The following is a 56,736-nucleotide window of genomic DNA, read 5'->3' as shown; positions in this document are numbered from 1 at the left end:
CGGCGGTTTGGCAACGCAGCGGCACAAAAAGCCCGAGAACTGGCTGGCGGCGGTGGAGGAGCGCGGTTCGGGTTGTCAGATCGAACACGCCATCCCCTTGCCCGAACAGGCCGCCGAAGCGCTGTTGATGGGGCTGCGGCTGGCCGAGGGGATTGACCTTGCCGCGCTGTCCGCCCGTTTTGCCCTGTCGCCCGATCGCCTCGTCAACCGGGCCGCGCTGACGGAACTGGTGGAATTGGGCCTTGCCTGGGCTGCGCCGCCCCGTCTTGGCGTCACGACTGCTGGGATGCCGGTGCTCGACGCGATCCTGCCGCGTCTGGTGGCCGATGGGCTGGTGGCGGCATGAGCGCAGCGGATGTGCTGGAGACCTGGCAGGCCGAATTGACGCAGGGCCGCCGCCGATCGCCGCATACGGTGCGCGCCTATCTTGCTGCCGCTTCCCGCCTGCTCGCCAGCCAGAATGCGGCCGATTGGGCCCGTCTTGCCCGGATCGACGCGCCTGCTTTGCGTCTGCATATGGCGCGGCGCCGCGCCGAGGGGATCGGCAATGTCTCCGCTGCGCGCGAATTGTCGGCGCTGAAAGCCTTCCTGGCCTTTGCGCGCAGCAAGGCGGGAATCGCCGATGCCGCCCCGCCGCGCCTGCGCGGGCCGCGCGTGAAGAAAGGCCTGCCCCGCCCCGTCACTCCGGACGATGCGGTGAACGTGGCCGATCTGGTGCAGGCGAACGCGGCCGAAGACTGGATCGGCGCGCGCGACCGGGCGGTGCTGCTGCTGATGTATGGCGCCGGTATGCGCATTGCCGAGGCGCTGTCGCTCACTGCGGCCGATCTGCCGCTGGGCGAGCGCATCACCATCACCGGCAAGGGCGGGAAGCAGCGCGTCGTGCCGCTGATCCCCGTGGTGCGTGCCGCGGTGGAGGATTACACCCGGCAATGCCCCTGGCCGCTTGCCGGACAAACGCCGCTGTTTCGCGGTGCGAAGGGCGGGCAATTGTCACCCGGCATGGTGCAGAAGGCGATGGCGCAGGCGCGCGCCGTGCTGGGCCTTCCGGCCAGCGCCACGCCGCACGCGCTGCGCCATTCCTTTGCCACGCATCTGCTGGGTGCGGGGGCGGATTTGCGTTCCCTTCAGGAATTGCTGGGCCATGCCAGCCTGGGTTCAACGCAGATCTACACCAAGGTCGATGCGGCGACGCTGCTCGACACCTACCGCAACGCGCACCCGCGCGAACAGGATTAAGCGCTATTCGTCCCGCTTCCTGTCGGGATCGCGGCCGTGCCAGGTCAGCACCCGCCAGACATACCCGATCACCGCCAGCCCCACGAGGCCGATGATGATCCAGGCGAGCATATCCTGCGATTCCTGCAGGTAACGCCCCAACCACTCCCCGCCCTTGATCAGCAGCGCGTTCCAGATCAGCGACCCGGCAAAGGTAAAGGCAAGAAACTTGCCCTTCGGCATATGCGACAGGCCGGCCGGCAGTGAGATGATCGTGCGCAGAAAGGGCGAGAAGCGCAGGAAAAACACCACCCAGTGCCCGTGCTTCACGAAGAACAGCTGCGCCGCGACGATGTGTTTCCAGTCCACCGTCAGCCAGCGGCCCCAGCGATCCACGAAAGGTTCGAGCCGGGCAAAGCCCCATTTGTCACCCAGCCAATACCAGAAGTAATTGCCCGCCGTGGTGCCCAATGTCCCGATCAGCAGCAGCGGCCAGAAATCCATGCTGCCGCGCGAAACCAGCACCCCGCCCACGCCCATGATGACTTCGGACGGCACGGGCGGCACGACATTTTCCAGCATCATCAGCAGGAAGATGCCGAGATAGCCCCCCTTGTCGATGGCATCGATGATGAATTGATCCATGCGAAAGTCACACCGGTTTGGGACAGGCTCAATGGGTCACATGGCGGCGTGGCGGCGTTCCAATGCATCCCATATGCGGGCGGGCGTGTCGGTGCCGTTGAACTGGTCTATTGCGACGATACCTGTCGGGCTGGTTACATTTATTTCGGTGAGCCACTTGCCGCCGATCACGTCTATGCCGACAAAAACGAGGCCGCGTCGTTTCAGTTCCGGGCCCATTGCCGCGCAGATTTCCTCCTCGGTCTCGGTCAGCGTGCTGGCTTCGGCATAGCCGCCCTGCGCCAGATTGCTGCGGAACTCCCCCTCGCCCGGTCGACGGTTGATGGCGCCCGCAAACTCCCCGTCCACCAGCACGATCCTTTTGTCGCCCAGCGCCACTTCGGGGATGAAGGGCTGCACCATGTGGGGTTCGGGCCAGGTCTGGTTGAACACCTCGAACAGGGCGGACAGATTGGTGCCATCGGCATCGACCTTGAAGATCGCCTTGCCGCCATTGCCGTGCAGCGGCTTCACCACCACCGCCCCGTGGCGGGCGTGGAAATCGCGCACATCATCCAGATTGCGCGCGACCAGCGTGGGCGGCATGAAGCGCGCGTAATCGAGCACGAACATCTTTTCCGGCGCGTTGATCACCTCGCGCGGGTCGTTCGACACCAGCGTGGTGCCTTTCAGCCGGTCGAGCAGCAGCGCCGCGCTGATATAGCCGAGGTGAAACGGCGGATCCTGCCGCATCAGGATGATGTCGATATCTGTCGCAAGGTCGATCCGGCGCCGTTCGCCGGCGTTGAAATGATCGCCCGCCACGCGCTGCACCGTCACCGGTGCGGCCCATGCGGTCAGCCGTCCGCTGTCATAGGTGATGCTGGCAACATCGTAATGCCACACCTCATGCCCGCGCGCCTGCGCACCCAGCATCAGCGCAAAGCTGGAATCACCTGCGATATTGATGCTTTCCAGCGGGTCCATCTGAACGGCGATGCGTAAACTCATGGGGCTTCCTATGGCTGCCAGGCATTGGTGATGTGGCGAGGGTTGATGCCGGGCGCAAGCAGGATCACGTCAATGCGGATATCTTCGCCTTGCGCGGCGTATTCATGCGCCACTGCTTCGGCCGCGGCGGCGACGCGGCGCAGGCGGTGGTCATCTATGGCAAGGTCGAGGTCGGCGGGCTTGCTGCGCCATTTGACTTCGACAAACGCCACCACACCGGCGCGGCGGGCAACAAGGTCGATCTCACCCAGCCTGGTCTTGACCCGGCTGGCAAGGATTTCCCATCCCTGCAACCTCAGCCATTCTGCGGCCTGTTGCTCCCCCTGCCGACCGCGCGCTTCGGCCTTCTGGCGCTTCATTTGCGCTGCAATTCCAACGCGCGGGCATAGAGTGTGCGGCGATCCAGCCCGGTCGCCCTGGCCACCTGCCCCGCCGCGTGGCTGGGCTTGGCATCGGCCAGCGCCGCGAGGAGGAGGCTATCGGCGTCAAACTGATCTGCTGGCTGATCCACCGGAGGGCCGATCATCAGCACAATTTCGCCGCGCGGCGGGCATTGTGTGTAATGCGCCAGCAATTGTTCCGCCGAACCGGTGCGGCATTCCTCGTGCAGCTTGGTGAGTTCGCGCGCGACGGCCACTTCGCGACCCGGCATCGTCTCCGCAATGGCGCTGAGCGATCTGGCAAGGCGCGGCGCGGTTTCGAAGAAGATCAGCGTGGCGCGCAGCGGGGCCAGTTCGGCCAGCACCGCCGCGCGCGCGTTTTCCTTTGGTGGCAGGAAACCGGCGAACAGGAACCGGTCGCTCGGCAAACCTGATAGGGCCAGCGCGGTCAGCGGGGCGTTCGCGCCGGGTATAACCGTCACCGCCACGCCCGCATCCCGCGCGGCGCGGACAAGGCGGTATCCCGGATCGGAAATCAGCGGCATCCCGGCATCGCTGACCAAAGCCACTGGCGCGGCCAGCGCCGCCTCGACGATTCGCGCGCGGTCGGCATCCGAAGCGTGATCGTCATGCCGCACCATTCGGCCCGACAGGCCCAGCAGTTTCAGCAGCTTTCCGGTGACGCGCGTATCCTCGCAGGCAATCAGGCTTGCGGCAGACAGAACATCCTTTGCCCGCAAGGTGATGTCGCCAAGATTGCCAATCGGGGTGGCCACGATATAGAGGCCGGGAGGCAGGGATGCGGAAGTGGTCGGGATGGTCACCGGCGCTTCATGAACCAATTCAAGCGGAGGCAGCAAGCATGATCGGCAATTTGCGGCGCGGGTTGGCCCTCGCCCTTCTGACAATTGTGCTGGCAGGGTGCCGGGTGATTCCCGACGATGGCGGCGTGCGTCCCGGCACGACCGCCCCGGTGGAACAGCCCACCGATCTGCCCGATGCAGGCGTCCTTCCCCAGGATCAGGGGCGTCACCGGGTGGCCTTGCTGGTGCCGCTTTCGGGAGAGAATGGCGCGGTGGGCCAGTCAATCGCCAATGCGACCACGATGGCGCTGCTCGATACCAATGCCGAAAACCTGCGCATAACCACTTACGATACCGCCGCCGGGGCTGCTCTGGCGGCAAGCCGCGCGGTGTCCGATGGCAACCGCCTGATTCTTGGCCCGCTGGTGCGTGATGATGTGTCGGCCGTGCTGGCCCAGGCGCGGCCTGCCGGTGTTCCGCTGATCACCTTTTCCAACGATGCCGGAATTGCCGGGGCGGATGTGTTCGTGATGGGGCTGGTGCCCGAACAATCGGTTGAGCGCACCGTGCGCTTTGCCATCGATCAGGGCGCGCGCCGCTTTGCTGCATTGGTGCCGCAGGGCGAGTTCGGCCAGCGCATGGCCGCCGCCCTTCGCCGCACGGCGGAACGCGGCGGGGCCAATCTGGTGGCGGTCGAGACCTATGGCAGCGGGGCCAATGCGGTCACTGCTGCGGCCGCGCGGCTCAACCGGCAGGGCGGATTTGACACCGTGCTGATCGGGGATGGCCCGCGCATGGCGGTAATCGCGGCCAATGAGCTGAAGCAGGCGGGTGCGGATCTGCCTTCGCTGATCGGGCCGGAACTGTGGAGCGGTGATACCACCCTGCCCCGCACCGCCTCGTTGCGCGGCGCATGGTTCTCCTCGGTTTCCGATGCCCGTTACCGCCAGTTTGCGACATCGTATGAAACGCGGTTCGGCAATCAGCCCTATCGGGTGGCAACGCTGGGCTATGACGCGGTTCTGCTGACCTTGCGCGTGGCACGCGAATGGACGCCAGGCCGCCCCTTCCCCGTGCAACAGATGCTCGATCCCGACGGCTTTCTGGGGCTGGACGGCGCGTTTCGGTTCCGTGCCGATGGCGTGGGCGAGCGCGTTTTCGAAGTGCGCGAAATCGGCAACGGCGCCGTCAGCGTGGTCGATCCGGCACCACGGCAGTTCTAGGGCAGGTCAAAGCGCCTGCAAACTGGCGATAAATGCCGCAAGCGGCTTGAAGCAGAGGAATCCGCGCGCCTATAGCACCAGCTATGAGCCAGGACCTGTTCGACGCCTTGCCCGCCGGCGGCGGTGATTACGATTCGTCTGCTATCGAAGTATTGGAAGGGCTGGAGCCGGTTCGCCGCCGTCCCGGTATGTATATCGGCGGCACGGACGAACGCGCCTATCATCACCTCGCCGCCGAAGTGCTCGACAACGCGATGGACGAGGCGGTGGCCGGCCATGCCACCCGCATCGAAATGGTGCTGGAGGAGGTGGACGGGCAGCCCCGCCGCCTGACCATCACCGATAACGGGCGCGGGATGCCCGTGGACGAACACCCCAAATTCCCCGGCAAATCCACTCTGGAAGTGATCCTTTCCACACTCCATTCGGGCGGCAAGTTTTCCGGCAAGGCCTATGCCACCAGCGGCGGCCTGCATGGCGTGGGCGTATCGGTGGTGAACGCGCTGTCGGTGGAAACGCGGGTGGAGGTCGCGCGCGGCAAGGAATTGTACGCACAATGCTTCTCGCGCGGGGTGCCGCAGGGGCCGCTCCAACGCCTTGGTGCAGCGCCCAACCGGCGCGGCACCAGCGTATCCTTCATCCCCGATACCGAGATTTTCGGTGACCGTTCCTTTAACCCCAAACGCCTGTTCAAGCTGGCGCGCTCCAAGGCCTATCTGTTTGCCGGCGTCGAAATCCGCTGGCGTTGCTCCCCCTCCCTCGCCAGCGCAGAAGTGCCGGCAGAGGCCGTGTTCCAGTTTCCCGGCGGGCTTTCCGATCATTTGCGCGAACAGGTGGGCACGCGCGAATGCGTGACGGCCGATTTCTTCACCGGCAGCCAGGATTTCCCGCTCAACGAGGCGGGCCAGACGCAGGGCCGCGTCGAATGGGCGGTGGCCTGGCCGCTGTGGTCGGATGGATCGACCAGCTGGTATTGCAACACCGTGCCCACGCCCGATGGCGGCACGCACGAACAGGGCCTGCGCTCCGCGCTCACCCGCTCGCTTCGCGCCTTTGGCGAACTGGTGGGGCAGAAAAAGGCCAAGGACATCACCGCCGACGATGTGATGACCGGCGCGGAAATCATGCTGAGCGTGTTCATCCGCGATCCGCAATTCCAGAGCCAGACGAAAGACCGCCTGACCTCGCCCGAAGCGGCGCGACTGGTCGAAAACGCGGTGCGCGACCATTTCGATCACTTTCTGGCCGACAATATGGAACGCGGCCGTGCGCTGCTGGGCAGCGTGATGGAGCGGATGGATGAGCGCCTGAGACGCAAGGCCGAACGGGAAATCAAGCGCAAGACCGCCACCAGCGCCAAGAAGCTGCGCCTGCCCGGAAAGCTCACCGATTGCAGCGGCGAAGGCGAGGCGGAGACCGAGCTGTTCATCGTCGAAGGCGACAGCGCGGGCGGCAGCGCCAAACAGGCGCGCGACCGTAAATCGCAGGCCATCCTGCCCATTCGCGGCAAGATCCTGAACGTGGCCAGCGCCAGCGCCGACAAGATCCGCGCCAACAGCGAAATTGCCGATCTGGCACTCGCGCTGGGCTGCGGGATGCGCAAGGATTGCGACCCGGCGCAGCTACGCTATGACCGCGTCATCATCATGACCGATGCCGATGTGGACGGCGCCCATATCGCCACGCTGCTGATGACGTTCTTCTTTCAGGAAATGCCCGAACTGGTGCGGCAGGGGCACCTCTATCTGGCGCAGCCGCCGCTTTACCGCCTGACCGCAGGCAAGGAGAGCGCCTATGCCCGCGACGACGCGCACCGGGCGGAGCTGGAGGCGGGGCGGTTCAAGGGCAAGAAGGTCGAGGTCAGCCGGTTCAAGGGGCTGGGCGAGATGAACCCCAACCAGCTACGCGAAACCACGATGAACCCGGCCACGCGCAGCCTGATCCGCATCACCCTGCCCGCCGAGCACGAACAGCGTTACGCGGTGAAGGAACTGGTCGATCAGTTGATGGGGAAGAACCCCGAACACCGGTTCAACTTCATTCAGAACCGCGCGGGCGAGGTGGACCGCGACCTGATCGACGCCTGATTTCGGGCCGGCTCAGACCTGATAGGAAATCTCGTAATCGCCCCAGCGGCGGCCGTTGATGATGATCGGCACATTGACCTGTCGCACCACGATATAGCCATTGCCGTTCCCTTCGTGGCGATAGACGGCCATCGTGTAATCGGCATTGCTCTGCTTGATGCGCTTGTCCATCTCGCTGATGATCAGGCGGCCGTTGCGGCAGAAGGCGGTATCGTGCGCCAGATCGCCGGTGGGCGTGCGGCTGCGCTCGCTCAGATGCGTCGGCAGATATCCGTTGCGGTCATCGCATACCGTGGTCAGGATCGCGGGGTCGGCCGCCTTGACCTTGTCGAGAACCGGGCGCCAGTGCTGGTGCGCCCAGTCGCAGAAGCGGTTGCGGTAGCGCGGCGGATTGCTGCCCGGAATTTCGATGTAGTTTTCGTCATACAGTGCATCAATTGTGATCTCGCCCCGTGCCAGCGCGGCAGAGGCAAGCTCGGCCACTTCCTTTGCGGCATTCTTGGCGGCTTCCACCATGTCCAGATCGCGCGGGCAGAGCCCGGCATGGACAATGCGGTCGAACATGAGGTTCGACATTTCTTCAAGGTCCACGATGCGCGTGCGCGCCTGCGCCAGTCGCGCTTCGTTATCCAGCGCGGCCTTGTTGAACCCTTCGATCGTGTCCTGCACGGTCAGCACATGGTGCGTCATCGTGCTGGAAGCGCGGGCAATCTGGTCGTTCTGGTCGTCGACTTCCTCGACCAGACGGACCACATCGCTGATCGTTTCCTCGATCCGGCTGACCGAATTGCGCGCGGTTTGGCTGGCCTGCGTGCCGTTTTCGATCTGACCGATCACCTGGCTCGCTTCGATGCCCAGCGCATCGACCGTGCGGGTGATTTCGTCGGTCGCCTTGTGCGTCTTGAAGGCCAGTTCCTTGACCTCGGCCGCCACAACGGCAAAGCCGCGTCCGGCATCGCCTGCGCGTGCCGCCTCGATCGTGGCGTTGAGCGCGAGGATGTTGGTGGTTTCGGCAAGGTCAGCAATATCGCGCGAACAGCGCTGCACCTGCTGCATGGCGGCGGCAAAGCCGGTGACATGGAGGGACAATGTCTCCACCAGTTCCACCAGCGAGGTGATCTGCCCCAGCGACGACTGGATCAGGCTGGCCCCTTCGCCAAGACTGGCGAGCGCGCGCTGTGAAAGCAGGCGCGATTCATCGCAAGCCTGCGCCACCTGCCGCTGATCGGCCTCCAGCGTGGCAATCGTGCCTTGCAGCGCCTCGTGCTCGTCACGCAGACGGCTGGATGCCTCCATCACCGATTGCACGATCCCGGCCAGATCGGCACATCCCACGATGACTTCGCCGCAACTATCGGGAATAAGGTCGATAGCTTCGTGGCCCGATAGTTCGATCTTGCCCAGTTCCATGTCCCGTTCCCCCGGAATTAGGTTATTCTCTCGCGCCAAGGGGACTAAACAAGTCTGGTTACTTTTATGATAACGCTGATGGCATCCCGATCGTCCCGCCTGTGCGCCAGAGCCTTGGCATTGCTGGCGATTTCGCTGGCGCTGGTCGCTTCCCCGGCCCGCGCGCAAAGCGAAAGCGAGCTGCGCCAGCGTGCCGCTGATGTGGTCGCCGTGATCGCTGGCGAGAAACCCTATGCCGAGGTGTTTGCCGACAGTTTCGTGATGGCCGTGCCCGAAGCGCAATTTGCCATGATTGGCCGGCAATTGACCGCGCAGGTTGGCGCGCTGGTGGGTCTTGATGCGGTCGAACCGGGCGCGCAGCGCGGCGCGGCCACCGTCTCCATCCGCTTTGAACGCGCCATCGTGCGCGGGCCGATGCAGCTGGAAGGCAGCGCACCTTATCGCGTCGCCGGGCTGCTGCTGAATGATCTGGCACCGGTGAATGAACGCGGCCTTTCGGTGGTGGAACAAGTGCAGGACTTACCGGGCGAAACCGCGCTGCTTTTTGCCCGTCTGGACGGGAGTGAGGTGATAGCCGCGCATAATGCAGATCGGCAATTCGCCATCGGCTCGACCTTCAAGCTTTACGTTCTCTCCGCGCTTTCCCGTTCGATTGCGCGGGGCGAGCGCCGGTGGGAGGATGTGGTGAACCTGACCGAGCGCAGCTTTCCCAGCGGGCAGATGCAGGACTGGCCCCGCGGCAGCCCGGTGACGCTGCACACGCTCGCCACGCTGATGATCTCGATCAGCGACAACACCGCCACCGATCAGCTGATGGCGGTGCTGGGGCGCGAAGCGGTGGAGGCGGAACTGGTGGCATCGGGCCATTCCGCGCCTGCGGCCACGCTGCCCTATCTCACAACGCGCGAGCTGTTCCTGCTCAAGCTGGGCGATGACTCCACGCTCGCACAGTATGAGGCAGGGAACGAAGCGCAGCGCCGCGCAATTCTGGCAGGCTTGCAGGACCGGCAGCTCGACATGGCCGATATCCAGCGCGTCTTTGGCCCCGGCCCGCGCTTCATCGGGGTGGAATGGTTTGCCAGTGCAGAAGATATCGCGCGGATTTACGCCCGCCTTGCCCAAGACCCGGTGGCGCTGGAGATTCTGGGCGTCAACCTTGGCATGGATCGCCAGCGCTTTTCGGGCTGGGCCTATGCCGGATACAAAGGCGGTTCGGAACCGGGCGTGCTCAATTTTAGCTGGCTGCTGCGCGATGCGGCAGGGCAATGGTGGGTGCTGGCGATGAGCTGGAACAACCCGGCAGCACCCGTTTCGGAAATGGAGTTCCTCGCACTGGCGCAAGCCGCCCTGGCGCAGCGGGAGCGCCGCTAGAACTCGGCCTAAAATTCCCTGGGCACATTCGCGAACAGGCGCTGCACCTGCGGGCGCGCGTTGATCTGTTCGATCCAGCGGACAAGATGCGGCGTATCTTCGGCGTTCACCAAATCCGCAAAGCCCTTTTCCATGCCGTTGGCGATTGCGAAATTGCAGATGTCGGCCAGCGAATAGACGCCGCCCGCCAGCCATTCATTATCCGCCAGATGATCGTCCAACTTGCGCACGCTGAACGCGATCTTGCGCATTTCCTCGTCAAGCAAGTCCTGCGGAAAGCCTTCGCGCGCGCGGCGCCATTTCACCTGCTGTTCGGGAATCGGCACGCGCGCCACCATCTCCTCGAACTCGGCATCGGAGAGATTTTCGACCATTTTGGATACGTGGCGGTGCCAGCCAATCGTGGACACGCACCAGCAGAAATATTCGTCCACCCACTTGGTCCAGATGCGCATCTGCGCGACGTCATAGGGATCGGCGGGGCGCAGTTTCAGCGCCGTGGGGTGGGCGTCCTCCAGATATTCGCAGATCACCGTGCTTTCGGTGATTATCCGCCCGTTATCCTCCAGCGCGGGAACCTGTCCGCGCGGATTGATTGCCTTGTACCAGTCGGAATGATGCTCGAACTTGCGCGGGTTGAGCAGCTTGTGTTCGAACTCCAGCTCCTTTTCGTAAAGGGCCAGCATGGGTTTCAAGGAATTTGCACCGGGGCCGAAGCTGTAGAATCTGAGCATATGTGTTCTCTCCCACGCATGGGATAGCCCGGCATTGCGCCAGAGCAAGAACCTTAATCGCCCCCCTTGCGTGCGGCCAGATACAGCCAGTCGCCCTGCCCCAGCCACTTGCCCAGCGCGGCCACCGGTGCAAAGGCCAGCGCATAGGGCACCAGCTTGGGGCTGACTTTCCAGCTGTCAAGCGTGCCGAACGTATAATCGAGGCCGATCATCGTGCGATCCGCGCGGGCCACGGCGTAACCCGCCTTCTGCGTCATCGCGGACAATGTGCGCGTGGAGAACTGAAACAGATGCCAGGGCGGTTCGGGATGCGGCCAGTAATCGATCGCCTTTGCCACCTTGTAGGACAGGCGCGGGAACAGGCCGTCAATATCGGGCGTGGATTGCAGCAGCAGCCCGCCGGGTTTGAGCAGGCGGCGCACCTCGCGCAGCTCTGTCATGGGATCGGTGAGATGTTCGATCACGTCGAACAGCGTCACCACATCGAAGCTGCCATCGGCATATCCGGCATCGCGCCAGTCCCCGCTATGCACCGGCAGGCCGAAATGCGTGCGGGCGAAGGCGGATGTTTCGGGCGAAAGCTCCGCCCCGTGGGCATCGTATCCCGCTTTGCGCGCTTCATCGAGGAACAGCCCGTTGGAACAGCCAATATCAAGAAGGCGCAGCCCCTTTGCCGCGCCCGTGCTGCGGGCCAGCATGGCGATATGCTGAAGGGCAATCGCGCGCATCCGGGCAAAGGAGGCAGATGCGGGGTCGAGCAGGTCGTCGTGATAGGACGCCTTGGCGGTATAAAGTGCGGTTATGGCCTCGGCATCGGGCGGGTTGGCAATGAAGGCAAGATCGCAGGATTGGCACTTTACAAGCCGGTATCCGGCCTTGGTAAAGAGGTGCCGCGCATCGCGCGCGCCGCACAGATTGCACGGGACATCGGAAGGGGGCGCAATGGACGCAGTCAGTGCGGCGGGCTGATCCATGCTGGACACGCTAACACCGCCATCGGGACAAAAGGTTAACCTGCCCTTCGCACGCGCCGGCCTAGGCCGGATGGCCTAGGCATCAATACAGCAGCAAATCCGCCACTTGCGCCCGCCACGCCTGTTCGTCGCGCGCAGCCAGATCTTCCAGATCATGGGGGGTGGCCGCAAAATCATCCACCCATTCACGCAAGGACGGGCCGCCGTTGATGACATCAATCGCCAGGCGATCGAATTCGTATTCATAGGGAAAGTCGCGCCAGATCGGATAATCCGGGTAAAGGCGACGGATCGCCTTGAATGCCAGCGCCTGCAAGCGCCAGGGACGGAACGCGGCGTGATCGTAAAAGCGTCCTTCGGCATGGATCATCAGTGCGCTGCACAATTCGCCCGAATGTTTGTGAAAGGTCGGCGTGAACCAGCATTCGCGCAATGCACACCCCGCAAGCCATCCGGGCGCAAACCGATGCATCTCCGCCAGAACGGCGCGTGCGGCGACATCCGGGGCACCAAACAGCACTTCCAGCGGGCGCGTGGTGCCGCGCCCTTCGGACAAGGTCGTGCCTTCCAGCATCACCGTTCCGGCATAGGCGCGCGCCATGTTGAGGCTGGCCGCATTGGGACTGGGGTTGATCCAGATGCGGCTTTCCGGCCACCCGAAACCGGGCGCTGCATCAGGGTGCCAGCCCTGCATGGGAACCACGCGATAGGCCACATCCAGCCCGAAATGGCGGATGAACCAGTGCCCCATTTCCCCCATTGTCAGGCCGTGGCGCATCGGCATGGGGCCTGCGCCGACAAAGCTTTCCTGCCCCGGCAACAGCGTGGTGCCTTCCACGGGCCGGCCGGCGGGATTGGGCCGGTCAAGCACCCAAACTTCCTTGCCCGCCTTTGCCGCCTCTTCCAGCAGGTAAAGCAGCGTGGTGACGAAGGTGTAGATGCGGCAGCCCAGATCCTGCAGATCGAACAGGAACACATCCGCGCTGTCCATCATGGCAGGAGTGGGCCGGCGGACTTCGCCATAGAGGCTGAAGACGGGGATGTTGTGGAGCGGATCCAGCTCGTCCGCCGTTTCCACCATATTGTCCTGCTTGTCGCCCTTCAGCCCGTGCTGCGGGCCAAAGGCAGAGGTGACATTGACCCCGGCCGCGATCAGCGCGTCGAGCGAATGGGTGAGGTCTGCCGTGACCGAGGCCGGATGCGCCACCAGCGCCACGCGCCGCCCTGCCAGTGCGGCCTGCCATTCCTGTTCCGCCAGCAGGCGATCAATCCCGAATTTCATGGGGTTTCGGTTGCCGCAAGTGAGGCGGCGAAGCAAGCGGCCTGGTGGAAATCAGGCTGCGGGCTGCGGCCGTGATCCATCGCCCAATAGGACTTTGCGCCGCCCTCCTCCTCGATCACGCAGGTGAGCGAAAGTGCCGCCGGAAGCGCGGGCAAATCAGCTAGCGGTATCGCGACATCAAACAGGAACAGACCGATGCCCTTTCGCGGGCTGATGACGGGCGCATGGCTGAGCGGGCGCTCCGCCATTCCCTCGCGCCAGGTCGCAAAATCATAGGCGGCATAGGCCTCGGACGGGCTGAAATTATATTCGGCATAGGCGGTGCCGCCTGCTGGCTGCACGAACATTTCAAAGCAGGTGGCCTGCCACAATCCGTCCTGCCGTTCGCGCCCGGCAAAAGGCGGCAGGATCACGCGGGCGGCCCCTTCCACACGCCACCGCAATTGCAGCCATGGCCCGACAATGCCCCAGCGCGCCTCCACACCGGACACGGCAAGCGGCGCGCAGGCGGGATGGCAGACAAGGGCACAGGTTTGCATAAGCCGCGGCCCCTTGCTAACCGGCGCGGCTACGAAAAGAGAGAACCATGAGCCAATTCCAGTCCGACCTCCTCAACCTGCTGGATCAGCGGGGCTACATCCACCAGGTGACCGATGCGGGCGCATTGGATGCCTTGGCCGCGCGCCAGGTGGTGCCGGGCTATATCGGCTTCGATGCCACCGCGCCATCCCTTCATGTCGGCAGCCTGGTGCAGATCATGATGCTGCGCCGCCTGCAACAGGCCGGGCACAAGCCGGTGGTGCTGATGGGCGGCGGCACCACGCGCATCGGCGATCCCACGGGGCGCGACGAAAGCCGCAAGATGCTGAGCGACGAGGCCATCGAGGCGAATATCGCGGGCATCCGCAAGGTGTTTGAAAAGCTGCTGGTGTTTGGCGATGGCCCGACAGATGCCATCATGGTCAACAACCACGATTGGCTGGGCAAGCTTGGCTATATCGAACTGCTGCAAAAGGTTGGCACGCATTTCACCGTCAACCGGATGCTCACTTTCGATTCAGTCAAGCTGCGGCTGGACCGCGAACAGCCGATGACCTTCCTCGAATTCAATTACATGATCCTGCAAGGGTACGATTTCCGCCATCTGGCGCACGAAATGGGCGTGCGGCTGCAAATGGGTGGGTCCGACCAGTGGGGCAATATCATCAACGGCGTCGAACTCACCCGCCGCATGGACGGGGTGGAGGTGTTCGGCCTTACCACCCCGCTGCTGACCACGGCGGATGGCGCAAAGATGGGCAAGACCGCCGCCGGGGCCGTGTGGCTGAACGAGGAACAGCTGCCCGCTTACGACTTCTGGCAATATTGGCGCAATGTGGACGACCGCGATGTGGGCCGTTTCCTGAAACTGTTCACCGATCTGCCGCTGGACGAGATTGCCCGCCTCGAAGCCCTCCACGGCAGCGAGATCAACGCCGCCAAGGTGGTGCTTGCCAATGAAGTCACCCGGCTGGTTCGCGGCCGGGAAGCCGCAGCGAAGGCCGAAGCCACCGCCGCGCAGACCTTTGGCGAAGGCGGCCTGGGCGGCGAGCTGCCGGTGCTGGAGGTTTCTGGCGAAGGCGTGCGCATCGGTAACGCGCTCACCGCGCTGGGGTTCACCGCGTCCAATGGCGAGGCCAAGCGCAAGATTGCCGAAGGCGCGGTCAAGCTGGATGACGAGCCGGTGCACGATCCTGCGCAACTGGTGGAACTGGCCCCCGGTGCAGAACGCAAACTCAGCCTGGGGCGCAAGAAGCACGCGGTGCTGCGCGGGGCCTGATCCGCACACCAAGCCAAGAGCGATAACGCGCCTTTACCCTTTATCCAGTTTTTTGCGGCAATGCGTTTTGCGGGTCGGCACGAAACGCAAGGGAGCGCAAAACTATGGGATACGGAGCACAGCTTTCCGTCACCGATTTGCGGCGTTCATCGCGGCATCCGGTGGATTATCCGGTGATCGCCGAACACCGCGTGGCCGGCGACATGAAGCTGCACGTCTGCAACATCTCCGCGCACGGCTTCATGGTAGACAACGCGCCCGAACTGGCGCGCGGCGACCGCCTGATCGTGCGCCTGCCCGTGGTCGGCCGGATCGAGGCCTATTGCATCTGGACGACCGACGACCGCGCGGGTTTTCAGTTCGAACGCATCATTCGCGTGGACGTGTTCATGGCAATGATCCGCGAATTGCAGCCCAACCCCAAGCTGCGCAGGCGCGGCTGAACTTTCCACCACCCAACGCCTAACGTCTTGGCAAAGGCCGGGCGCGCTGCCATGGCGCGGGCGTGACTGACACGCCCGCCCCATCCGCACCTGCGCCTGCCTCCCCCTTTCGCAACCCCAATTTCCGGGCGTTCTGGGTCGCGCGGCTGACGATGACGCTGGCGCAATATGCCATGCTGCTCATCATCGGCTGGCAGACCTATAATCTGGCGCGCGACGGAGGCATGAGCGTGGGCGGCGCGGCGGGCCAGCTGGCGCTGATCGGCCTTTTGCAATTCGCGCCGCTGTTCGTGCTGACGCCTTTTTCCGGCTTGGCCGCTGACCGGTTCGACCGGCGCAATCTGGCGCGGCTGACAATCCTGTTGCAACTCGCCTGTGCGGCCGTGCTCGCCTGGTTGACGTGGAGCGCGGCGGTCTCGATTCCGGCGCTGTTCGGCGTAGCGGTGGCGCTGGGCGTCGCGCGTGCCTTCACCGGCGCATCGCTGGGCGCGCTTGCCCCCAATCTGGTGCCGCCCGCGCAATTGCCACAGGCGATCGCGCTGTCCTCCATCGCCTGGCAGGCGGGCATGATCGTGGGGCCTGCGCTGGGAGGCTATTTCTACGAATTGGCGCCGCATTTGCCCTATACCGTGGCCGCCGTGCTGTTTGCGCTGTCGTTTTCCGCGCTGGGCCTGATCGGGCCGATCCCACGCCGTGCGCTGACCGGCAGCCAGAACCCCATCGCGCAGATTCGGGAGGGGCTGGCCTATGTGATCCACAACAAGATGGTGCTTGGCTCGATCTCGCTCGATCTGTTTGCCGTTTTTCTGGCGGGATCGACCGCACTTTTCCCGGTCTATGCCCGCGATATCCTGCAAGTTGGCGCATCGGGCCTGTCGCAACTGGCGATGGCCCCTGCGGTTGGGGCGGCGCTGACGGCGATCCTTTTCTCCTTCCGCCCGCTCAAGCACAATGTCGGCCCGCGTATGCTCTATGCCGTGGGCGTGTTCGGCCTTGCAACGATCGCCTTCGGCCTTTCGACCTCGATGCCGTTCAGCCTTGCCATGTTGTTCATCATCGGCTGCGCGGATATGTTCTCGGTCTATATCCGCCAGTCTCTGATCCAGCTGCATACGCCCGATGACAAGCGCGGGCGCGTATCGGCCGTGTCGCAGATGACGATTTCGGCCTCGAACGAGTTTGGCGATTTCTTCTCCGGCACGCTCGCCTGGCTGCTCGGCCCGGTAGCCGCGGTGGTGCTGGGCGGAGCAGGCGCGGTGATTACCGTTGCCGCATGGGCCAGGCTGTTTCCGGTGCTGCGCCATACGAAGACCTTCGATCCGCCCGATCATCTGCTAGACAGGGGTGAGGAAGACGATTCCAAGGGAGCCTGAGAGATGAAGTTTGCATCCGTCCTCGATACGATCGGCCACACCCCGCACATCCGGCTGTCCCGCCTGTTCCCCGATCACGACGTATGGGTGAAGAGCGAGCGGACCAATCCCGGCGGATCGATCAAGGATCGCATCGCGCTGGCGATGGTCGAGGATGCCGAGGCCAGCGGCGCGCTGAAGCCAGGCGGCACGATTGTCGAGCCGACCAGCGGCAATACCGGCATCGGCCTGGCCATGGTGGCAGCGGTCAAGGGCTACAAGCTCGTCCTCGTCATGCCCGAAAGCATGAGTGTGGAGCGCCGCCGCCTGATGCTGGCCTATGGCGCCAGCTTCGACCTTACCCCGCGTGAAAAGGGCATGAAGGGCGCTTTGGAACGCGCCGCGGAACTGGTGGCGCAGACGCCCGGCGCGTGGATGCCGCAGCAGTTTGAAAACCCGGCCAATGTCGCGGTGCACGCGCGCACCACGGCGCAGGAAATTCTGGCGGACTTTGCCGATGCGCCGCCCGCGCTGCTGATCACAGGGGTCGGCACGGGAGGGCACCTGACCGCCTGCGCCGAAGTGCTGAAAGAACATTGGCCCGACATGAAGGCCTATGCCGTGGAACCGGAGCTTTCGCCGGTGATTTCCGGCGGTCAGCCCGGCCCGCATCCCATTCAGGGAATCGGCGCAGGCTTCATCCCCGGCAATCTGCACACCCGCGCAATTGACGGCGCGATTCAGGTGAACGCCGAAGCGGCCAAGGAGATGGCCCGCCGCTGCGCGCGCGAAGAAGGACTGCTGGTGGGCATTTCCAGCGGGGCGACGCTGGCCGCGATTGCCAAGAAGCTGGAAGCCGCGCCCGACGGAACGCGCGTGCTCGGCTTCAATTACGACACGGGCGAGCGGTATCTCTCGGTGCCCGATTTCCTGCCGACCGAATAAGTATGGAACAGATTGCCTATGCGGATGGCGCCACGGCGCTGACCGGGCGGCTGTTTCGCCCGCAGGGGAAGCCGCGCGCAGCGGTGGTCGTGTTTCCCACCATCATGAACGCTACGCCTTCCGTGCTGGACAAGGCGGCGGATCTGGGGGCGCATGGCTATCTGGCGCTGGTGGCCGATTTCTACGGCGAGGCGCCCGCCAGTTTCGACGATGCGCGCGTCAATGCGGCTGTTATCCGCAGCAAGCCGCAGGTCTACCGCCAGCGCCTGCGCGCCAGTGTGAAGGCGCTCGCAAACCTGCCCGAAGCGGCGGGGCTCCCCATCGGTGCCATCGGCTTCTGCATGGGCGGGCAGGCCGCGCTCGAACTGGCCCGCGAAGGTGCGCCACTCTTCGCCGCAGTCAGCTTCCACGGCCTGCTCGGCACCGATATGCCGGCAGAGCCGGGCGCGGTGCGTGCGCGCATCCTTGTCTGCCACGGCGATGCCGACCCGATGGTGCCGCGCAGCCAGGTGCTCGATTTCTGGGAGGAAATGGACGAAGCGGGGGCCAACTGGCACTTCCACTCCTATGCCGGGGTAAAGCACGGCTTCACCAATCCCGGCCCGACGACCAACCCGGCAACAGCCTATGATGCCAGCGCCGACCGGCAGAGCTGGGCCGCGATGTATGCGCTGTTCGACGAGGTTCTGAGCTAGGCCCTAGCCCCGCACGAACTGCTCCGACGTCAGCGCCATCATCGCGCCCGCACCTGCTTTCACCCGGTGGCGCAGCGTGGTGCACAGCGGCAATTGCTGTTCGGCGTAGAAGCGCGCGGTCGCCAGTTTGGCCTCAAGGAAAGCGGCATCGCCCTCGCCCGCCGCCAGCAGGCCCTGCGCGGTGGAGGCAAGCCGCAGCCATGCCCAGCCCACCGCCAGCGTGCCGATCAGCTGCATATAGGCATAGGCGCCGCCCGCCATGTCATCGGGATTGCCCGCCGCCTGCTCCAGCAGCGCCTTTACCGCCGCCTCGCCGTGATGCACCGCCTTGCCCAGCGGATCGGCGATGAAGGCGAGCGAGGCATCCGCCGCTTCGCATTCTTCTGCGATCATGCGGAGGAATCCCAGCGCCACCTGCCCGCCATCTTTCGCGGTCTTGCGGCCCGCCAGATCAAGCGCCTGCACGCCGTTTGCGCCTTCGTAGATCATCGCAATGCGCGCATCGCGCACGATCTGTTCCATGCCCCATTCGGCCACATAGCCGTGCCCGCCCAGCACCTGCTGCATATTCACCGCAACCTCAAAGCCGCGATCGCTGCCAAACGCCTTGATCACCGGGGTGAGGAAAGAGACGAGCGCATTGGCGCGTTTGCGCTCATCCGGATCGGCCGCGCCGTGCGCTATGTCGATCTGCACCGCGGTCCACAGCACAAGGGCGCGGAACCCTTCCGCAAAGGCCCGGGCATCCATCAGCATCCGGCGTATATCGGGATGCACGATCAGCGGATCGGCGGCCGCATTGGGATCAGGCCGCTGGCCCAGCGCGCGGCCCTGCTTGCGGTCAAGCGCATAGGCCGCGGCGCGCTGGTAAGCGTGTTCGGCATGGGCCAGCCCCTGCACACCCACGGCGAGGCGCGCGGCGTTCATCATGATGAACATCGCGGCGAGGCCCTGATGCGGCTGCCCCAGAAGCCAGCCTGTCGCGCCGTCGAAATTGAGCACGCAGGTGGCGCTGCCGTGCAGGCCCATCTTGTGCTCGATCGATCCGACTGACACGCCATTCCGCCTGCCATCGGGCAGGAATTTCGGCACCAGAAACAGCGATATGCCGCGCGTCCCCACTGGCGCATTGGGCAGACGCGCCAGCACCAGATGCACGATATTCTCGGTCAGATCATGGTCGCCGCCAGAGATGAATATCTTCTCGCCCGACAGCGCGAAGGAGCCATCGTCCCGCGGCTGTGCTGCGGTTTTCATCAAGCCAAGATCGGTGCCCGCATGGCCCTCGGTCAGCGCCATGGTGGCCAGCCATTCGCCGCTCACCATCTTGGGCAGGTAAGCCGCTTTCAACTCGTCCGATCCGGCAGCTTCCACCGTTGCCACCGCGCCCGCCATGATGCCGGGATACATGGTGAAGCCCGCGCAGGAGGAATTGAGATATTCCTCGATCACGGTGAACAGCGCGTGCGGCATCCCCTGCCCGCCCCATTCCTCCGGCTGCGCAAGCGTTCCCCATCCCGATTCGGTCCAGGCGCGGTAAGCGGCGGCAAAGCCATCGGGCGTGGTGACGCGGCCATCGGCATGGCGGGTGCAGCCCTGCTGGTCGGACACGGTGTTGAGCGGGGCGACGATGTCACGGCAGAACCGGCCCGCCTCGTTCACGACGGCGTCGATGATATCCTCGTCCACCATGGCATAATTGGCCGGATCCTGCCGGTCCTGCACCCGCAACATATGCTTGAGGACAAAGGCCACATCCTGGGCCGGCGGGTTATAGGCAGTCATGATCAGGCTCTCTCCCAGCGCAATCGAAATGGTGTGAATTAACCGAGCCGCGAAAGGCCGTCCGGGCCAAGTTCGCGGTAAAAGCAGGTCGGCGCGCCCGTGTGGCAGGCAGGCCCCGCGGGCAGCACCTTCAGCACCAGCGCATCCTGATCGCAATCGACCAGGATCTTCTGCACCGCAAGGTAATGCCCGCTTGTCTCGCCCTTAAGCCACAATTTGCCCCGGCTGCGCGACCAGAAATGCGCACGGCCCGTAGCGCGCGTCGCGGCGAGCGACTCGGCATTCATATAGGCAAACATCAGCACCTCGCCCGATTCGGCGTGCTGCACGATGGCCGCAATCAGGCCGTCGCTGGTATATTTTGGCAGGAAGGTGGATCCGGCTTCCCGCAGGGGCGTCTCGTTCGCATCGGTCATGGCAGCCCTTTAGCGTCTTGTTGCAGGATAAACACAGGGATTTGGCAAAATGTATCAGATCCTGCTTCGCCTGTTTCCGTCTCGCCACTTCAATGGAATGAAGGGCTCAGCGGCTGGACGGGCCGCCTGTCGTTTCAATGGTCGCACTTCGGTGCGGGGCCAAGGATCGGGAGGAGTGGCACTGCCAAAGGCAGGCCGTTCATGAGGGATTGGAGCCCGCCGCTGACTGGGGGGTTTGAAGCGCGGCTCCAGCGATATCGTCACGCGAACGCCCGGTGCGGAAACGCTCCGGGCGTTTTGCGTTTTGCCGCACTAAAGCGCCTCGTCCATCACCTGCGCAAAGCAGGCGATGTGCACCTGCGCCGCGCCTGCCTGACCCAAGGCATCGCAGCATGATGCCGTGGTGGCCCCGCTGGTCATCACATCGTCAACCAACAGGATATTCGCGCCGCGCAGACGCGCAAGGTGGCGCGGATTTGCGCGAATCGCGCCGTTCAGTACGCGGGCGCGCTCTGCCCTGCCCAATCCGCCAAGGCTGGGCGTGGCACGTTGCCGATGGAGCGCATCAACCAGCAGCTTGTGCTCCCTCGCCCGTGCGATTTCTCGGGCCAGCAAGGCCGACTGGTTATAGCCGCGCGTCCACAGGCGGCGGCGGTGGAGCGGGACGGGCACAACCAGCCAATCCCCCTCCAGCGCGGGCAGACGCGCCAGCATCAGCCGCGACAACAGCCCTGCCAGCGCAATGCGCCCGCCATGCTTGAATGCCAGAACCAGCTTGCGCGAGGTGTCGTTATACAGCGTCGCCGTGCTGACCTGCGCGGTGTCCTCCCCCTCGCCCGCGACCGGGAACACCAGACCCGACCAGCAGGATTGGCACAGCCCGCCATGCTCGCCCACCGCCTCGCCGCATACCGGGCAGCGCGGTGGATAAAGCAGGTCCACTACCGGGGCGAGCGATTGGCGAAAGAGTTTGCGCGTCAGCATCAGGCCAGACACGCTGCCGCCGGGCGCGGCATCTGGCAAGCGCTGACCATGCGGCCGTGTTGCGCTGGCCCGGCATAAGGGGCAAAGCCGCGCCGATGACCACGCCATCCGTTCCGCAAATCTTCAGCCGCCAACGCCGCTTTGCCCGCCGCGCGCGCCACATTGCGCTGCGACGCGCCGATCCGCAGGCGCAGTTTCTGCGCGATCACATGGCCGCGGAGATCGTCGAGCGGCTGGATTTCATGCGATTCACCCCAGCGCTGGCGCTGGTGATGGATGATGCGCCCGATCCGCTCGCCGCCTTGCTGGCGCAACGGGGAAGCGCCATCGCGGATATGCCCCTGCCCGATGAGGAACTGCCTTATCCACGCGGCGGGTTCGACCTGATTGCCAGCATGGCGCAGCTCGACACGGTCAACGACCTGCCCGGCGCGCTGATCCATGCGTGCGCCGCGCTGGCACCCGGCGGCCTGTTCATTGCCTGCCTGTGCGGCGCGGGCAGCCTGCCCGCCTTGCGGAAAATCCTTCTGGCCGCCGATGGAGAAAGGCCCGCCGCGCGCATTCACCCGCAGATCGACAATCTGGCCGCCAGCGGCCTGATGGGCCGCGCAGGCTTCAGCCGGCAAGTGGTCGATTCGCACAGTCTGACGGTGCGTTACCGCAGCCTTGAACGGATGGTGGCCGATCTGCGGGCGCAAGGCCTCACCAATGTGCTGGCCGATGCGCCCCCGCCCTTGACGCGAGACAGTCTGGCACGCGCCCGCGCCGCGTTTGCCGCCATGGCGGACAGCGAAGGCCGCGTGACCGAGACCTTCGAAATCCTCACCCTGACCGGCTGGCGTTAGCCAAGCGCCGCCTGCGCGGCGGCAAGCCGGGCAATCGGCACGCGGTAGGGGCTGGCGGAGACATAATCGAGGCCCACTTCCTCGCAGAAGCGGATGCTGGCGGGGTCGCCGCCATGCTCCCCGCAAATGCCCAGCTTGATATCCGGGCGGGTCGCCCGGCCCCGTTCGGCGGCAAGGCGCACCAATTGCCCCACTCCATCAACATCAAGGGTGACAAACGGATCGCGCGGGTAGATGCCCTGCTCCACATAAGGCGCCAGGAACCGGCCCGCATCATCGCGCGACACGCCCAGCGTAGTCTGGGTGAGGTCATTGGTGCCGAAGGAGAAGAAGCGCGCTTCTTCCGCAATCTCGCCCGCCATCAGCGCGGCGCGCGGCAGTTCGATCATGGTGCCGACCAGATATTCCAGCGTGCGGCCCTGTTCCGCGAACACTTCGGCCGCCACCCGGTCCACAAGCGAGCGCAGAATTTCCAGCTCCTTGCGCGTGGCGACCAGCGGGATCATCACTTCGGGCACCACCGGATCGCCGCCCTTGCTGCTCACCGCACAGGCCGCCTCGAATATGGCGCGCGCCTGCATTTCGTAGATTTCGGGGAACGTGATGCCCAGGCGGCACCCGCGATGGCCCAGCATGGGATTGAATTCGTGCAATTCCTCCGCCCGGCGTTTCAGATGCTCCACGCTCACGCCGACATCGGCGGCAAGCTCGGCAAACTCCTCATCCCGTTGCGGCAGAAATTCGTGCAGCGGCGGGTCGAGCAGGCGGATCGTGCAGGGAAGCCCCGCCATGGCGGTGAAAATCTCCACGAAATCGGCGCGCTGTTCAGGCAGCAGTTTGGCAAGCGCACGGCGGCGGCCCGCCTCGTCATCGGCCAGAATCATTTCGCGCACCGCCATGATGCGCCCTGCATCGAAGAACATATGTTCGGTGCGGCACAGGCCGATGCCTTCCGCGCCAAACGCCAGCGCCATGCGGCAATCTTCGGGCGTTTCGGCATTGGTGCGCACTTTCATGCGGCGGTGCTTGTCCGCCCATTGCATCAGCGTGCCGAAATCGCCCGCCAGTTCCGGCTCGATCATGGGGACAAGGCCCGCCATCACCTGCCCGGTGGAGCCATCGAGCGTGATGAGATCGCCTTCCTTCAGCGCGCGGTCGCCAATCTTCAGGCTGCGTGCGCCCATGTCGATCGAAACCGCCGCCGCGCCCGATACGCAAGGCCGCCCCATGCCGCGCGCCACCACGGCGGCGTGGCTGGTCATCCCGCCGCGCGCGGTGAGGATGCCTTGGGCCGCGTGCATCCCGTGAATATCCTCAGGCGATGTTTCCACGCGGACAAGGATAACCTTGTCGCCATTATTCGCCCACTTTTCCGCCAGATCGCTGTCGAGCACGATCTTGCCGCTGGCGGCACCGGGGCTGGCGGGCAGCGCGGTCGTCAACACATCGCGCGGGGCGTCCGGATCGAGCATGGGGTGGAGCAACTGGTCAAGCGCCATGGGATCGACACGGCGGATCGCGGTCACCTCGTCGATCAGCCCCTCGCCCACCATGTCCACCGCCATGCGCAGCGCCGCCTTGGCCGTGCGCTTGCCCGAACGGGTTTGCAGCATCCACAGCTTGCCCCGCTCCACCGTGAATTCGATGTCCTGCATATCGCGGTAATGCCGTTCCAGCAGGTCGAACACGGCGGCAAGCTCGGCATAGGCTTCGGGCATGGCTTCTTCCATGCTGGGCAGTTCCGCCTTTGCCGCCAGCCTTGCATCACGGGTGAGGTATTGCGGCGTGCGGATGCCCGCCACCACATCTTCGCCCTGCGCATTGACTAGCCATTCGCCGTAATAGCTTCGCTCGCCCGTGGCGGGATCGCGGGTGAAGGCGACGCCGGTGGCCGAGGTGTCGCCCATATTGCCGAACACCATCGCCTGCACATTGACCGCCGTGCCCCAATCGCCGGGAATGTCGTTCAGCCGGCGATAGACCTTCGCGCGGTCGCTGTCCCAGCTGTCGAACACGGCGCGGATTGCGCCCCACAATTGCTCGGTCACATCCTGCGGGAAAGGATGACCCAGCTCCCCTTCCGCCAGGCGCTTGTATTCGGCGACCAGTTCCTGCCAGTCCTCGGCCAGCATTTCGGTATCGGAAAGGTATCCGTGATCTTCCTTGGCGATTTCCAGCGCTTCTTCGAACAGGCCGTGATCGAGGCCGAGCACGACATCCGAATACATCTGGATGAAGCGGCGGTAGCTGTCCCACGCAAAACGCTCATCCCCGCTGGTAGCGGCAAGCCCCTGAACCGTCGCATCGTTGAGGCCAAGGTTGAGCACGGTATCCATCATGCCGGGCATCGAGACCCGCGCGCCTGAACGCACGGAGACGAGCAGCGGCCCGGCCCCGCTGGGGTCCGCATCGCCAAATTTCTTGCCAACCGCGCGCTCGATATGCGTCAGCGCTTCGGCCACTTCTGCGCGCAAGGCAGCGGAGAAATCCGCACCCTGCTGGAGGTAGCTCACACATTCTTCGGTGGTGATCGTAAATCCGGGAGGCACCGGCAGGCCAATGCCCGCCATTTCGGCAAGGTTTGCACCCTTGCCGCCAACGATGGTCTTGTCCTTCGCGCGCGGATCGTCGTGAACTGCGCCACCACCGAATGTGTAAACCGACTTCGCCATTACGCTCTCATGTTCCCCGACTGCGGGCGGCGGTATGCCGCTTCGCCCTTCCTGCATGGCCCATAGCGGGGCGCGGACGGATTAGTCGAATGTTTCAGCGGTGACGGTGGCGCCTCACACTATCAGCATTCGAACAATCCGCGCTCAGCCCTCGATCCGCGAGAAGTCGGCCACATTGTGCACCGCAGCACGGAAACGCGCAAGCAACGCCAGACGCGCGGCGCGTTTGGCCGGATCGGCATCGTTCACCGTCACGCTTTCGAAAAAGGCATCGATGGGGCCGCGCAAAGTGGCGAGCGCGGCCATGGCGGCAGTGAAATCTTCCGCCGCGATGGCGCTGGCGGCTTGCGGCTGCGCACGGTCGAGCGCGGCGATCAGCGCGGCTTCGGCGGGTTCCGGGGTGTAGGTGCGCGCATGGCGCATCGCCATTTTTTCCCGCACCGCATCGGCCACCAGCGGATCATCGACGCCTGCCAGCGGGTCTTCCTCACCCGTCTGCGCAATCTCGCCCTCGACGCCCTGCCAATCCTCCTTCTTGAGGATATTGGCCGCGCGCTTGTAGCCAGCGAGGAGGTTGGCGCCGTCCTGCGTGCGGATGAAAGCTTGCAGGGCGTGGACGCGGGCGAGCAGGCGGACGAGATCATCCTCTCCGCCGAGCGCGAAGACCGCGTCGATCAGGTCGTGGCGGACGCCAGCCTCGCGTTGTTGGACTTTGAGGCGGTCGGCGAAGAAGTCGAGGATGCTGGCACTGAAATTCTTAACTCGCTGGTCAATGCTTGGGGGTTCACGCTCATCGTCAACGCTCGACGGCAATGAGTGCAATTCCTCAAGTAGGAGAAGAACGGCTACTTGAAGCTGCTTACGAGGTGCTTCTGTATCGCTGATACGATTACTCATCCATTGCATGGACTGAGTAAGTTCATTCATTTTTTCGACATGATGTTCAATTTTTTCTGCATTTTGTTCAAGGTAATTGGTAAAAGCGTAAAAGAATATTTCCAAGAGGGAAAAGCGAAGCACACTATTTAGAATGATTTGTGTCGTGCCAATGGCTGCACGACGGAGAGCATAAGGATCCTTCGAACCAGTAGGCTTCAGTCCTACGCCAAGGAAAACCGCAATCGTATCCAGCTTATCCGCCAAACTCACCGCAACCGTAACCGGGGCAGTTGGCACATCGTCGCCCTGCCCGACCGGCTTGTAATGGTCGCGGATCGCGTCGGCCACTGCATCGGGCAGACCTTCCGCGCGGGCGTAATAGCCGCCCATCAGGCCCTGCAATTCGGGAAATTCGCCCACCATTTCGGTGACGAGATCGGCCTTGCACAGGCGCGCGGCCTGTTCTGCCAGCGCCGGGTCGCCCTTGACGATCCCCTCCTCGCACAGCCAGCGCGCCAGCTTTGCCACGCGTTCGACCTTGTCGGCCACGGTGCCCAGCTTTTCGTGGAAGGTAATGCGGGCGAGTTTCTCAGCGTGCTCAGCCAGCGTCTTCTTCTGGTCCTGTTCCCAGAAGAAGCGCGCATCGGAAAGACGCGCGGCCAGCACCTTGCGGTTGCCATCCACCACCACTGCGGGGTCGACCGCGGCGATATTGGCGGTGCAGACAAAGGCGTTGGCCAAGGTATTCCCCTCCCGCTTGCGGGAGGGGTTAGGGGTGGGCAAATCCGAGGTTACGCCGTCAGGCCCACCCCCGGCCCCTCCCGCAAGCGGGAGGGGGGATTCACACACGAAATACTTCTGGTTCACCCGCGCGGTGAGCTGGATGACTTCGGGCGGCACATCCAGAAATGCCTCGTCAAAACGGCCCAGTAGCGGCACGGGCCATTCGGTGAGGCCGGCGTTCTCGATCACCAGCCCTTCGTCCTCCACAAGCACCAGCCCCTCGGCCTCTGCGACCGCGCGGGCGGCGGTGCGGATGGCGTCCTGCCGTTCTTCGTGATCGACGATGACATGGCAGGCGCGCAGCTTGTCCTGATAATCGGCCGCGCTGCCGATGGTGATTTCGCCGGGACAATGGAAGCGGTGGCCGTGCGTAGCATAGCCGCTCGCAATGCCGTCCACTTCGCATTCGACCAGATCCTCGCCCAGAATGGCGACAATGCCCGACAGCGGACGCACCCAGCGCAGTGATTCAGTCGAAAGCGATGCCGCGCCCCAGCGCATCGATTTGGGCCAGCTGAAGCTGCGGATGATCGCGGGAATAGCCTCGGCCAGCACGTCCTTGACCGCCCGGCCCGGCTTGTCGACCACGGCGAAAAGCACACCGTCCCGCTCCACCAACTGATCGGCGGAAAGCCCGGTCTTGCGCAGGAACCCTTCCAGCGCCTGCGGCGGAGCGCCCGCGCGCGGGCCCTTGGTCTCCTCGCGCACCGCCTCGGTCGTTTCGGGCAGATCGCGCGCAATCAGCGCCAGACGGCGCGGGGTAGACCACACCGTCAGGCCGCCAAAGCGGACGCCCGCCGCCGCCATTTGCGCGCGGAACAGCTTTTCCAGTTCGGCGCGCGCACCCGCCTGCATCCGGGCCGGGATTTCCTCGCAGCGCAGTTCAAGAAGGAAATCGGTCACAGGCTCCACTCCGGATAGGCGGCCTGCCATTGCGGGGTCATCTTGGCGGCATATGTCTCGCAGGACGAACGGGCCAGATCCCGCACACGCGCCATGTAGCTCGCGCGTTCCTGCACCGAAATCACGCCGCGCGCCTGCAACAGGTTGAACACATGGCTGGCTTCCACCGCTTGTTCATACGCCGCGATAGGAACGCCTGCCTCAAGCGAGCGCTTGCACTCGGCCTCCGCCTTGGCGAACAGGTCGAACAGCGCATCGGTGTCGGCAACTTCGAAGTTCCATTTCGACATCTGGCGCTCGTTCTCAAGGAAGACATCGCCATAAGTGACGCCGCGACCGTTGAAGTCGAGGTCGAACACATTATCGACGCCCTGAATATACATGGCGAGGCGTTCCAGCCCGTAAGTCAGCTCGCCCGCCACCGGCTTGCAATCGAAACCGCCCATTTGCTGGAAATAGGTGAACTGCGTCACCTCCATCCCGTCGCACCAGACTTCCCAGCCCAGCCCCCAGGCGCCCAGCGTGGGGCTTTCCCAGTCATCCTCCACAAAGCGGATGTCGTGCGCCAGCGGGTCGATGCCGATCACTTCCAGGCTCTTGAGATACAGTTCCTGAATGTCGGGCGGGCTGGGCTTCAGGATCACCTGATACTGGTAATAATGCTGCAACCGGTTCGGGTTTTCGCCATAGCGGCCATCGGTCGGCCGGCGGCACGGCTGCACAAAGGCCGCGTTCCACGGTTCCGGCCCCAGCGCGCGCAGCGTGGTGGCTGTGTGGAAAGTGCCTGCGCCCATCCGCATATCGTAAGGTTGCAGGATCAGGCAGCCTTGCGCGCTCCAGAAATCGTGGAGCGCAAGGATCATGTCCTGAAAGCTGGTAGCCGGATTTCTGTTCATGGTGCCGATCATGGTTGGGGGCTTTGGCTCAAGGCGGGAAAAGCGTCAATGGGGCGGCTTGGGCGCGCTGTGCCCGCTTGACAGGATGCCCGCGCGCAGGCCTGATGCAGCCATGCCCGTTTATCGGATCGAACACGTCATGCGCACTGCCCTTGCTGCTGCGGCATTTGCGGCTCTCGCGCTGGCTCTGGCCCATCCCGCCGCCGCCCGGGCGAGCAATGCTGCCGACCGGCCCGCCGACTGGTGGGAGGATGACGAGGAGATCGTTCCGTCTCCGCAGCCGGGCCTTGCGCAGGATTACGATCCCGCCCCTGCGCTTTGGCGGTTGAGCGATGCCGATACCACGATCTATCTGATGGGCACGGTGCACCTGTTGCCCCCCGGTTTCCGCTGGCGCAATCCGCAGCTTGATGCGGTGGTGGCCGAGGTGGACGAACTGGTGGTGGAAACCTCGGATGGCGATGCGCCGCTGATGATGGAGGCCGTTGCCGCCAAATCCACCCGGCTTCTGGCCCAGCGCACGCCCACTTCGCAGCAACTCGCCCCCGCCGCACGCGGTAAATGGCGCAGCCTGATCGAAATGCAGGGGATGAGCTTTGCCGAAGTTGACCGCTTGCCGGTGATGGTGGCTCTGATGGGGTTCGGAATGGGCAGCGATTCCGGCCCATCGTCATCCTATGAATTCGGGGTGGAGACGATATTGGAAGCCGAATTCGCGGCAACCGGCCGGCCTGTTCGCTCGATCGAGGATACGGGGCGGGTTGCCCTGTCGCTCTACCGTCTCGACGACCGCCTTATCCTTCCCGAACTGGAGCGCGAACTGATCCGCTGGGACGGGCGCAACCTCAGCGCCTTCCTGGGAACCGGTGAGGCGATGGGCGAAGCGGGGAACTGGGAACTCGAACACGCCTGGGCACGCGGGCAGTTGCAGGAGGCGGTCGATCTGGGGCTGGATGAAGGCAAGGCTGCGGCGGCCTTCAACCGCGCACTGCTGACAGATCGCAACCGCCGCTGGGCCGGCTGGCTGGCGGAGCGGCTCGAACAGCCGGGCAAGGTGCTTGTGGCCGTGGGCGCGGCGCATTTCGAAGGGCGCGGATCGGTGCTCGATATGCTGCAAACACGTGGCCTTTCGGCTGAAAGGCTGAATTCGCCAGTGCCATAGGTGGTGCGGATGTCAGCCGCGCAAGACACAATGTAAGGTTATGTTGACATAGTCAGCGAATCACGACATAAAGTCATGCATACCTGACATCGAGTCAGGTTGCCGTGATGGAGATTGCCGTGAAAACGCCAGCTCAGCCCTGCCGCAACCTGCCTGCCGCCGCCGCGCTGGCGATGCTGGCCCTGGCGGGCCTTGCGGCCTGTTCCTCCGCTACGGAGCAGCAACCGGATCAGCCTGTCCTGCCGCTGTTCATGCCGCAACCCGCCTGATCGGCAATGCACCTGACAAGGACTTCGCATCTGTGAACAACCGCCTGAAAGTGCTGCGCGCGGAACGCAACTGGAGCCAGGCCGAACTTGCCCTGCGGCTCGACGTCTCGCGCCAGGCCGTCAACGCCATCGAAACCGGCAAGCACGACCCCTCGCTGCCGCTCGCCTTCCGCATCGCACGCCTGTTCGAAATGCCGATCGAGGAGATTTTCCATGATTGATCATGCCGACCCTTCCCAGACCCCCGCAGACGAAACCACCGCGAAGTCCCGGCCGTTTATGCTGGCACTGCTTTGCCTCCTCGGTGTTTTTGCGCTGGGCACGGCCTTCGGCATTGTCGGCGCGATGGCAGAGGATGGGGTAACCCCTGTCGCTCTTATCCTTCTGGCCGTGGCCCTTGGCATTGCCGGCACTGCCGGATGGGGTGCCTTCCGGCTCTACGCACGTGCCACAAGCGGGCCGGAATCCCCGCGTGTCCGATTCAGCCGGATGCTGTTGATCGCGGGCGGTGCGATGGGCCTTGTGATGGGGATTGCCTTCTCGGTTGCCAGCGACACCACAGGTTCGGCCGACCTGTTCGGCAATGGCCCGCTGCCCGGCTGGTTGGCGGGACTCACCATCGCAGCCTATGTGCTGGTCGGCGGCGGCCTGACGCTGGCCTGGTTGCGCAGCATTGACGAGCACGAAATGCAGGCAAACAACGCCGGGGCACTGGCAGGCCTGTGCACTTATCTGTTTGTCGAGCCGAGCTGGTGGCTGGGCGCACGCGGCGGATTTTTGCCCGAACATCAGCCGATGGTCACTTTTCTGCTGGTGCTGACCGTCTATACCGCCGTCTGGCTTTGGCATCGCAGCCGCTGAGCTTCTGCACGACTGTTCCCGATATCCTCCTCCCTCCCTTTGGAGCCATCCCCCATGCGCCTCAAGCCGATCCTCGCCGCTGCCCTTGCCCCCCTTGCGCTGCTGGCCGCCTGCACCACGCCCGCTGATGCCATCGCAGAGGAAGTGCGCCCGGCGGATGCCGCACCTGCCCCCGCTCTCTGGCGCCTGAGCGATGCGGATACCACGATCTATCTGTTCGGCACGGTGCACGTCCTGCCCGACGGGGTGGACTGGTATGACGCGCGCATTGCCGCCGCGTTCAACGCCTCCGACGAACTCGTTACCGAGGTGGATGTGAGCGACCAGGCCGCGATGGCAGGCTATATCGCCACCGCTGCGGCGCTTGATGATCCGCGCGGCCTGCGCGGTCTCATGTCCGAGGAGAACCGCACGAAATACGAGGCCGCGCTGGCCGGGATTGGCCTGCCGGTGGAAGCGTTCGACCCCTATCAGCCATGGTTTGCCGCGCTCAATCTCAGCGTGCTGCCGCTGCTGCAGGCGGGATATAATCCGGCCGCCGGCGTGGAAATGGCGCTGGCCGCGCGGGCAGGCGGCAAGGCGCGCACGCATCTGGAAACGATCGAGGAACAGATCAGCATCTTTGCCGGGCTGGAGCGCGATTACCAGCTTACCTATCTCGACCTGACGGTGGACGGGATTGCCGATGTCGTGCCGATGATCGACGAGATGGTGACGGTCTGGCTGGCGGGCGATGCCGAAAAGCTGGCCACCATCATGAACAGCGAAATGACCGATGATTATCTCTACAACCGCCTGCTTGTTCAGCGCAATTCCAACTGGGCGAAGTGGATCGAAAACCGTCTGAACCAGCCTGGCACCGTGTTCATCGCGGTGGGCGCAGGGCATCTGGCCGGTCCGGGCAGCGTGCAGGACCAGTTGCAGGCGCAGGGGCACCGCGTGGTGCGCATCTGGAAGTGAGCGGCCTGCTGCGCCTCGCCTTCGCGCTTGTCGCCGCGCTGTGGCTCAGCGCCTGCGGCGGGAGGGAGGCGCCGACTGACAGGAACTGGCCCGAACCCGCACCAGCGCTGTGGGAAGTGACCGCGCCGGGAGGGGAGAAGGGCTGGTTGTTCGGCACGGTTCATTCGCTGCCCGAAGCGGTCGAATGGCACAGCGACGCGGTGGACGCCGCCTTTGCCCAATCCGGTCTGCTTGTGGTCGAAATCGCCGAACTGGGCGACACGGCGCAATCCTTCGCCGCATTTCAACGCCACGCCTACAGCCCCGGCTTGCCGCCGCTGCTGCGCCGCGTGCCGGCAGATCGGCGTGACGAACTCGAAGCTCTGATCGAGAAGGCAGGCGGGCGCGAAGCCGATTATGCCGAAATGAAAAGCTGGGCCGCGGCAATGGTGCTGGCAGGCGGGGTGCGCATCGGTGATCCCGAACGCGGGATTGATCGGCAATTGCTCGCGCGCGGCAAGGCGGTGGAGGGGCTGGAAAGCTACGCGGCGCAATTCGCGCTGTTCGATGCCCTGCCACCGTCCGAACAATCCGACCTGCTGCTTGCCGTGGCGCGCGAGGCGGCCGCGCCTGATCCTGCCGCCGGCCTGCTGCATTGGCTGACCGGCGACATGGCCGCGCTGGAGGCGCTGGGCCAGGCAGGAATATTGGGCGATCCGGAACTGCGTGACGCGCTGATGGATGGCCGAAACCGCGCATGGATCGGACAGCTTGCGCCTCTGATTGACGGCGGTCGGCGTCCCTTCGTGGCGGTGGGTGCGGCGCATATGCTGGGCGAAGCGGGCCTTCCCGCGCTGCTCGCCGCGCGCGGATACACGGTGCGCCGCATCCAGTAGTTGCATTTTCGCCGCTTCCTGCTATGCGCGCCCCTCCCCCCGGCATGGTCATCCCTGGAGGCGTGGCGGGCGGATAACCAACTCGCATTCGAAAGGCTTGTGACATGAGCGACGCTCTCACTCTGCCGGCCGAGCTGCGCGAACGGGCTGGCAAGGGAGCCTCCCGTGCACTGCGTCGCGAAGGCCGTGTACCTGCTGTCATTTACGGCGGCAAAGAAGAACCCGCCACGATCCACGTGGAAGAAAAGCTGCTGATGAAGCAGCTGATGACGGGGCATTTCATGAACTCGCTCATCATGATCGAGCTGAATGGCAAGACCATCCGCACCCAGGCCAAGGACGTGACTCTGCACCCGGTCACAGACCGCCCGGTGCACGCCGATTTCCTGCGTCTGGGCAAGGATGCCAAGGTGGACGTGCAGGTTCCCGTGGTGTTCATCAACGAAGAAGCCAGCCCCGGCCTGAAGCGCGGCGCGGTGCTGAACATCGTGCGGCACGAGCTGGAACTGATCTGCGATGTGGACACGATCCCCAGCGAGATCGAGATCGATGTGACCGGCCTTGATGTGGGCGATTCGATCCACATCAGCAATGTCACCCTGCCCAAGGGCAGCACCAGCGCCATCACCGACCGCGATTTCACCATCGCCACCGTGGTTGCGCCGTCGGGCATGAAGAGCCAGGACAACGCCGCTGACGAAGCGGAAGCCGAAGCGTAATAACCGGCAGGCGGCCCCTTCCGCCCGCCTCACACAGGTTACGGGGGGCTGGCAGCGATGCCGGCCCCTTTCCTTTTCACGCCGGAACGGGAATACACGCAGCCATGCAGATCTGGACCGGCCTCGGCAATCCCGGCCCCGCTTACGCCATGCACCGGCACAATGTCGGCTTCATGGCGATCGATGTGCTGGCCGATATGCACGGCTTTGGCCCCGTGCAGAAGAAGTTCCAGGGCTGGGTGCAGGAAGGCCGCATCGGCGCCGAGAAGATCCTGCTGCTGAAACCGGCCACCTTCATGAACGAAAGCGGCCGCGCGGTTTCCGAAGCGCTGCGCTTCTACAAGCTGGGGCCGGACGCGCTGACCGTGTTTCATGACGAGCTCGACCTGGCCCCCTTCAAGATCAAGGTGAAGCGTGGCGGCGGCACGGCCGGGCATAACGGCCTGCGCTCGATCGACCAGCATATCGGCCCCGATTTTCGCCGCGTGCGCATCGGCATCGGCCATCCAGGGCACAAGGATCGGGTGCATGGCTGGGTGCTGGGCAATTACGCCAAGGCCGAGCAGGACGATCTTGCCGAAATGCTGGGCGCCATCGGTGCCGAGGCGCATTGGCTGGCGGCGGGCGACGATGCCCGCTTCATGAGCGATGTGGCGCTGCGCCAGCAGGGTTGAAATGCGTCCACCAGCTGTCGGTATTCTTGACACCCTTGCACGCACCATTGCGGCATTAACCACGCTGATCCGCAGAAATCCGCGATTGGCACGGCCTTTGCGAATACGTTCCCGTCAGTTTTGGTAACCACTCGTTTCAATTCGCAGGGGAAAGTTCATGATCAAGAAGACCGCCATCGCCCTGGCCCTCGCTTCGGTGGCCACCTGGTCCGTTCCGGCCTCCGCCACCTTCTGGTGGAGCACTTCGGGCAGCACCTGCAAGACGAAGTGCACCGGCAGCACCTCGACTTCCTCGTCGACCTCGTCCTCCTCGTCGACTTCGACCTCGACTTCGACGTCGACCAGCACCTCCTCGTCCACTTCGGGCGGCACCAGCACGACCAGCGGCACGCAGGTTCCCGAACCCGGTATGCTCGGAATGTTTGGCCTCGGCCTTGCGGGCCTCGCCGTGGCGCGCCGCCGCCGTCGCCGCGCCGCATAAGCGCTGCACCCTATTCGCCGGTCTTCCGGTGTCTTTGCGGGCGGGTGTTCCATCGGGAATGCCCGCCCGAACCCGTTCCGGCGGCCTATGGCGTCCCCATGCGTTATTGCCCTTCGCGCCTGCCGGCTCTAAGGCGCGGCCTTCTCCCAATTGAAGGACACGAAAAATGGGATTCCGCTGCGGGATCGTAGGACTGCCCAATGTCGGCAAATCCACCCTGTTCAACGCGCTGACCGAGACGCAGGCCGCGCAGGCTGCCAATTATCCGTTCTGCACGATTGAACCCAATGTCGGGCAAGTCGCCGTGCCCGATCCCCGGCTGGACAAGATCGCCGCCATTGCCGGCAGCGCCAAGATCATTCCCACGCAGCTGGGCTTTGTCGATATTGCGGGGCTGGTGCGCGGCGCCAGCAAGGGTGAAGGCCTCGGCAACCAGTTCCTCGGCAATATCCGCGAGGTGGACGCCATTGTCCATGTGCTGCGCTGTTTCGAGGATGACGATATCCAGCACGTGGCCAACAAGGTCGATCCGATTGCCGATGCCGAGGTGGTGGAGACCGAGCTGATGCTGGCTGATCTCGACAGTCTGGAAAAGCGCGTGCCTGCCGCGGCCAAGCGCGCCACGACCGGCGACAAGGAGGCCAAGGCGCTGGCCAGCGTTCTGGGACAGGCGCTGGAATTGCTGCGCGAAGGCAAGCCCGCGCGGCTGACGGAGCCGAAGGATGACGAGGAAGCACGGCTGTTCCGGCAGGCGCAGCTCCTCACCGCCAAGCCCGTGCTCTATGTCTGCAATGTGGCGGAAGCTGACGCCGCCAAGGGCAATGCCCTGTCCGCCAAGGTGTTCGAGAAGGCCAAGGCCGAAGGCGCGCAGGCGGTGGTCGTCTCTGCCGCCATCGAATCCGAACTGGTGGGGATGGAGCCGGAGGAGCGGCAATTGTTTCTGGCCGAACTGGGGCTGGAGGAAACCGGCCTCGCCCGCGTGATCCGCGCCGGTTACGAATTGCTGGGGCTGCGCACCTTCTTCACCGCCGGGCCGAAGGAAGCGCGTGCCTGGACATTCCCGGCGGGAGCCAAGGCTCCGCAGGCGGCGGGTGAGATCCATACCGATTTTGAAAAGGGCTTCATTCGCGCGGAAACCATCGCCTATGACGATTACGTCGCGCTGAAGGGCGAAGCGGGTGCGCGTGAGGCGGGCAAGCTGCGCCAGGAAGGCAAGGAATACCTTGTCCAGGATGGCGATGTCATGCTGTTCAAATTCAACGTCTGATTGAACGGGAGCCACGAAAAACGGCGCGGAACCGTGGGGTTCCGCGCCGTTTTTGTGTCCCGCTTGGGCCTTGGCGGCGGTTAGCCGCGCGTGGCGGCGTAGGCGGCCCACATCCGCGCCACGATCGCCCGCTCGCCGGTTACCTGCGACAGCGTGGCCTGCGCGTCGGCCGCCTTGCCTTGCCACGCCTGCATCATGCCGAGACGGGTCAGAACCGTGTTGGTGTCCACCCCGCCCTTCTGGATCGCCAGCGCATACATTTCTTCCGCACCCGCATAATCGCTCAGCGAATAGAGCACATCGCCTGCTGCGAGCGCATCGCGCCCCGTGGCGGCCCGGCGGGCATCGGCGACCAGATCGGGTGCATCCGCGCGGTCGCCCGCCATGCGGCTGGCAATGATCGTGCGCACTTCCTCGTAATACTCGTCCGAACGCGAGATGAGGCCGGCATCCGCCGCCGCCGTCAGCACACCGTCCAGTTCATTGGACATGATGCGCGGATCGGCTGTCTCGATATAGGTGATGTATTCGCCGCGTTCAGTCAGCGTGTTGGTGACGCGCATGAGGCGCAGGAGATCAAGCCGCGCGCCTTCGTCGAAATCGCCGATCGACAACGCGACCTGCAGGGCGCGCAGCCAGTTGTCGCGCGTGGGGTGCGCCTTCACCAGCATTTCCGATGCGTCGATCGATTCGGCATTGAGGCGTGCCGTGTAGGCCGCTTGCAGCGCGCGCAGCAGCAAGGGTTCGGGTGTCGACCTCCCGGCGGCCGCGTTCGCCGCCACCTGCTGGCGTACATAGGCAAGGCCCGCAGGCACATCGCCCGACTGGTAATATGTATCGGCAATGATGCCTTCAATATCGGGGGCCGAATAACCCGCAGCCGTCGCCCGTGCGAGCGAGGCGCGTGCACCGGCATAATCGCGCGCATCAAACGCAAGGCGCCCGATGAAATAGTTGAACTCCGCCGCGGTTTCAGGCGCCAGCTTGCCGCTGTTGACCTGCATTTCCAGACCCTGACGCTGCCAGGCCGGATTGCTTGCCTTGATGCCGGCCTGCAGCAGCAGGCTGCCCGTGGCCAGCTGCTCATCCGCCGAAACCGATGCCGCGACGATCGCGGGGAACTGCCCCGCTACCGAAGCGATATCGCCGCCTTCGGCGTTCACGACATTGGCAACCGGTTGATAGACCGACACGAAATTGCGGCTGTAGGATTGCGCGGCAGCAGGGGCGACCAGCGCGGAGGAAACGGCCATGGTGCCGCCGGCAAGGGCAACCGCCATGGCCACAGCCGAGGCAAGGCCCTTTTTCCGGAAGGTCAGCGCAGTGCTGCTGGAGTGGCGAAGCATCAATCAACTCTCCTGATTAATCCCCGGCCAATGTGCCGAACCGGGAACCGAGTGGGGGGATGGAAATGGAGCTGTTTTATCCCGTATTCTGACTTTTGGCGCTACTGCAATGGAATGCGCCGGATTGCAAATGCGTGTTACGGCCAATGGACTGAATGGCGATTGAACATCTGCGCAACCCTTCCGTTCATCAACAGGTTCCCAAATGTGGATAAGAAGGCCCGGCGGGGGCCGCGCAGGCCCGCTTGCGCTGGCCTATCCCTGCCCTATGGCCTAGGGTCGCGGGGCCTAATCCCACACACTAGAAAAACGGGCGATATCCGCAGGTGAGCGACGAAACTGATATCCTTACGCCGGGCCCCGGCGAGTATGAACGCATCGACATCGTCGATGAGATGAAGTCGAGCTATCTCGATTACGCGATGAGCGTGATCGTGGCGCGCGCGCTGCCCGATGTGCGCGACGGGTTGAAACCCGTTCACCGCCGCATCCTTTACGCCAGCCAGGAAGGCGGCTTTGTCGCCGGGCGCCCTTACCGCAAGAGCGCCAAGATCGTGGGCGACGTGATGGGCAATTATCACCCGCACGGCGACAGCGCGATCTACGATGCGCTGGCCCGCATGACGCAGGACTGGTCGATGCGTGTGCCGCTGATCGATGGTCAGGGCAATTTCGGCAGCATGGACCCCGATCCGCCGGCCTCCATGCGCTATACCGAAGCGCGGCTGGCGCGGGTGGCCAATTACCTGCTCGACGATCTCGACAAGGATACGGTCGATTTCGTCGACAATTACGATGGCTCGCGGCAGGAGCCTTCGGTTCTGCCCGCCCGCTTCCCCAATCTGCTGGTCAACGGCGCAGGCGGCATTGCCGTGGGCATGGCCACCAACATCCCGCCGCACAATCTGGGCGAAGTGATCGACGGGTGCCTTGCCTATCTCGACAATCCGGGCATCACCTCCGAAGAGCTGATGCAGTTCATCCCCGGCCCCGATTTCCCCACCGCCCCGCTGATTCTGGGGCAAAGCGGGGCGCGCAATGCCTATACCACCGGGCGCGGTTCCATCCTGATGCGCGCCCGGCACGAGATCGAGACCGGCCGGAACGACCGCGTGTCGATCGTGCTCACCTCCATCCCCTTCCAGGTCGGCAAATCCGGGCTGGTCGAGAAGATTGCCGAAGCCGCGAAGGACAAGCGGATCGAAGGCATTTCCGACATCCGCGACGAATCGAGCCGCGAAGGTATGCGCGTGGTTATCGAACTGAAGCGCGACGCCTCGCCCGAAGTCGTGCTCAACCAGATCTGGCGCTACACGCCCGCACAGGCGAGCTTCCCCGCCAATATGCTGGCCATCCGCGGCGGACGCCCCGAAACCCTGGCGCTGCGGGACATCATCCACTCCTTCATCACTTTCCGCGAACAGGTCATCACCCGGCGCACCAAGTTTGAACTGAACAAGGCGCGCGAACGGGCGCATATCCTGCTCGGCCTCGTGGTGGCGGTATCCAATCTGGACGAGGTGGTGGCCATGATCCGCTCCTCGCCCAATCCGGCAGAAGCCCGCGCCAAGCTGATGGCGCGCGAATGGCCGATTGGCGATATCGCGCAATATATCGCGCTGGTCGAAGCGATCGAGCCGAGCGCGACCGAAGCCGGCGGCACCTATCGCCTGTCGGAACGGCAGGTCAAGGCGATCCTTGACCTGCGCCTGCACCGCCTGACCGCGCTGGGACGCGACGAGATCGGTGGCGAGCTGAAGGAACTGGCCGCGGCGATTGCCGAATATCTTGCCATTCTGGGCGACCGTGCGCGGCTTTACGCCGTGCTGCGCGCCGAACTGGTCGAAATCCGCGAATTGTTCGCCACCCCGCGCCTGTCCGAAATCGCGCCTGCATGGGACGGGATCGAGGACGAGGATCTGATCGAGCGCGACGAGATGGTCGTCACCGTCACCCTCGACGGCTACATCAAGCGCACGCCGCTTTCCACCTTCCGCGCGCAGCATCGCGGCGGCAAGGGCCGCAGCGGGATGAGCACCAAGGACGAGGATGCGGTGTCGAATATGTTCGTCACCAGCACGCACAATCCGGTGCTGTTCTTCTCCAGCGCGGGCAAGGTGTACCGGCTGAAAGTGTGGAAGCTGCCCGAAGGCGGGCCGAATACGCGCGGGCGCCCCATCATCAATCTGTTGCCCGCGCTGGACAAGGACGAGACGATTGCCACCGTGCTGCCCTTGCCAGAGGACGAGGCAAGCTGGGGAGCGCTGAGCGTGGTATTCGCCACGGCCAAGGGCAATGTGCGCCGCAACAGCATGGATTCCTTCGCCAATATCCCCAGCAACGGAAAATTCGCGATGCGTTTTGAGGACGGTAGCGAGGACAAGCTGATTGGCGTGGCCCTGCTGGAGCCGAGCGATGATGTGCTGCTCGCCACCCGCCAGGGCAAGGCGATCCGCTTTGCCGGGGACGAGGTGCGCGAATTCCAGAGCCGCACAAGCACCGGGGTGCGCGGCATGGTGCTGAAGGGTGATGACGAGGTCATCAGCCTGTCGATCCTGCACCGTGTGGGCACGACGAGCGAGGAGCGCGACGAATATGTCCGCTTCGCACCATGGAAGGGCGAGAAGGAAGGCGAACCTTCGCTTTCGCCGGAACGCATGGCCGAACTCGCCGCACGCGAGCAATTCATCCTTACTGTTTGCGCCAATGGCTATGGCAAATTGTCCAGCGCCTATGAATACCGGCGCACGGGGCGCGGCGGCCAGGGGATCACCAATATCGACAATATTGCCCGCAACGGCCCGGTTGTCGCCAGCTTCCCCGCAACGCAGGCCGACCAGTTGATGCTGGTGACCGACCAGGCCAAGCTGATCCGTATCGGACTTGATACGCTGCGCGTCATCGGGCGCGGCTCTGCCGGTGTGCGTCTGTTCACCGTGGCCGAGGGCGAACAGGTGGTGAGCGCGGTGCGCCTCGACGAAGAGGAAGAGCCGGAGAATGCCGCCGAAGAAGCGGTGGCAGCGGAAATCGCGGCGCGTTCTGGCGAAATACCGGGTCCGCCCGAGGGCAGCGAATAGGGCTGCCACCATTTGCCGCGGGCGGGGCGCAAGGCCCTGCCCCGGCACGCTGCCCTTTCCTACAAGGTCAGCATCGGCCCATGGGCCTTGCGGCTCTTACCCATTGTCGGCAATCCTCAGTCTACCGTTTTCCGGCGGCCAAGGTGTCAACTTTGCCTTTTCCGCGTAAATATCTGTATATTTGACATAAATCGCAAGATTGGGCGATTGTCACGATGTCAACTTCGTCACTTTCGCGTCACTTCACCACGCGCAATTCCGGTTCCCATTTCCGCAGCGATTGCACCACCCCGGTCGCAATCAGGAAAATGCCGAGATAGTAGGTCGGCCAGATCATGACCTCGGCCATGAAGCTGCCTGCCAAAGGCCCCATGCGGGCGAAGATCAGCAGGTCGCTGACCACGAACAATACGGCCCCTGCCCCCACGCGGTAGCGCGGAAAGGCGCTGGCCCAGGCGCTTGCCGCCATTGCGCCCAGCGCCAGCGCGTAAACCGCCACCTGCGTCTCGCCGGTCAGCAACCAGGCGATCAGCGGGGTAAGCAGCAGCAGGATAGCGGCCAATGCCTTTTGCGTGCCTGCCATATCCGGGCGACGGTGGCGCAGGAACACACCCATCGCCAGCACGTGAAACCCGAAGAACAGCAGGCCGCCGATCTGCTGATCGACCTCCATCGCCATGTCGCCCGCCGATGCCATGCCCAGTGCCCATGCCAGCAGCCGGGCATCGGGGCCGGAATGGCGGACAAAGGCGTAAACCGCCAGCATGGCCACCGCCGCGCCCTTTACCGGGATCAGGTAGAATTCGGGAAAGGCTGTCCAGCGCAGGTAATAAAACGCCAGCGCGGCCGCCACGCTCAGCAGCAGGAAGGGGCGTTTGTCGGCAAGGGCTTGTCGGCTCATGGGGCAAAGTCTTGACCCGAACGCGCCCGCGCTGCAAGCCGCTGCCATGACATTCGATGTGCATATCATTGGCGGCGGCCTGGCGGGTAGCGAGGCAGCCTGGCAGCTGGCGCGCCGCGGGGCGAAGGTGCGCCTCTCCGAAATGCGCGGAGGCGGCGATACGACGCCTGCGCACCAGACCGATGGGCTGGCCGAACTGGTCTGCTCCAACTCCTTCCGCTCGGACGATGACGAGAAGAACGCGGTGGGCCTGCTGCACCACGAAATGCGGCGGCTGGGCAGCCTTGTCATGCAAGCGGGCGAAGTGGCGCGTGTTCCTGCGGGCAGCGCCATGGCGGTGGACCGCGATGTGTTCAGCGCCGAGGTGCAGAAGGCGCTGGAAAACCACCCCAATGTCACGGTGGTGCGCGAAAGGGTGGACGAATTGCCCGCCAGCGGCCTCACCATCGTCGCCACCGGGCCGCTGACCGCGCCGTCGCTGGCGCAAAGCATTGTAAAGATTACCGGAGAGGATCGCCTCGCCTTTTTCGACGCCATCGCCCCGATTGTTCACCGCGACACCATCAATATGGACATCTGCTGGATGGCCGCGCGTTGGGACAAGGGGGGCAAGGATTACATTAATTGCCCCATGACGAAGGAGCAGTATCTCGCATTTCATCAGGGTTTGCTCGACGCCGAAAAGGGCGAGTTCAAGGAATGGGAGGCGGACACCCCCTATTTCGAAGGCTGTATGCCGATCGAGGTCATGGCCGAACGCGGCGTGGAAACGCTGCGGTTCGGGCCGATGAAGCCGGTCGGCCTCGACAACCCGCATTGGGCAACGCCGGAACATCCGAACGGCCGCTGGCCCTATGCCGTGGTGCAATTGCGGCAGGACAACAAGCTGGGCACGCTGTGGAACATGGTCGGCTTCCAGACCAAGATGAAATATGCCGAACAGGTCCGCCTGTTCCGCACCATTCCGGGGCTGGAGAATGCCGAGTTTGCCCGGCTGGGTGGAATGCACCGCAACACCTTCATCAATTCGCCCGTGCTGCTCGACCGGCAATTGCGGCTGAAGGGGGCCGAACACATCCGCTTTGCCGGGCAGGTGACGGGCTGCGAGGGCTATGTCGAAAGCAGCGCGGTGGGGCTGATGGCGGGCATGATGGCGGCGGCCGAGCTGGCGGGCGAGACCTGGACCTCACCCCCGCGCACAACGGCGCTGGGTGCGCTGTTGGCCCATGTGACAGGCGACGCAGAGGCGGATAGCTATCAGCCGATGAACATCAATTTCGGCCTGTTTCCTCCCTTGCCCGATGTGAAGAAAAAGGCGCGCAAGGAAGCCTATACCGAACGGGCGAAAGCCGATTTCAGCACCTGGCTCGCCAGCCTTGAACGGGTGCCCGCCTGACCGATCAGCAGCGGCAGGCCGGGGTGGAACTGGGCCGGGGCGTAGGGGCGCCGCGGGCAAATTCCTCGCGCGAGAGAATGCCATCGCCGTTCACATCCAGCCCGGCAAAACGCGTGGCGGTGGTGACCGCCCATTCCTCGAAGGTCAGCAAATTGTTCCCGTCCTTGTCCAGCGCACGGAAGGCCGAAGTGCGGGTGGAGAGCATTTCGTTGCGGCTGATGCGGCTGTCGCGGTTGCGATCATAGCGGTTGAAGCGCTGCTCCTCGCGCGTCAGTTCGGTCACTTCCGGCGGAGCGGGGCCGCGCAGGCCCGAGATGTCCGCTTCGGGCAATTCGTCCGCTGCCGGGCCGGCAATGGCGGGGGCAGGCGGAGGCGCGGCTTCCTCCACCTCGGCCCTGCCCTGAAGCCAGAACAAGCCAAGGCCCACCATCAGCAGCGCGGCAAACGCCCCCAGCACCACGCGGTTCATTGCGATTCCCCTTCCAGTCCGGGACGTTAGCGCCCCGTAAGCCCGCTCCGCAAGGCGGCAAGCAACGCACCCGGCCCGTCAATCAGTTCGGCGGCCCGCCGCGCCAGCGCGCGGCGGCTGAGTGCGCGCAGGACGGCAAGCGGACGCACCGCCCGCCCAAGGCGCAAGGCAGGCCCGCGATCGCCCAGCACAAGGCGCCGTGCAGCCTCCGCCTCGTCATCCCGGCCCAGATGCAGCGCCAGATCGGCCAGCGCCCAATCGCGCGCCGCCCGTCCGATGGCGTCTGCCTCGACCGCTGTTCCCAGCGCCTGCCAACCGGCAGCGCGACCGGCAGCAAACTGCTCCATCGCGGAAAGTGTGAGATCCTCCCCCAGCAGCGCTTCCCACCCATCGACCAGTGGCACCAGCTCCTTCGGCTTCGCAGGCCAGGCGCGCAGACGTTCCAGCAAGGGTTCGCCGGCAGGCCAATGCGCAGGCGCTTCCCCCAGCCGATCGCGCCACCATGCCAGCTTGATCTGCGCGATCACCGGCTCCCCGCCCTGCCGCAGGATTGCGGCCAGACGCTGATCGAGCAGGAGCAGCGTCAACATGGCCTCGCGCAGCGCCGCCGAAGGGGCATAGGCCAGCGCCAGTCGCAGGCCCAGCGGCAAAGCGGAAAGATCCTCGGCATTGGTCATGTCCCCTGCGCCTTCCCCCGGACAAGGGCACAGGGTCAAGGCCTGATCGGCAAAAGTTTGCCACGCTGGGGCCGCAGCCACGCCTTGCGCTGGGTAGTGCATTGAATTCGGCCCGATTCCTCACCAAATTAACCATCTTCATTCGCGATGCCCTTACGCTGCCCGACCTAGAAGGTGCAGCATGACGGCTCGACTGTCCCTGTTGCGGCGCCAGATTGCGCCCCTTCCTGATATGTGCCGAAAGGCGCAAGGCGCTTTTGCGCGCCTGCGCGGCGATGCCAGCGGCAATGTGATCGTGATCGCGGCCGCCGCGCTGTTTCCCCTGCTTGCACTGGTTGGCAGCGGCATCGACATGGGGCGCGGCTATCTGGCGCAGACGCGATTGCAGCAGGCGTGCGATGCCGGCACGCTGGCGGCGCGCAAGCGGTTGGGGACGCTGGCGGCGGTCAACGGTGCAGTGCCCGATACAGTTGCCGACACCGGCCAGCGCTTCTTCAACATCAATTTTCGCAACGACGCCTATGGCTCGCGCAACCGCCAGTTCGCGATGGTGCTGGAGGAGGATCTGTCGATCAGCGGCACCGCCACGGCAGATGTGCACACCACGATCATGGGCGTGTTCGGCTTCGACACGCTGGAAATCAGCGCCTCTTGTTCGGCCCAGATCGACATGACGAACACCGACATCATGCTGGTGCTGGACACGACCGGTTCGATGCTGTGGACCAATCCGGGGGACAGCGAGACGCGTATTCAGGCGCTGCGCAAGACGGTGAAGAGCTTCCACGCACAGATGGAGGCAAACAAGCCGGTCGGCACACGCATCCGTTACGGCTTTGTGCCCTATGCCACCAATGTGAATGTCGGCCATTTGCTGCGGCCCGAATGGCTGGTGGATAGCTGGGCCTACCAGTCCCGCCGCGCCCGCCCCGCCGGCAGCACCGAAGAGCGCGAGACGACCGAGGGGCGCTACACCTATGTCAGCGGTGGTTTCACCGACAGCCCGCAAACCATTCAAACCACCTGCCCCACCGATACGGTCACTCATGTGATCGAGGCGGAGTGGGTGGATGGTGACGGCTGGACCAACCAGCGGATTCTGGAACGCGGGATCGATTACACCTGCACCCAGATCGATACCAACCGCTTTCAGGTCACCGCGCGCACCTTCAACAACCACCGTTTCATCTGGGCCTTTCGCGTCACCGGCACGGAGACCGTTGCCGTGGCCGACTGGCGCTATGCCCGCACCACGGTCAATCTCGATTTCCTGCGCACATCCAACACCACCACAATGAATATCGGCGGCACGGCGGCCAGCCCCCAGCCGGTGGCGGTCACCTATCGCGGCTGTATCGAGGAACGTGATACTTACGAGATCAGCGATTACAGCAATGTCGATCTGAACCGCGCGCTGGATCTGGATATTGACCGGGTGCCCAACCCCAATAATCCGGCCACGCAGTGGCGGCCCATGCTGCACGAACTCAGCTTCATCCGCGAGGTTCGCACCAATGGCACGGGAATGTTCACGCCGGGCGTCGTGACCTCCCGTGCCGACTTCGTGAATGCCTGGTGGTGGGGCTTCAGCGTCTGCCCGTCGCCCGCGCGCAAGCTGGCGGAGATGGATGCGGCCAGCGTGGCGAGCTATGTCGACAATCTGATCGTCAACGGCAGCACTTATCACGATATCGGCATGATCTGGGGTGGACGGCTGCTTTCCCCCACGGGGCTGTTCGCGGCGGAGAATGCCGATACCGGAAGCACGCCTACCACGCGCCACCTGATCTATCTGACCGATGGCGAAACAGCGCCGCTCGATGTCTCCTATGCATCCTATGGCATCGAACCGCTCGACCGGCGTCGGTGGCGCCCGAGTTCAAGCCGCACGCTGACGCAGACCGTGGAAAGCCGCTTCTCCTTCGCCTGCGAGGAAGTGAAGAAACGCAATATCCAGGTCTGGGTCATCAGCTTTGGCAGCGGTGCCAATCCCATCATGGAAAACTGCGCAGGACGAGACCGCTATTTCGTGGCGGATAGCGCGGCGGAACTGGAACAGACATTCAGCGACATTGCCCGGCGCATGGGCGATCTGCGGATTATCAACTGATGGGGAAGCTTGCTTCCCCCGCGCGTCCGACAGTCGTGCTGCGCCGCCTGCGGAAAGACCAGCGCGGCGCGGCGCTGGTGGAATTCGCGCTGGTGGCGCCCGCGATGCTGCTCGCCCTGATCGGGCTGTTTGACCTGTCGTACAATGTCTACACCTCCTCGCTGCTGCAAGGCTCGATCCAGAAGGCGGCGCGCGATTCCACCATTGAAGGCGCGGCAGGAAACCAGACCGCGATCGACCAGCGGGTGAGCGATGTTGTGCGGAACATCGTGCCGACTGCGGAAATATCGTTTCAGCGCCGCGCCTATGCCGACTTTGCCGATGCATCGCGCCCGGAAGACTACAGCGACCTCAACGGTGACGGGCGCTGCAACGATGATGAGCCGTTCGAGGATGTGAACGGTAACGGCGTCTGGGACGAGGATCGCGGCAAAAGCGGCATGGGCGGCGCGCGCGATGCAGTCATCTATATCGTGACCGTGGAATATGACCGGCTTTTCCCCCTGCACAAGCTGATGCCGGTGCAGGAAAACATTACCACGGTGGCGCGCACTGTCCTGCGGAACCAGCCCTACGGCCAGCAGGTGCGCGAGCCGAGCGTGGGGAACTGCGTGTGATGCGCCGCCTGCCCTTTGCCGCAACCGCGAGGCACTGGCGTCGGGTGCTGCGCGATACCGCTGGCCTTGCTGCGACCGAATTCGCCATCATCTTTCCCGCCTTGCTGGGGATGGGCCTGATGGGACTGGAATTGGCCAACCGCGCCATTGTGCAGATGCAGATCAACCAGCTCGCCATGCAGATTGCGGACAATGCCTCGCGCATTGGCGAACAGTCGCGGCTGACGCAGCGCAAGATATATGAAAGCGATATCCAGGATCTGTTCTATGGCGCAGAGATTCAAGCCGGTCAGCACCTGGATCTGTATGGTCGCGGGCGCGTGATCCTCAGCAGTCTGGAAGTGGTGCCGGGTACGGCAGACGAACAATATATCCACTGGCAGCGCTGCATGGGAAACAAGCGGCACAATTCCAGTTACGGCATGGAAGGCGACGGGCTGGAAGATGACTTTCCCGGCATGGGCCCGCCGGGAGAGGAAGTGATCGCCTTTGCCAATGAGGCGGTGATGTTCGTGGAAATCGCCTATGATTACCGGCCACTCATCGGCAATCCCTTTGGTGCTCCCGCAACAATCCAGGCACGTGCCAGCTTCACCGTGCGCGATGACCGCGACTTGTCGCAGATATACCAGCGCGATCCCGCCTCACCGGATCAGCAGGCCGATTGCGGCAGCTTTGGTTCGACCGCCTTCAGCCCGCGTTAGGCTGCCGGCACCGGGCGAGAGCGCAGGCCCCCGCCCCCAGCACCATCAATCCCGGTAACATACCTTCTTGGCCGCCGCGACAATACGGGCCGCGTCAATCAGCGCGAGCTTTTCGAGATTGGCGGCATAGGGCAGCGGCACATCCTCGTTGCAGACGCGCAGCACCGGCGCATCGAGCAGATCAAAGCCCTGCTCCATGCACACAGAGATCACTTCGGATGCGATGGAGCAGGCAGGCCAGCCTTCCTCCGCCACCACCAGTCGGTTGGTCTTGGCCAGGCTTTGCAGGATCGTGGCCGTATCGAGCGGACGCAGCGTGCGCAGATCGATCACTTCGGCATCAATGCCTTCTTCCGCCAGCTTTTCCGCCGCTTCCAGCGCGAACTTCACACCAATGCTGTAGGATACAATGGTGACATCCGCCCCTTCACGCATGATCCGCGCCTTGCCAATGGGCAGCACGTGATCGTCCAACTGGGCGACTTCGAAGCTGTTGCCGTAAACCAGCTCGTTCTCCAGGAACACCACCGGGTCATCGCAGCGGATCGCCGCCTTGAGCAGGCCCTTGGCGTCCGACGCATCATAGGGTGCGATCACGATCAGGCCGGGTACGGCGGCATACCAGGGGGCAAAGTTCTGGCTGTGCTGCGCCGCCACGCGGCTGGCCGCGCCGTTGGGGCCACGGAACACCACCGGGCAGCGCATCTGGCCGCCGCTCATGTAATTGGTCTTGGCGGCCGAATTGATGATGTGATCAATCGCCTGCATGGCAAAATTGAAAGTCATGAATTCGATCACGGGTCGCAACCCGCCCATCGCCGCCCCGGTGCCGATCCCGGCAAAACCGTATTCGGTAATGGGGGTATCAATCACGCGGCGAGGGCCGAATTCTTCCAGCAACCCTTGCGTGACCTTGTAGGCGCCCTGATACTCGGCCACTTCCTCGCCCATCACGAAGACGCGGTCGTCCCGGCGCATCTCCTCCGCCATGGCATCGCGCAACGCCTCGCGCACGGTCAGCTTGAGCATATTGGTGCCGGCAGGGATTTCCGGATCGGCCGGACGTTCGGCTGCCGCAGGGCGTTGCGGAGCGGCATCGGAAACGGCCGCCGGAGCAGCTTGCGCAGTAGCTGTGGCCACAGCAGGCGCGGCCGGTGCCTCCTCGCCCTCGCCCGTCAGCACCGCGATCACGGTCCCGACCTTCACGTTTTCCGCACCCTCGGGCACGAGGATTTTGCCAACCACGCCTTCATCGATGCTTTCAAATTCCATCGTGGCCTTGTCGGTCTCGATCTCGGCCAGCACATCGCCGGCCGACACGCTGTCACCTTCCTTCACCAGCCATTTCGCCAGCGTGCCTTCCTCCATCGTGGGGGAGAGCGCGGGCATCTTCAGTTCGATTGCCATCTCAGTAGCTCCCCACCAGCACGTCGGTGTAGAGTTCGGCAGCATCCGGCTCTGGCGAGTTTTCGGCAAATTCCGCCGCCTCGGTCACAGCGGTGCGGATGTCCTTTTCGATATCTTTCAACCTGTCCTCGGTCACGCCCAGTTCCAGCAGTTCGGCCTTGGCCAGTTCAATGGGATCGCTCTTCTCGCGCACGCCCTGCACTTCCTCGCGTGTGCGATATTTGGCCGGATCGGACATGGAGTGGCCGCGATAGCGGTAAGTATTGAGTTCCATCAGCACCGGGCCGTTCCCACCGCGCACGTGCTCCACCGCAATACGCGCGGCCTGGTGCACTTCGAGCACATCCATGCCGTTTACATCCATGCCCGGAATGCGGAACGCGGTGCCCCGGCGGTAAAACTCGGTCTCGGCGCTCGACCGCTTGACCGATGTGCCCATGGCATACTGGTTGTTTTCAACGACAAAGATGATCGGCAAATTCCACAGGGCCGCCATGTTCATCGTCTCGTAAACCTGACCCTGGTTCGCCGCGCCATCGCCGAAATAAGCCATGCACAGCCCGCCATCACCCCGGTACTGGTGCGCAAAGGCAAGGCCCCCACCCAGCGAGACCTGCGCGCCCACAATGCCGTGCCCGCCGTAAAAGGCGTGCTCGGTGCTGAACATATGCATCGAACCGCCCTTGCCCCGGCTGATCCCGGCCTCGCGCCCGGTCAGTTCGGCCATGATTACCTTGGGATCAATGCCATAGGCCAGCATATGACCATGATCGCGGTAGCCGGTAATGACGCTGTCCTTGCCCTCTTCCAGCGCGCTTTGGAGGCCCACTGCCACCGCTTCCTGCCCGATATACAGGTGGCAGAAACCGCCGATCAGGCCGAGACCGTAAAGCTGGCCAGCCCGCTCCTCGAAGCGGCGGATGAGCAGCATCTTCTGATAGAAGCCGAGAAGTTCCTCGGCAGACGCCTTGTACCGTTTGTCTGCTGCGAACCGATCCTGCAGGCTGCGCAGCTCGAAATTGTCGCCTTCCCCGGCAGCGTTCGTTGATTCTGTCCTCCCACCCGAAGCGGCGGCAGAGGAAGCGGATGATCCTGATTTTCTGGCCAAAACAACCTGTCCCGATGCGCACCGTAAGGGGAGCGGTGCCACTTGCGTGACAGGCTATAGGCAAAGGAAGCCGGACCTTGCAACGGCCTGCGCGCACGATTAACCGATTTGGCAAAAATGACTGACGGCAGCAACCGTTACGGCTGCATTTCCAACTCAATCACATATTCATCAGGGTGCACGACATTAAGGTTGCGACGCACAAGTTCGCTGCCCAGATCGGGGTCGACATTGTTGGGATCAAGCAACCGGTTGCGGTTGTCGAGCACGGCACGCTCTTCCTCCAGAACGGCAATCTGCTGCTTGCGGGCATCCAGCTTGGCAGAAAGCTCGCTCCACGACAAAAGACCAAACGGCCCAACAAGAGCCAGCGCACCCAGCGCAAGCAACCATCCTAGCGCCAAATACTGAAACAGCTTTTCCCGACGGGCAGACATTGCGTTCATGCCGTGTAGAGAATCACACTTGGCGCCCCGATTCAAGCCCCTGGCCGTGACTATTCACGCCTTGGTGCAGATTGGCGCCCTTGTGCCGGCCAGCACTTGCGGGCAATCGGTCGCAAGCCTATTGCGCCAAGACCGTGGGATTGCCAGTTTATCCGGCACGAGAGGGAGAGTCTTCACATCATGACCGCGCATCGCGCCGCCGCTGTCCTTTCAGGAGCCTTTGCCTGCGCCTTTGCGCTGGCCGCTCTTGCCACGCCTGCCACCGCGCAGATTGCCGATGATGTGGCAATCAACATCCTGCGCGAATGTTCGCGCATCGACGATCCGACCGCGCGTCTAGCCTGTTACGACAACAACATCCGCAATGTCGGTGGCACCGCACGCAACACCATCCCCGGACAGGTGCAGGCGCAAGGCGGCGCGGCCCCCGCCGTGGTTGGCAATTCCGGCGGCGTCAGCGGCTTTGGCCGGGAAGATGTGCGCACGCCGGACCGTTTCAATTCCGCTCCTGCGGGTGAGGCGTTCTCCATCAATGCGCGCGTATCGTCAGTCCGCCAGCGGCAGCCGGGCATTTACGCTCTCACGCTGGAAGATGGGGCGGAATGGATTTTCAGCAATTCAGTCAGCGCCAGCTACCGTCCGCCGCAGGCCGGATCGGTGGTTGAGATCCGCAGGGGGGCGCTCGGCAGCTTCCTGATGCGTTTCGATAATCAGGAATCGGTTCGCGTGCGCCGCCAGCGCTGAGGCAGGGTCGAGCAAAAGGCTGGCTCTGGCTCCGGCACTTCAGCGGTGCCCCAGCTCCTCGAACGCGCGCTCGCGCTCCAATTGAACGATGGCGTTGCGGCGAATCTTGTCAAAGGTGGCCAGAAAGGCGTCGCGCTCGGCAGGCGAAAGGGGGGACATCAGATAGGCGCTCCGCTGGCGGCTTGCCTCCTGAATGATGTCGAACAAGCGCTGGCCCTCTGCCGTGGGCGCAAAGCTGCCGTGCCGCCGTCCCGGCCCGCCACGCCGCTCGATAATGCCACGCTCGACCAGCGCGTTCACCGTGCGCCCCGCCTGGCTGTGATCGCGGTCCAGTCGCTCGACCAGATCATTCCATTCAATGGGCGAAGCGCGCCCTATCTCGTTGAGAACCCATGCTTCGAAATTGGATAGCCCCGTCAACCGCTTGAATACGAGCGAACCGCTGCGGCTAAAATAGGAACTGAGCGTCATCAGCGGCGAGATGATCCGCGACCGGTCGAGCACGATGCGTTCGCCCGAACGGCTCTCGCTCTCCACCGGCGCGCCCGGACGCGGGAATTGCGGCGTTTCGCCGCCGCCATTCCCGCCCTGGCCCAGCTTGCGCTCCTGCTCATACAGCACCACCGCCTGATCGAGCAGTTTCTCGATCCCGGCAAAGAAGGCTTCCAGTTCGGCATCGCCAATGTCGAAGGTGAGTTCGCGGTTGCGCAGTTCGGCAAGACGCAGCAGCCGCTCGGAATGGTCGCGGCCCTTGCGTGTCAGGCGGAGCGGTGCGCGCAACTGGTCGCGCTCCACCATGCGGATGTCGAGCAGGCGCTTGACCGACCGGCTGACCTGCGCCTTGTCCACGCCCACGGCGGCGGAGATTTCGGCCGGCACCATCGGGCCGATATTGTGCAGCAGGAACAGGATGCGACGATCCAGTTCTACCAGATCAAGTTCGCGCGCATAGGCAAGTTCCGCGCTTTCCCGCACCTTGTAAAGCAATTGCCACAGATCGCTCTGGATCACCGCTGGCTCTTGCTTCCGGGCTTGAGAAGGCGCCTCATCTCCGGCCGCAATCGCAGAAAGCACCGCGGCAAGGCGAAGCGTGAATTCCGGTGGCGGATCGCCCGCCGCTCCCGCCTCCATCGCGCGCAAGGTCGCCGCGCCAAGGGCATAGCATTCCACACATTTGACAAGATCACCGGCCAAGGGGCCCGTCGCTGCCTCGATCGCCGATTTCAGGGTCGCCCCGACGGTCGGCCCTCCCCCCTTTGCAGCTTCCCTGTACCAGGCAAGCGCATGGTGAATGAGCAGATCGCGCCAAGCCGGCAAGTTTACCGCCTCTCCGTTCGCCGTGGCGGGGGAGGAAAAATCTGCCTCGCCGCATCCATCCCGCTTCATATTAACCTCGCAACCGCTTCATTTCACTCACCAATTGCGCCGACCGGTAGCGCTTGGGAGCGACCGAGGAAACCATTACGCACCGATGGACCTAGTCAATTTCCTCTCACCAGGACGGAAGTTGCCACGGCGATGCAGCTTGGCAACAGTTATTTCCCCTTTGCGATTGTGCAAATGCCGCAAAATACTGACTTATCGGTATTCTTTTCAATTTTCGTTACGCGAGCAACTGTTAATCCTGCCCACCCTTTCCCCATTTCCCGGCGCAAAGCCCCGCAGCGGCCCTTCTTTCCCCAACCGACCAGGGGAAGCGGGCTAGACACTGTCAACATCACGCAATATGCAAACAACTCTGCGGTCTTGCCCGATTCAACAAGGGACAAGTCGCTGGGGGAGAGAGTCTAGAACATCTGGTCGAAATGGCCGTTGATGGAGCCGGAAGCGCCGGCGTTCCTGTTTTTCCGACCCCCATAACGAAGTTCATCTGCCGGGCCGCAAGGCCTTCAGGGGATGGCAAGCGGCGCAACGCCGATGCCCGAAGCCGGCAGGGGGATATTAAAATCGCGCGATTGCCTTCGGGCGGCGTGCGTTCACTGTGAAGGGAGCACCAAGTGAGGAGTTTGAGCAACAAGCAGGTCTTCAAGGCCCTGCTGCTGGCCGGTGGGGCCAGCACTTTCGCGATGGCCGCGCCGGCCGTGGCGCAAGACGAAGGCGCAAGCAGCAGCGACCGCATCGTGGTCACCGGCTCGCGCATTCAGCGCCAGGATTTCGAGGCAAACAGCCCGATCGTCACCATCGACGAGACGCTGCTGGAGCGCACCTCTACGGCGGCACTCGAATCCAACCTCAACCGTCTGCCGCAGTTCACTCCGGCCAAGACGCCGACGCAGGGCGGCGACATTCAGCCGACTGCGACCAACACGCCGGGTGGTGCGACCATCTCGCTGCGCGGTATCGGTGCCAACCGTAACCTTGTGCTGATCGACGGTCGGCGCGCGACTCCTGGCAACGCTTCGGGTGTTGTCGACATCAGCACGATCCCGGCAGCGGCGGTGGAGCGTGTGGAAATCATCACCGGCGGCGCTTCGGCGACCTACGGTGCCGACGCGATCGCCGGCGTCACCAACTTCATCCTGAAGAAGAACCTCAACGGTCTTGAACTGGATGCGCAGGCGAACATCACCCAGGAAGGTGACGGCTTCGAATACCAGCTTTCGGGCATCATGGGCACCGATTTCGCTGATGGTCGGGGCAACATCTCGATTGCGATGTCGCTCAACACCCGCGAAGCGAATTACCAGCGCGACCGCAAGTGGTATCGCGACCTCTGGAATGATCCGACCACCGGCGGCGGTCGCTTCTTCCCGCTGTATGCCGGTGTTGCGCTGGAAGGCCCCAACGCGCCCAACAGCAACACGTTCTACAACACCATCTTCCCGGGTACGACGCCGAACTTTGCGCCGGCCTGCGGAACCACGCCGCTGGCGGGCAACCCGTGTTCCAACACGGTTTCGGGCTTCAGCTTTGCACCTGGGCCGTCGAACTTCAACGTCTACGTCAATCCCACCGACGGCAGCCTGTTCACCATCGGCCGCAACCAGCAGGGTGCGCAGGGTCGCTGGGACGGCACGCGGTATCAGAATGACGTTGCGAAGATCACCGATACCGGTGCGCTGACCTTTATCGACACCACGCCTTACCTCGTTCTGCCGCTGACCCGCTACAACGCGATCTTCAACGGCAATTACGAGATCAATGACTGGATCGGCGTCTTCGCGCAGGGTATGTTCAGCCATGTGTCCTCGCGGACCACGCAGCAGGGTGGCGCGTTCACCGGCGGCTGGGACGTGTTCTTCCCCTACGGCACGGGCGTTTACACCGGCTCGGCCATCCCGAGCACTGCCAACGGTTCGTATGGTCTGCCCAGCTCGGTCATCCTCAACGGCATGATCTTTAACGGCTCGGCCTATGTGGACAACACGCCGGGCGATTTGTCCGATAACCCCACGAACCCTGCCTTCCGCTCGGCATATGGCGATAACTTCGCTTGCGCCCTGAATGCCACGGGTGGTTGTACCAATAACGACCTGTTCCGTGCATTCCTGCCGACACAGCTGCAGACGCTGCTCGATTCCCGTGCCGATCCCAATGGCCGCGTCGATCTGCGCTATGGCGTTCCGGAAAACCGTTCAGGTTACAACGATGTGCTGACCTATCAGCTCACCGCTGGTCTTGAAGGTTATGTGCCTGGCACGGACTGGACGTGGGAAATGTTCGTCAACCATGGCGAATCGAACACCCTGTCGCGTCAGGAAGGCATCTTCTCGCTGGCCCGCACCCGCACGCTCTTCATGTCGCCCGGCTTCGGTCTCGACTTCAACTCGAACTCGAACCTGGCTTCGCCGCGCGTAAACTTCGGGGCGAATTTCGCGACCTGTACGACCGGCATGAACGTGTTCAAGCTGGAATGGGCTGAAATTTCGGATGACTGTAAGGCCGCGATCAATGCCGACCTGAAGAACCGGTCGTCCATCCGCCAGACCATTGTGGAAGCCAACCTTCAGGGCGGCTTGTTCGAATTGCCGGCTGGTGACCTGCGCTTCGCGATTGGCGCCAGCTACCGCGAGCAGGATTTCGAGTTCATCAATGACACGCTGACCACTCAGGGTGCATCGTTCCTCGATCAGGCAATCGGCATCTATCCGTCGGCTGACTCGCGCGGCTTCTACGATGTGCATGAATTCTATGGTGAATTGCTGGTTCCGGTTCTGTCGGACCTGCCGCTGATCCAGGAATTCAATCTGGAACTGGGTGGCCGCTATTCGGATTACAGCACCACCGGTGGCTCGTGGACCTACAAGATCCTGGGTGACTGGTCGGTAACCGATTGGCTGCGTTTCCGTGGCGGCTACAACCGCGCTGAACGTGCACCGAACATTGCCGAACTGTTCCTGGCGCCGCAGCAGACATTCGCTGTGAACGCTCTGGGCGACATCTGCTCTGAACGCTCGACATACAGTCTGTCTGCAAACCCGACTGCTCCGGGCAACACCGCGGCACAGGCGGCTGACGTCAAGGCGGTGTGTACGGCAGTGATGAATGCCACGGCAGGGGCTGGTCAGGGAGCGCTCTACTACGCGCGTCCTGTGGCACAGCAGCCGGCGCCGGGTGGCGGCTTCGCTTTCCCGACACTGGTTGGCAACCCCAATCTGCGTCCGGAAGTTGCCGACACGTGGACGGCCGGTCTGGTCTTGCAGTCGCCCTTCACCTCGGAAGCGTTCTCGCGGATGCGTCTGTCGGTGGACTGGTTCAACATCAAGCTGAAGAATGCGATCGGCTTCTCGCCGGGCGCGACCATCCAGACCTGCTTCAACCCGCTGTACAACCCGTTTGTCACGGGTGCGGCTGGCAGCGCATCGCAAGCAGCCCAGGCTGCCCAGACCTTTGCCTGCCAGGGCGTGCTGTATGACAGCTTCCCGAGCGCTCCGGCACTGGGCAATATCCGTATGTCGTTCACCAATGACGGCGTCGTGGACATCCAGGGCATCGACGCACAGCTTGACTGGGCGTTCGATCTTGGGCCGGGCACGGTCAACCTGAACCTGCTGGGTAACTATTACCTGCACTATAAGGTGGCCGAACTCTCCGCGCTTGGTCTGGTGGACTATGTGGGCACTTTCGGCACCTCGGCGGCCGGTCTGAATGTCGGCTCGTACGAGTACCGCATTCTGGCCAATGTCGGCTATCGTCTGGGTGCTGCGGGCATCAACCTGCAGTGGCAGCATCTGCCGTCGGTTGAGGATGCTGGCGAAGCTCTGGCGCCCACTCCGCAGCTTGGCGCTCCGTCGTATAACCTGTTCAACCTGACCGGGACTTATGCGCTGAGCGATGCTGTCAACCTGCGCTTTGGTGTGGACAATCTGTTCAACAAGGCCCCGCCGTACACCGGCGTGAATCCTTCGGCCAATGTGGCAGCAGGTCAGCAGGCCGGTGGCGCGTTCAACGCCAACTTCTACGACACGATCGGCCGTCGCTTCTTCCTGGGTGCGAACATTCAGTTCTAATCCGGAACAGAACGGCACAAGCCAACAGATTGGGGCCTCTCCTTCGCGGGAGAGGCCCCTTTCCTTTGCGCGTCAGGCACGGCTGGACACCGCCTCGCCTGCTTGGCAAGACAGCCGCCGAGGGAGAGACACGCCATGACCAGAGTGATCCGCTTTCACGAAACCGGCGGGCCAGAAAAGCTGCTGATCGAGGAGATGGATCTGGGCACACCCGGCCCCGGCCATGTGCGCATCCGCGTGGAGGCGGTCGGCCTCAACCGGGCAGAGGCGATGTACCGCATGGGAAAATATCCCGTGCGCCCTGAGCTCCCCAGCCTTATCGGATACGAAGGCGTCGGCACCATCACCGCGCTGGGTGATGGCGTAGCGGATTACACGGTGGGTCAGCGCGTCTGCGTGTTGCCCATGATCCATCAAGGGGAATACGGCATCTGGGCGGAAGAAGCTATTGTGCCCGCGCGCATCCTGCTCCCTGCGCTCGA

Annotated in this window: 52 protein-coding genes and 1 pseudogene (2 of these 53 only partly in view); 29 read left to right on the top strand and 24 right to left on the bottom strand. The window is 63.7% G+C overall.

The genetic code is table 11. From position 1 onward, the window contains the following. Together hemW and WFP44_RS03640 are read left to right on the top strand one after the other, a co-directional pair. On the top strand, positions 1-346 hold the final stretch of the coding sequence (gene hemW, locus WFP44_RS03645) for a radical SAM family heme chaperone HemW (RefSeq protein ID WP_336924991.1). The gene continues 806 nt to the left of window position 1, outside the view; 346 of the gene's 1,152 nt are visible here — the last part of the coding sequence; the start codon falls outside the window, past its left edge; it ends in the stop codon at positions 344-346. Beyond that, positions 343-1,239 carry a tyrosine recombinase XerC gene (locus tag WFP44_RS03640; protein WP_336924990.1) on the top strand — a complete coding sequence of 299 codons (897 nt, stop codon included), beginning with the start codon at positions 343-345 and terminating at the stop codon, positions 1,237-1,239. The genes hemW and WFP44_RS03640 overlap by 4 nt, the downstream gene beginning before the upstream one ends. A gap of 3 nt (positions 1,240-1,242) precedes the next feature. Here the strand turns inward: WFP44_RS03640 and WFP44_RS03635 are convergent, their stop codons facing one another. Genes WFP44_RS03635 through rsmI form a run of 4 tightly spaced genes read right to left on the bottom strand, consistent with a single transcriptional unit; the run spans position 1,243 to position 4,057 of the window. Then, positions 1,243-1,863, bottom strand: coding sequence for a DedA family protein (locus WFP44_RS03635; RefSeq protein ID WP_336924989.1), 621 nt, complete (start codon positions 1,861-1,863; stop codon positions 1,243-1,245). A gap of 36 nt (positions 1,864-1,899) precedes the next feature. Continuing rightward, positions 1,900-2,853: a glutathione synthase gene (gene gshB / locus WFP44_RS03630; protein ID WP_336924988.1), complete on the bottom strand. Its 954-nt coding sequence runs from the start codon at positions 2,851-2,853 to the stop codon at positions 1,900-1,902. Positions 2,854-2,861: 8 nt separating this feature from the next. Further along, on the bottom strand, positions 2,862-3,212 hold the full coding sequence (locus tag WFP44_RS03625) for a YraN family protein (RefSeq protein ID WP_336924987.1): 351 nt from the start codon (positions 3,210-3,212) through the stop codon (positions 2,862-2,864). Then, positions 3,209-4,057, bottom strand: coding sequence for a 16S rRNA (cytidine(1402)-2'-O)-methyltransferase (gene rsmI, locus WFP44_RS03620; RefSeq protein ID WP_336924986.1), 849 nt, complete (start codon positions 4,055-4,057; stop codon positions 3,209-3,211). The genes WFP44_RS03625 and rsmI overlap by 4 nt, the downstream gene beginning before the upstream one ends. 38 nt (positions 4,058-4,095) lie before the next feature. Between rsmI and WFP44_RS03615 the strand changes: the two genes are divergently transcribed. Both WFP44_RS03615 and parE read left to right on the top strand, forming a co-directional pair. Beyond that, a complete protein-coding gene (locus tag WFP44_RS03615) occupies positions 4,096-5,259 on the top strand; it encodes a penicillin-binding protein activator (protein ID WP_336924985.1) in 1,164 nt (387 codons plus the stop codon). Positions 5,260-5,342: 83 nt separating this feature from the next. After that, on the top strand, positions 5,343-7,346 hold the full coding sequence (gene parE / locus WFP44_RS03610) for a DNA topoisomerase IV subunit B (RefSeq protein WP_336924984.1): 2,004 nt from the start codon (positions 5,343-5,345) through the stop codon (positions 7,344-7,346). Positions 7,347-7,358: 12 nt separating this feature from the next. On the opposite strand, the gene WFP44_RS03605 is transcribed toward parE, so the two are convergent. Next, on the bottom strand, positions 7,359-8,756 hold the full coding sequence (locus tag WFP44_RS03605) for a methyl-accepting chemotaxis protein (RefSeq protein ID WP_336924983.1): 1,398 nt from the start codon (positions 8,754-8,756) through the stop codon (positions 7,359-7,361). A 66-nt stretch (positions 8,757-8,822) separates the two neighbouring features. Between WFP44_RS03605 and WFP44_RS03600 the strand changes: the two genes are divergently transcribed. Continuing rightward, positions 8,823-10,127 carry a serine hydrolase gene (locus WFP44_RS03600; RefSeq protein ID WP_336924982.1) on the top strand — a complete coding sequence of 435 codons (1,305 nt, stop codon included), beginning with the start codon at positions 8,823-8,825 and terminating at the stop codon, positions 10,125-10,127. Positions 10,128-10,135: 8 nt separating this feature from the next. On the opposite strand, the gene WFP44_RS03595 is transcribed toward WFP44_RS03600, so the two are convergent. The 4 genes from WFP44_RS03595 to WFP44_RS03580 all read right to left on the bottom strand — a co-directional run bounded on the left by WFP44_RS03595 (position 10,136) and on the right by WFP44_RS03580 (position 13,656). Beyond that, the gene (locus WFP44_RS03595) at positions 10,136-10,861 is read right to left on the bottom strand and encodes a glutathione S-transferase family protein (RefSeq protein WP_336924981.1); all 726 of its coding nucleotides are present in this window, start codon (positions 10,859-10,861) and stop codon (positions 10,136-10,138) included. 53 nt (positions 10,862-10,914) lie between these two features. Then, positions 10,915-11,835 carry a class I SAM-dependent methyltransferase gene (locus WFP44_RS03590; RefSeq protein WP_336925045.1) on the bottom strand — a complete coding sequence of 307 codons (921 nt, stop codon included), beginning with the start codon at positions 11,833-11,835 and terminating at the stop codon, positions 10,915-10,917. Between the two features lie 82 nt (positions 11,836-11,917). Then, on the bottom strand, positions 11,918-13,117 hold the full coding sequence (locus WFP44_RS03585) for an exo-beta-N-acetylmuramidase NamZ family protein (RefSeq protein WP_336924980.1): 1,200 nt from the start codon (positions 13,115-13,117) through the stop codon (positions 11,918-11,920). Next, positions 13,114-13,656, bottom strand: coding sequence for a DOMON-like domain-containing protein (locus WFP44_RS03580; protein ID WP_336924979.1), 543 nt, complete (start codon positions 13,654-13,656; stop codon positions 13,114-13,116). The genes WFP44_RS03585 and WFP44_RS03580 overlap by 4 nt, the downstream gene beginning before the upstream one ends. Positions 13,657-13,703: 47 nt before the next feature. Between WFP44_RS03580 and tyrS the strand changes: the two genes are divergently transcribed. The 5 genes from tyrS (at position 13,704) to WFP44_RS03555 (ending at position 18,371) form a co-directional block, all read left to right on the top strand. Next, the gene (tyrS, locus tag WFP44_RS03575) at positions 13,704-14,936 is read left to right on the top strand and encodes a tyrosine--tRNA ligase (RefSeq protein ID WP_336924978.1); all 1,233 of its coding nucleotides are present in this window, start codon (positions 13,704-13,706) and stop codon (positions 14,934-14,936) included. A gap of 104 nt (positions 14,937-15,040) precedes the next feature. Further along, the gene (locus tag WFP44_RS03570) at positions 15,041-15,379 is read left to right on the top strand and encodes a PilZ domain-containing protein (protein ID WP_336924977.1); all 339 of its coding nucleotides are present in this window, start codon (positions 15,041-15,043) and stop codon (positions 15,377-15,379) included. A gap of 62 nt (positions 15,380-15,441) precedes the next feature. Then, positions 15,442-16,752, top strand: a complete 1,311-nt coding sequence (locus WFP44_RS03565) for an MFS transporter (protein WP_336924976.1) — start codon at positions 15,442-15,444, stop codon at positions 16,750-16,752. 3 nt (positions 16,753-16,755) lie between these two features. Next, positions 16,756-17,676, top strand: a complete 921-nt coding sequence (cysK, locus tag WFP44_RS03560) for a cysteine synthase A (protein WP_336924975.1) — start codon at positions 16,756-16,758, stop codon at positions 17,674-17,676. Positions 17,677-17,678: 2 nt separating this feature from the next. Continuing rightward, positions 17,679-18,371 (top strand): dienelactone hydrolase family protein, encoded by a 693-nt coding sequence (locus WFP44_RS03555; RefSeq protein WP_336924974.1) that lies wholly within the window; start codon positions 17,679-17,681, stop codon positions 18,369-18,371. Between the two features lie 3 nt (positions 18,372-18,374). On the opposite strand, the gene WFP44_RS03550 is transcribed toward WFP44_RS03555, so the two are convergent. From WFP44_RS03550 to WFP44_RS03540, 3 genes are all read right to left on the bottom strand, one after another. Continuing rightward, positions 18,375-20,156, bottom strand: coding sequence for an acyl-CoA dehydrogenase C-terminal domain-containing protein (locus WFP44_RS03550; RefSeq protein WP_336924973.1), 1,782 nt, complete (start codon positions 20,154-20,156; stop codon positions 18,375-18,377). Between the two features lie 38 nt (positions 20,157-20,194). Beyond that, entirely contained in the window at positions 20,195-20,572 is a 378-nt protein-coding gene (hisI, locus tag WFP44_RS03545) for a phosphoribosyl-AMP cyclohydrolase (protein ID WP_336924972.1), read from the bottom strand. Positions 20,573-20,884: 312 nt separating this feature from the next. After that, complete coding sequence (locus WFP44_RS03540; RefSeq protein ID WP_336924971.1) at positions 20,885-21,556, bottom strand: ComF family protein; 672 nt, start codon at positions 21,554-21,556, stop codon at positions 20,885-20,887. A 95-nt stretch (positions 21,557-21,651) separates the two neighbouring features. Here WFP44_RS03540 and WFP44_RS03535 point away from each other — a divergent pair, with 95 nt between their 5' ends. Further along, positions 21,652-22,401, top strand: a complete 750-nt coding sequence (locus WFP44_RS03535; RefSeq protein WP_336924970.1) for a class I SAM-dependent methyltransferase — start codon at positions 21,652-21,654, stop codon at positions 22,399-22,401. Here WFP44_RS03535 and ppdK read toward each other — a convergent pair. The 3 genes from ppdK to WFP44_RS03520 all read right to left on the bottom strand — a co-directional run bounded on the left by ppdK (position 22,398) and on the right by WFP44_RS03520 (position 28,534). After that, the gene (ppdK, locus tag WFP44_RS03530; protein ID WP_336924969.1) at positions 22,398-25,073 is read right to left on the bottom strand and encodes a pyruvate, phosphate dikinase; all 2,676 of its coding nucleotides are present in this window, start codon (positions 25,071-25,073) and stop codon (positions 22,398-22,400) included. The two genes, WFP44_RS03535 and ppdK, sit on opposite strands and share 4 nt — an antisense overlap. A gap of 144 nt (positions 25,074-25,217) precedes the next feature. Next, positions 25,218-27,638: a glycine--tRNA ligase subunit beta gene (glyS, locus tag WFP44_RS03525; RefSeq protein WP_336924968.1), complete on the bottom strand. Its 2,421-nt coding sequence runs from the start codon at positions 27,636-27,638 to the stop codon at positions 25,218-25,220. Continuing rightward, on the bottom strand, positions 27,635-28,534 hold the full coding sequence (locus tag WFP44_RS03520; RefSeq protein ID WP_336924967.1) for a glycine--tRNA ligase subunit alpha: 900 nt from the start codon (positions 28,532-28,534) through the stop codon (positions 27,635-27,637). The genes glyS and WFP44_RS03520 overlap by 4 nt, the downstream gene beginning before the upstream one ends. 112 nt (positions 28,535-28,646) lie before the next feature. On the opposite strand from WFP44_RS03520, the gene WFP44_RS03515 reads away from it, so the two are divergent. The 8 genes from WFP44_RS03515 to pth all read left to right on the top strand — a co-directional run bounded on the left by WFP44_RS03515 (position 28,647) and on the right by pth (position 34,054). Next, positions 28,647-29,696 (top strand): TraB/GumN family protein, encoded by a 1,050-nt coding sequence (locus WFP44_RS03515; RefSeq protein WP_336924966.1) that lies wholly within the window; start codon positions 28,647-28,649, stop codon positions 29,694-29,696. A 119-nt stretch (positions 29,697-29,815) separates the two neighbouring features. Continuing rightward, entirely contained in the window at positions 29,816-29,965 is a 150-nt protein-coding gene (locus WFP44_RS03510; RefSeq protein ID WP_336924965.1) for a hypothetical protein, read from the top strand. A 32-nt stretch (positions 29,966-29,997) separates the two neighbouring features. After that, complete coding sequence (locus tag WFP44_RS03505; protein ID WP_336924964.1) at positions 29,998-30,186, top strand: helix-turn-helix transcriptional regulator; 189 nt, start codon at positions 29,998-30,000, stop codon at positions 30,184-30,186. 58 nt (positions 30,187-30,244) lie between these two features. Beyond that, positions 30,245-30,826, top strand: a complete 582-nt coding sequence (locus WFP44_RS03500) for a hypothetical protein (protein ID WP_336924963.1) — start codon at positions 30,245-30,247, stop codon at positions 30,824-30,826. Positions 30,827-30,880: 54 nt separating this feature from the next. Continuing rightward, positions 30,881-31,786 carry a TraB/GumN family protein gene (locus WFP44_RS03495; protein WP_336924962.1) on the top strand — a complete coding sequence of 302 codons (906 nt, stop codon included), beginning with the start codon at positions 30,881-30,883 and terminating at the stop codon, positions 31,784-31,786. Further along, the gene (locus WFP44_RS03490) at positions 31,783-32,661 is read left to right on the top strand and encodes a TraB/GumN family protein (protein ID WP_336924961.1); all 879 of its coding nucleotides are present in this window, start codon (positions 31,783-31,785) and stop codon (positions 32,659-32,661) included. The genes WFP44_RS03495 and WFP44_RS03490 overlap by 4 nt, the downstream gene beginning before the upstream one ends. Before the next feature lie 104 nt (positions 32,662-32,765). After that, entirely contained in the window at positions 32,766-33,380 is a 615-nt protein-coding gene (locus WFP44_RS03485; RefSeq protein ID WP_336924960.1) for a 50S ribosomal protein L25/general stress protein Ctc, read from the top strand. 104 nt (positions 33,381-33,484) lie between these two features. Continuing rightward, the gene (gene pth / locus WFP44_RS03480) at positions 33,485-34,054 is read left to right on the top strand and encodes an aminoacyl-tRNA hydrolase (protein ID WP_336924959.1); all 570 of its coding nucleotides are present in this window, start codon (positions 33,485-33,487) and stop codon (positions 34,052-34,054) included. 114 nt (positions 34,055-34,168) lie between these two features. Here pth and WFP44_RS03475 read toward each other — a convergent pair whose 3' ends face one another. After that, positions 34,169-34,444 (bottom strand): hypothetical protein, encoded by a 276-nt coding sequence (locus WFP44_RS03475; protein ID WP_336925046.1) that lies wholly within the window; start codon positions 34,442-34,444, stop codon positions 34,169-34,171. 7 nt (positions 34,445-34,451) lie between these two features. On the opposite strand from WFP44_RS03475, the pseudogene WFP44_RS03470 reads away from it, so the two are divergent. Both WFP44_RS03470 and ychF read left to right on the top strand, forming a co-directional pair. Continuing rightward, positions 34,452-34,535, top strand: a pseudogene (locus tag WFP44_RS03470) (PEP-CTERM sorting domain-containing protein); the annotation flags it as partial. Between the two features lie 166 nt (positions 34,536-34,701). Continuing rightward, positions 34,702-35,802 (top strand): redox-regulated ATPase YchF, encoded by a 1,101-nt coding sequence (gene ychF / locus WFP44_RS03465; protein WP_336924958.1) that lies wholly within the window; start codon positions 34,702-34,704, stop codon positions 35,800-35,802. Between the two features lie 80 nt (positions 35,803-35,882). Here ychF and WFP44_RS03460 read toward each other — a convergent pair whose 3' ends face one another. Then, positions 35,883-37,148 carry a hypothetical protein gene (locus WFP44_RS03460; protein ID WP_336924957.1) on the bottom strand — a complete coding sequence of 422 codons (1,266 nt, stop codon included), beginning with the start codon at positions 37,146-37,148 and terminating at the stop codon, positions 35,883-35,885. Between the two features lie 326 nt (positions 37,149-37,474). Between WFP44_RS03460 and gyrA the strand changes: the two genes are divergently transcribed. After that, a complete protein-coding gene (gene gyrA, locus WFP44_RS03455) occupies positions 37,475-40,225 on the top strand; it encodes a DNA gyrase subunit A (protein WP_336924956.1) in 2,751 nt (916 codons plus the stop codon). 238 nt (positions 40,226-40,463) lie between these two features. On the opposite strand, the gene WFP44_RS03450 is transcribed toward gyrA, so the two are convergent. Beyond that, positions 40,464-41,126 (bottom strand): lysoplasmalogenase family protein, encoded by a 663-nt coding sequence (locus WFP44_RS03450; protein WP_336924955.1) that lies wholly within the window; start codon positions 41,124-41,126, stop codon positions 40,464-40,466. Between the two features lie 46 nt (positions 41,127-41,172). On the opposite strand from WFP44_RS03450, the gene trmFO reads away from it, so the two are divergent. After that, entirely contained in the window at positions 41,173-42,522 is a 1,350-nt protein-coding gene (trmFO, locus tag WFP44_RS03445) for a methylenetetrahydrofolate--tRNA-(uracil(54)-C(5))-methyltransferase (FADH(2)-oxidizing) TrmFO (RefSeq protein WP_336924954.1), read from the top strand. Between the two features lie 4 nt (positions 42,523-42,526). Here the strand turns inward: trmFO and WFP44_RS03440 are convergent, their stop codons facing one another. Beyond that, complete coding sequence (locus tag WFP44_RS03440; RefSeq protein ID WP_336924953.1) at positions 42,527-42,991, bottom strand: EF-hand domain-containing protein; 465 nt, start codon at positions 42,989-42,991, stop codon at positions 42,527-42,529. Positions 42,992-43,017: 26 nt separating this feature from the next. Continuing rightward, positions 43,018-43,668, bottom strand: coding sequence for a hypothetical protein (locus WFP44_RS03435; RefSeq protein WP_336924952.1), 651 nt, complete (start codon positions 43,666-43,668; stop codon positions 43,018-43,020). A 181-nt stretch (positions 43,669-43,849) separates the two neighbouring features. Between WFP44_RS03435 and WFP44_RS03430 the strand changes: the two genes are divergently transcribed. From WFP44_RS03430 to WFP44_RS03420, 3 genes are read left to right on the top strand one after another with little or no spacing between them, the layout of a single operon-like run. Further along, positions 43,850-45,778, top strand: coding sequence for a Tad domain-containing protein (locus WFP44_RS03430; protein ID WP_336924951.1), 1,929 nt, complete (start codon positions 43,850-43,852; stop codon positions 45,776-45,778). Then, entirely contained in the window at positions 45,778-46,395 is a 618-nt protein-coding gene (locus WFP44_RS03425; protein ID WP_336924950.1) for a TadE/TadG family type IV pilus assembly protein, read from the top strand. Before WFP44_RS03430 ends, WFP44_RS03425 begins: the two co-directional genes overlap by 1 nt. Beyond that, positions 46,395-47,099 (top strand): TadE/TadG family type IV pilus assembly protein, encoded by a 705-nt coding sequence (locus WFP44_RS03420; RefSeq protein WP_336924949.1) that lies wholly within the window; start codon positions 46,395-46,397, stop codon positions 47,097-47,099. The genes WFP44_RS03425 and WFP44_RS03420 overlap by 1 nt, the downstream gene beginning before the upstream one ends. A 45-nt stretch (positions 47,100-47,144) precedes the next feature. Here WFP44_RS03420 and WFP44_RS03415 read toward each other — a convergent pair whose 3' ends face one another. The 3 genes from WFP44_RS03415 to WFP44_RS03405 form a co-directional block, all read right to left on the bottom strand. Continuing rightward, a complete protein-coding gene (locus tag WFP44_RS03415) occupies positions 47,145-48,506 on the bottom strand; it encodes a pyruvate dehydrogenase complex E1 component subunit beta (RefSeq protein ID WP_336924948.1) in 1,362 nt (453 codons plus the stop codon). A 1-nt stretch (position 48,507) separates the two neighbouring features. Next, on the bottom strand, positions 48,508-49,518 hold the full coding sequence (pdhA, locus tag WFP44_RS03410; protein ID WP_336925044.1) for a pyruvate dehydrogenase (acetyl-transferring) E1 component subunit alpha: 1,011 nt from the start codon (positions 49,516-49,518) through the stop codon (positions 48,508-48,510). 233 nt (positions 49,519-49,751) lie between these two features. After that, on the bottom strand, positions 49,752-50,060 hold the full coding sequence (locus WFP44_RS03405; RefSeq protein ID WP_336924947.1) for an FtsB family cell division protein: 309 nt from the start codon (positions 50,058-50,060) through the stop codon (positions 49,752-49,754). A 180-nt stretch (positions 50,061-50,240) separates the two neighbouring features. Here WFP44_RS03405 and WFP44_RS03400 point away from each other — a divergent pair, with 180 nt between their 5' ends. Continuing rightward, on the top strand, positions 50,241-50,804 hold the full coding sequence (locus tag WFP44_RS03400) for a hypothetical protein (protein WP_336924946.1): 564 nt from the start codon (positions 50,241-50,243) through the stop codon (positions 50,802-50,804). Positions 50,805-50,843: 39 nt separating this feature from the next. Here WFP44_RS03400 and WFP44_RS03395 read toward each other — a convergent pair whose 3' ends face one another. Next, entirely contained in the window at positions 50,844-51,998 is a 1,155-nt protein-coding gene (locus tag WFP44_RS03395) for a MarR family winged helix-turn-helix transcriptional regulator (RefSeq protein ID WP_336924945.1), read from the bottom strand. 812 nt (positions 51,999-52,810) lie between these two features. Here WFP44_RS03395 and WFP44_RS03390 point away from each other — a divergent pair. Beyond that, on the top strand, positions 52,811-56,254 hold the full coding sequence (locus tag WFP44_RS03390) for a TonB-dependent receptor domain-containing protein (RefSeq protein ID WP_336924944.1): 3,444 nt from the start codon (positions 52,811-52,813) through the stop codon (positions 56,252-56,254). A gap of 135 nt (positions 56,255-56,389) precedes the next feature. Beyond that, a protein-coding gene (locus tag WFP44_RS03385; RefSeq protein WP_336924943.1) for a zinc-dependent alcohol dehydrogenase family protein crosses the window boundary here: on the top strand, positions 56,390-56,736 show its 5' end (the start). 643 nt of this gene lie beyond the right edge of the window; only the first 347 of its 990 coding nucleotides appear in the window; its start codon is at positions 56,390-56,392; the stop codon falls past the right edge of the window.

It is taken from the genome of Alteraurantiacibacter palmitatis (assembly GCF_037154115.1).
Lineage (GTDB): Bacteria > Pseudomonadota > Alphaproteobacteria > Sphingomonadales > Sphingomonadaceae > Alteraurantiacibacter > Alteraurantiacibacter palmitatis.
The sequence above is the reverse complement of the archived record's forward strand: the minus strand, read 5'-3'. Positions and strand labels throughout refer to the sequence as shown.

What these genes read in the sequence shown, in the direction of transcription:
- WFP44_RS03590 (WP_336925045.1), bottom strand. Translation starts at nt 11,835, where the DNA reads ATGGATCAGCCCGCCGCACTGACTGCGTCCATTGCGCCCCCTTCCGAT.
- cysK (WP_336924975.1), top strand. Translation starts at nt 16,756, where the DNA reads ATGAAGTTTGCATCCGTCCTCGATACGATCGGCCACACCCCGCACATC.
- WFP44_RS03600 (WP_336924982.1), top strand. Translation starts at nt 8,823, where the DNA reads ATGATAACGCTGATGGCATCCCGATCGTCCCGCCTGTGCGCCAGAGCC.
- WFP44_RS03615 (WP_336924985.1), top strand. Translation starts at nt 4,096, where the DNA reads ATGATCGGCAATTTGCGGCGCGGGTTGGCCCTCGCCCTTCTGACAATT.
- WFP44_RS03440 (WP_336924953.1), bottom strand. Translation starts at nt 42,991, where the DNA reads ATGAACCGCGTGGTGCTGGGGGCGTTTGCCGCGCTGCTGATGGTGGGC.
- WFP44_RS03485 (WP_336924960.1), top strand. Translation starts at nt 32,766, where the DNA reads ATGAGCGACGCTCTCACTCTGCCGGCCGAGCTGCGCGAACGGGCTGGC.
- WFP44_RS03535 (WP_336924970.1), top strand. Translation starts at nt 21,652, where the DNA reads ATGACCACGCCATCCGTTCCGCAAATCTTCAGCCGCCAACGCCGCTTT.
- WFP44_RS03625 (WP_336924987.1), bottom strand. Translation starts at nt 3,212, where the DNA reads ATGAAGCGCCAGAAGGCCGAAGCGCGCGGTCGGCAGGGGGAGCAACAG.
- WFP44_RS03500 (WP_336924963.1), top strand. Translation starts at nt 30,245, where the DNA reads ATGCTGGCACTGCTTTGCCTCCTCGGTGTTTTTGCGCTGGGCACGGCC.
- WFP44_RS03400 (WP_336924946.1), top strand. Translation starts at nt 50,241, where the DNA reads ATGACCGCGCATCGCGCCGCCGCTGTCCTTTCAGGAGCCTTTGCCTGC.
- WFP44_RS03635 (WP_336924989.1), bottom strand. Translation starts at nt 1,863, where the DNA reads ATGGATCAATTCATCATCGATGCCATCGACAAGGGGGGCTATCTCGGC.
- WFP44_RS03460 (WP_336924957.1), bottom strand. Translation starts at nt 37,148, where the DNA reads ATGCTTCGCCACTCCAGCAGCACTGCGCTGACCTTCCGGAAAAAGGGC.
- WFP44_RS03430 (WP_336924951.1), top strand. Translation starts at nt 43,850, where the DNA reads ATGACGGCTCGACTGTCCCTGTTGCGGCGCCAGATTGCGCCCCTTCCT.
- WFP44_RS03605 (WP_336924983.1), bottom strand. Translation starts at nt 8,756, where the DNA reads ATGGAACTGGGCAAGATCGAACTATCGGGCCACGAAGCTATCGACCTT.
- WFP44_RS03495 (WP_336924962.1), top strand. Translation starts at nt 30,881, where the DNA reads ATGCGCCTCAAGCCGATCCTCGCCGCTGCCCTTGCCCCCCTTGCGCTG.
- WFP44_RS03640 (WP_336924990.1), top strand. Translation starts at nt 343, where the DNA reads ATGAGCGCAGCGGATGTGCTGGAGACCTGGCAGGCCGAATTGACGCAG.
- gshB (WP_336924988.1), bottom strand. Translation starts at nt 2,853, where the DNA reads ATGAGTTTACGCATCGCCGTTCAGATGGACCCGCTGGAAAGCATCAAT.
- tyrS (WP_336924978.1), top strand. Translation starts at nt 13,704, where the DNA reads ATGAGCCAATTCCAGTCCGACCTCCTCAACCTGCTGGATCAGCGGGGC.
- trmFO (WP_336924954.1), top strand. Translation starts at nt 41,173, where the DNA reads ATGACATTCGATGTGCATATCATTGGCGGCGGCCTGGCGGGTAGCGAG.
- WFP44_RS03595 (WP_336924981.1), bottom strand. Translation starts at nt 10,861, where the DNA reads ATGCTCAGATTCTACAGCTTCGGCCCCGGTGCAAATTCCTTGAAACCC.
- parE (WP_336924984.1), top strand. Translation starts at nt 5,343, where the DNA reads ATGAGCCAGGACCTGTTCGACGCCTTGCCCGCCGGCGGCGGTGATTAC.
- ychF (WP_336924958.1), top strand. Translation starts at nt 34,702, where the DNA reads ATGGGATTCCGCTGCGGGATCGTAGGACTGCCCAATGTCGGCAAATCC.
- pth (WP_336924959.1), top strand. Translation starts at nt 33,485, where the DNA reads ATGCAGATCTGGACCGGCCTCGGCAATCCCGGCCCCGCTTACGCCATG.
- WFP44_RS03555 (WP_336924974.1), top strand. Translation starts at nt 17,679, where the DNA reads ATGGAACAGATTGCCTATGCGGATGGCGCCACGGCGCTGACCGGGCGG.
- ppdK (WP_336924969.1), bottom strand. Translation starts at nt 25,073, where the DNA reads ATGGCGAAGTCGGTTTACACATTCGGTGGTGGCGCAGTTCACGACGAT.
- WFP44_RS03570 (WP_336924977.1), top strand. Translation starts at nt 15,041, where the DNA reads ATGGGATACGGAGCACAGCTTTCCGTCACCGATTTGCGGCGTTCATCG.
- WFP44_RS03405 (WP_336924947.1), bottom strand. Translation starts at nt 50,060, where the DNA reads ATGAACGCAATGTCTGCCCGTCGGGAAAAGCTGTTTCAGTATTTGGCG.
- WFP44_RS03540 (WP_336924971.1), bottom strand. Translation starts at nt 21,556, where the DNA reads ATGCTGACGCGCAAACTCTTTCGCCAATCGCTCGCCCCGGTAGTGGAC.
- WFP44_RS03435 (WP_336924952.1), bottom strand. Translation starts at nt 43,668, where the DNA reads ATGACCAATGCCGAGGATCTTTCCGCTTTGCCGCTGGGCCTGCGACTG.
- WFP44_RS03520 (WP_336924967.1), bottom strand. Translation starts at nt 28,534, where the DNA reads ATGAACAGAAATCCGGCTACCAGCTTTCAGGACATGATCCTTGCGCTC.
- WFP44_RS03580 (WP_336924979.1), bottom strand. Translation starts at nt 13,656, where the DNA reads ATGCAAACCTGTGCCCTTGTCTGCCATCCCGCCTGCGCGCCGCTTGCC.
- hisI (WP_336924972.1), bottom strand. Translation starts at nt 20,572, where the DNA reads ATGACCGATGCGAACGAGACGCCCCTGCGGGAAGCCGGATCCACCTTC.
- WFP44_RS03550 (WP_336924973.1), bottom strand. Translation starts at nt 20,156, where the DNA reads ATGACTGCCTATAACCCGCCGGCCCAGGATGTGGCCTTTGTCCTCAAG.
- WFP44_RS03515 (WP_336924966.1), top strand. Translation starts at nt 28,647, where the DNA reads ATGCCCGTTTATCGGATCGAACACGTCATGCGCACTGCCCTTGCTGCT.
- WFP44_RS03585 (WP_336924980.1), bottom strand. Translation starts at nt 13,117, where the DNA reads ATGAAATTCGGGATTGATCGCCTGCTGGCGGAACAGGAATGGCAGGCC.
- WFP44_RS03450 (WP_336924955.1), bottom strand. Translation starts at nt 41,126, where the DNA reads ATGAGCCGACAAGCCCTTGCCGACAAACGCCCCTTCCTGCTGCTGAGC.
- WFP44_RS03420 (WP_336924949.1), top strand. Translation starts at nt 46,395, where the DNA reads ATGCGCCGCCTGCCCTTTGCCGCAACCGCGAGGCACTGGCGTCGGGTG.
- WFP44_RS03415 (WP_336924948.1), bottom strand. Translation starts at nt 48,506, where the DNA reads ATGGCAATCGAACTGAAGATGCCCGCGCTCTCCCCCACGATGGAGGAA.
- WFP44_RS03425 (WP_336924950.1), top strand. Translation starts at nt 45,778, where the DNA reads ATGGGGAAGCTTGCTTCCCCCGCGCGTCCGACAGTCGTGCTGCGCCGC.